Source organism: Sphingomonas faeni, from assembly GCF_040407495.1.
Taxonomy (GTDB): Bacteria; Pseudomonadota; Alphaproteobacteria; order Sphingomonadales; family Sphingomonadaceae; genus Sphingomonas; species Sphingomonas faeni_D.
Genome location: NZ_JAPZPP010000005.1, coordinates 110850 through 168520 on the forward strand (window position 1 = coordinate 110850; position 57671 = coordinate 168520).

Here is a 57671-nt window from a genome sequence, read left to right on the forward strand (position 1 = left end):
GCCAGCCTGCCACAGGCGCCAGTCGCCGTCCTTCGCACCCGGGAAATACTCGCGCAGGGCATCCATCTGGTCGCTGTCCGACATGATGAGCTGGCCTGCGAGATATTCGACGAGGTCGAAATCGTCCCAGCCGACCGCGAGCATCGGCCGGAAATTGTCGAGCGTGACCGACGCCGGAAGATCGAAATACGAGCCTTCCTTGAGGAACTTGGTCGAGAAGGTCGCGAACGGGCCGAACAACAGCGCCTGCTTGCCGTCGAGGAAGCGCGTGTCGAGATGCGGCACGGACATCGGCGGCGAGCCGACCGCCGCCTTGCCGTAGACCTTGGCGAGATGGCGGTGCGTGATTGCGGGCTTGTCCGCGACGAGGAACGAGCCGCCGACCGGGAAGCCGGCATAATCGTCGGCCTCGGGGATGCCCGACTTCTGCAGGATCGGCAGCGCGCCGCCGCCGGCGCCTGCGAACACGAAGCGCGCCTTGATGACCTGTTTCTCGTCGGTCTTCATGTCGCGCGCGGTGACGCGCCAGCGGGCCTTCTTGCCGCCGATCGTCTCGCGTTCGAGCGAGCGGACCTCGTGGCCCGTGGTCAGCGTGAAATTGTCCTGCTTGGCGAGCGACCCGATATACTGGCGCGTGACTTCGCCCCAGTCGCAATCGGTGCCGAGCGGCGATCGCGTCGCGGCGAGCTTCGTGCCGGGCGCGCGGCCTTCCATCATCACCGGCACCCACTGCGCAATCTGCTTCGGGTCGGTGGTGAATTCCATGCCCGAGAAGAGCGGGCTCGCCTGGAGCGCGGCGTGGCGCTTTTGCAGGAAGGCGACGTTGGCATCGCCCCACACAAGATTCATGTGCGGCGTCGAATTGATGAACGAGCGCGGGTTGGCGAGGATGCCGGTATCGACCTGATGGCTCAGGAACTGGCGCGTGACCTGGAACTGCTCGTTGATCTCGACCGCCTTGGCGATCTCGACCTTGCCGTCGGCCGTGTTGACCGGCGTGTAGTTGAGTTCGCACAGCGCGGAGTGGCCGGTCCCGGCGTTGTTCCAGCCGTTCGAGCTTTCATCGGCGACCTTGTCGAGGCGTTCGACCATTTCGATCGTCCAGGTTGGCTCGAGTTCGCGCAGAAGGACGGCGAGCGTCGCGCTCATGATGCCGCCGCCGATCAGCAGGACGTCGACGGTGCGCTCAGTGGTCGCGGCATCGGCGTGCGCGATCGGCAATGCGGCGGCACCGCCGGCGACGATCGCCGAGCCGAGCAGGTTGCGGCGGGTCACGCCGGTCTTGGGTGCTGGGGAAATCTTGTTAGCGTCTGGCCGCATGGTCATGCCTTTACGTTTCGGCATGGTCCGCTGTCCCGACACAGGCCGAAGACGACGAGAATCCATAACCGGATTATCGGGTCAGCCACGCGGAAATCACGGAATCGATACACGTACTACCGACTGAGCGCGGCCGCTGCTCAAAGTCCTCATCCCGGTATCGGGTGTCGTTGGGATCGCGCTGGGTTGCAAACTCGAGCATCTATCCAGCCTCTTACATGGCATCCGGCCCGGTTTTGCGCAAGGTCGCCGCTTTACGCTTGCCCTGCGTTCGGATCACGGAGGCGTGCTGCAAGGAAGTCTATCAGGGCCTCGACGCGGGCCGGGCGGAGGGGGCTTGGCGGGGTGAGGAGGTGGAGACCTATCTTGGCGGGTGCCCAGTCTTGGAGGATGATGACGAGCGCGCCGGACGCGATATGCCGGTCGACGATGAAGTCGGGCAGGCGCGCGATGCCGAGCCCGGCGATCAGCGCGGGGACGATCGCTTCGCCGCTGTTGGCGGTGAGCTGGCCTTGCAGGCGAACCGAGACGTCGGCGCCGCCGGGGCCGTGGAAGCGCCACGGGCCGACGACGTTCGAATAGCCGACCAATTGATGCTCGCCGAGCTGTGCCGGGTGCGTCGGGGTGCCGTGCCTGGCGAGATAGCTGGGCGCGGCGACGGTGTGCGCCTGGATGCTGCACAGGCGGCGGGCACGGAGCGAGCTGTCGGGCAGCTCGGCGATCCGCAGCGCGACGTCGAACCCTTCCGCGACTATGTCGACGCGTGCATCGGACAAGTGGAAATCGACCTCGATACCCGGATGCGCGACGAGGAATTCGGCGAGGATCGGGGCGACGTTGGTGACGCCGAAGCTCATCGGGGCGGCGAGGCGGACACGACCGGTATGCGCGCTGGCGGCGTCGTGCGCGGATTCCTCGGCTGCGCGGGCTTCGGCGAGAATGCGCGCGGCGTGTTCGGCGAGCGGCTTGCCGGCTTCGGTGAGCGCGAGGCGGCGCGAGGTGCGGTGGAAGAGCGACTGACCGAGATGCGCTTCGAGGCGGGTGATCGCCTTCGATACGGTCGCCTTGCTGAGCCCGACCGCGTCGGCGGCGGCGCTGAACGAGCGGTGCTCGACGACGCTGGCGAAGATCGCCCAGGCTTCGAGATCGGGCAGGCGCATGTGGGGGTCTCCAGATCTTCCCCCCTCCCTGGAAGGGAGGGGCTGGGGGTGGGTCGCTATCGAGGGAAAGTCGCGTTCGCCAAGCGGCCGACCCACCCCCAACCCCTCCCTTTCAGGGAGGGGGGTAAGAAGGGGATGTTAGCTATCGAAACGATCGGTTTCCAGCGTTTCTATTTACGGCGTAATCGCAGCGCCTATCTTGGGTTCAACCAGTGGAGACCTATCATGACGACCACGACCCTTTCCAAAGTTGACCGCCGCCCCTTCGACAGCCTTGGCCATGCCGATCACGGCTGGCTGAATGCGCGGCATCATTTCTCGTTCGCGAGCTATTATGATCCCGCCCGGATGGGCTGGGGCGCGATCCGCGTCTGGAACGACGACCAGATCGCCGCAAACTCAGGGTTCCCGCCGCATCCGCATCAGGACATGGAGATCATCACCTATGTCCGCTCGGGCGCGATCACGCACCAGGACTCGCTCGGCAACAAGGGCCGCACCGAGGCTGGCGACGTGCAGGTGATGAGCGCGGGGACCGGCGTGCGGCATGCCGAGTATAATCTCGAGCCCGAGACGACGACGATCTTCCAGATCTGGATCGAGCCTTCGCGTAAAGGCGGCGCACCGAGTTGGGGTGCCAAGCCGTTTCCGAAGGGCGAGCGGTCGGGGCAGTTCGTGACGCTCGCCAGCGGGTTCGAGGGCGACGGCGATGCGTTGCCGATCCGGGCGAATGCGCGGGTGCTGGCGGCGACGCTGAAGGCTGGCGATAGCGTCGACTATGCGGTCGGCGAGGGACGCCACGTGTATCTGGTGCCGGCGACCGGTGCGATCACGATCGGCGACGACGCCTTTGGTGCGCGCGACGGAGCGGCGCTGAAGGGCGGCCAGACGGTGACGATCACGGCTCAAGAGGACGCCGAGATCGTTCTGGTAGACTCGGAATAAAACTCCCCTCCCGCTTGCGGGAGGGGTCGGGGGAGGGGCTTCCTCCCGCGATCCCGCCCGGAACTGCCCTCCCCTAACCCCTCCCGCAAGCGGGAAGGGAATTCGAAGGAAATGCCCATGACCAAGGTTCTCGTGCTCTATTACTCGTCCTACGGCCATATCGAGCAGATGGCGGATGCCGTCGCCGAGGGCGCGCGCGCCGGTGGCGCCGAGGTGGACATCCGCCGCGTCGCCGAAACCGCTCCGCAGGCGGTGATCGAGGCCGCGCACTTCAAGACCGACACCGCGCACGCCGAGATCGAAGGCCCCGCCGCGCTCGAGCAGTATGACGCGATCATCGTCGGTGCACCGACCCGTTTCGGCCGGATGCCTGCACAGATGGCGCAGTTCTGGGACACGACCGGCGGCCAGTGGTTCTCGGGCGCGCTGATCGGCAAGGTCGGCGGTGCGTTCACCTCGACCGCGAGCCAGCATGGCGGCCAGGAAACGACGTTGTTCTCGATCATCACCAACCTGATCCATCACGGCATGACGATCGTCGGGCTCGACTATGGCTTCCAGGCGCAGATGGGCGTCGACACGGTCAAGGGCGGATCGCCCTACGGCGCGACGACGATCTCGGACGGCGACGGCAGCCGCATGCCGAGCAAGGAAGAGCTCGACGGCGCACGCTACCAGGGCAAGCGCATCGCCGAAACCGCGGCCAAGCTGAAGGGCTAAGGCCTGTAGGATTGCCGGGATCGACGCTCCTGCGTCGGTCCCGGTTTTGCGTTGTGATCGGCTGCGCTCAACGACACGCCGAACCAAACCGTCGATCGCGCGCGCGGTCGGCTTACGGGGCGGGGCGCAGGGTGATCCGGGTCAGTTCGGACGGGCGGCCGAGACGAAGGGCGAAGCCTGGCCACAAGGCGGTACCGTTGCTGACATACAGCGTCATGCCCGCAACCTCGTAGCGACCGGACACGAACCCGCCATTGGCCGGCGCAACCAGTCTATCGAGACCCGCGATCATCCCGCCATGCGTGTGACCGGATAGCTGAAGCGCGATTCCCCGGGCGGCAGCGCGGCGCGCATTCTTGGGTTGATGATCGAGCAATATGACGGGTACGGCGGCGGGGGATCCGGCAAGCGCGGCGGATAGGTCTGGTCCGGCCTGACCCACGCCGGGCGCCGACAGGTCGGTGACGCCGGCCAAGACCAGACGCGCGTCGCCTCGTGTCAGCACGGCATGGGCGTTCGGCAGCATGCGGATTCCCAACCCCGCGAGGTGGCGCATCCAGGCCGCGTAATCGAAGAAATACTCATGGTTGCCCGGGATTGCGTAGACTCCGTCGGGGGCATGAAGATCCCGTAGCGGTTCGACATCGTCACGGCGCATCGCGACGGAGCCGTCGATGAAGTCGCCGGTCACGACGATCAGGTCGACTCCCGATGCGTTCGCCCGATCGACCATCTGGCGGGCCCAGCGCTCCGGAAACAACCGGCTGATGTGCAGATCGGTCAGTTGGAGGATACGATACCCGTCGAACTCTGGCGACAGATCGCGGATCGCGACCTCGATGTCGTTGAGCGGCGGCACGCGGATGGCATTGCCGACGCCGATCGCCGCAAGCAGCGCGGCTAGTCCGGCAATGGCAAAGCGTGCGCCATCCGGGACGTCTACCGCCTGCCATCGCACGAGCATCGTCACCAGCGTCCCGAGATCGAGCAGAAGCTGGAAGACGGCCAGCAACACGATCGCGCCGAACGCCCAGTTGAACAGGATGACGACGGTCCGAGGAAACTCGGGCGCGAACACCGATCCGGACGATAGCCGACTCCAGAAATGATATTGCGAGACCGCGAGCAGGAGGACTGCGATACCCCCCTTGGCCCAGAACGGCAGGGCCAAGGGCCAGAGCCATCGCACGACGACGAGTAGGCACGGGGTCGCGAAGATAAGGTGAAAGATCGTCGTTCTCCGTCGAAATACGGTGACGCGAACGCGGGTACGTGCGCCACCCGCGCGGTCTGCAACGCTTGCCTTGCGGGCAAGATGACAGTCGCCAGGATCGCGTCATCCGCCGAAGCATCGGGTCAGAGCAAGCGCTTTTGCCAGCTCGCCACATCCCCTTCGTCGGCTGCGAGGGAGATCGCCTCATCGATATTGCAGTTTCGAGAGCAACGTCGAGCGCTGCACGTGATCGGTACCCCTGACCACCAGCTCAGGCACTTGCGTCGGATCGACCTCTAATCACGTCGAGGAACGCGACCACCGGGTTTCGCCAGAAGGTCGGCACGCTACACCGTGCGGAAAAGGGAAGTGTTGTTGACGCTTGAATCATTGTATCGGGGCATCGGCGTCGTTGCCGGTGTGTCCGCTCTAGCTGCTTGCGTGCCCGCTGGACGCCAGCCCCTGCCGCGTTCGTCGGTGCCGATCACCGTGCAGACGACCGCACCGGCAGCGCGATTGCCGACACGGCGGCCGTCACGGGCTCAGCCATCCGCTGATCTGCTCAACACCATCCAGGCATTGGGAACGGGGTTCAAGGGCGAGGTCGGTATCAGCGTGCGCGATATCGACGAAGGCTGGGTCGTCGCGTGGGACGGCGACCGCCCGCGACCGCAACAAAGCGTGAGCAAGCTATGGGTCGCGATCGCCGTTATGGATGCGGTCGATCGCGGCCGCCTGTCGCTGGCCGATCCGGTAACGGTCACGCGCACCGATCTCACCCTCTTCCACCAGCCGATCCGGGCATTGGTCGGCAAGGACGGCTACAAGGCGACCATCGGAGAACTGCTGCGCGGCGCGATGACGCGCAGCGACAATACGTGCAACGACGTGCTTCTGGGCCGGGTCGGGGGTCCGGTTGCGGTAAACCGGATACTTGCGGCCAAGGGCATTGCCGGCGTCAAGTTCGGCCCCGGCGAGCGGCAGTTGCAGGCACGTACCGTCGGGCTGGAATGGCGGCCCGAATGGGCGGGAGGCTGGGGCTTTCTGAAAGCTCGGGCGGCGATGAGCTACGAAGCACGCGATCGGGCGCTCCGCCGTTATCTCGCCGCGCCGATCGACGGGGCATCGGCCAACGGCATAACGCTGGGCCTGTCCTTGCTGGCGCAGGGCAAGCTGTTGAGCGCACGTTCGACGGCGTCGCTGCTCGCGTTGATGCGGTCGAGCAAGACCGGTCCGCTACGTCTCAAGTCGGGGCTCCGGCCCGGCTGGACGCTCGCGCACAAGACCGGAACCGGGCAGGATCTTGGCAGCCTGTCGACCGGCTACAACGATGTCGGACTGCTCATCGCACCGAACGGCCATCGCTATGCCGTCGCCGTCCTGATCGCCAGTACCCGCCAGCCGATCCCGGTACGGATGCGGCTGATGGGCGACGTGACGCGCGCGATCGTCGCGTCGGAGCGTCGATGACTGCGCGGTCAGCGCTGCTTCTTGGTCGTGGTTGCCGTGAAATCCGGATCCTTGTTCGCGACCCAATCGACAAACTTCCGCACGGCGGGGTCGGCGAGCAAGCCATCGACGTCCATCCCGTGGCGTTGCAGTTCGGAATTGGTGAAATTCGCGGTGAGCGTCTGCTGGCAGATCGGATGCATCGGCACGACATCGCGCCCGCCTCGACTCTTGGGAACCGGGTGATGCCAGACGATGGTCTTGCCTGTGGGGCGGCCGCAGAGCCAGCACGCGACGACCGCTACCGGAGCCTCTTCGGCCTCGTGCAGGTCGTCATACGGTCCATGTTTCGAATGCTTACGCGCCATGCGTCGACTTTCCTGATCAGCACTGCCGGACGGGCAGCGTCATCGGTCCGCTACACCAACACCGGTTCGAACCCGAGCGGGAACGCTCCCGTGCGCCTTACGCGTCTGGGGGGATGCGCCGCGCCCCTTGCGCGACAGGCGCGTGGCAGCGAGCCCCAGCTACGATCCTCTAACGATACCGTAACGCTTTGGCGTTAGCCGGGGTTCAGGGAGAAGCCTGTGCGACTATCGATATCGGCGCGCGTTTCCATAGCCTGCACATCTGTGATCGTCATGGCACTAGCGCTGCTGGCAGTCGGTTTCTCGGTCGGCGACAAGATTCATCGGGCGGATTTGCGCATCACGGTGTTGAGCGATGCGCTGGCTCGGCAGGATCGGCTGGATCAGGCGCAACGAAGGTTGCGTCAGGACGTAGGGCGCCTGACTCGCGACGCAGAGCGGGGCATCGCTGTACGCAACGCGCGCTGGGAGGCGCTCCACAACCGGATTGCGACCTTCAAGCGCCAATCGTCATACGTCGCGCAATTGCCCGACCGCGGACTGGAACCGGGCGCGGTTCCAAGGGAGGACGTGCAGCAAGCCGCCGCCGCTTTTGCTGAGGCGTCCGATCGTCTGATCGAAACGAGCCGTACGACACCGTCCGGCATAAAGGCGGCCATGCCCCGTTTCCTGGGCGCGTTGGCAGCGTTGGAGACGAGCCGCAGTCAAGCACGACAGGCACTGACGTCGGCGATCTGGACGGCGGCGGACAAGAACCGGCGTGAGAGCTTTCGGGACATCATCTCGGTGTTGCTTGGGGGGCTCGTCATCGTCGCGATCATATGCGGCATGAGCATCTGGCTGCGTCGAAGACTGGTATCGCCGATGACTATCATGGCGGCGCGCCTGCGCGAGTTCAAAGTCGGCGAAAGCGATGGCGGCGTACCCGGACTGGATCGGGCCGACGAGCTCGGCGATCTGGCGCGTGGACTGTACGAATACCGCAATGCCGTAGAGAGTCGACGGACCGCCGAGCGTCGTGCCGAGTTTCTGGCCAACCACGATATGTTGACCGGCTTGGCGAACCGCCTTCTGTTCGAGAACCGTCTCGCGCACGAACTGGCGCGCAGCAAGCGGACCGGAGACGTCGTAGCGGTGTTCGCGATCGATCTCGACGCGTTCAAGGCGATCAATGATCGGTTGGGGCATGCGGGCGGTGACCGCGTGCTCAAGCGTACGGCGCAGCTCCTGTCGTCGTGCGTCCGCGGCGATGATCTGGTTGCGCGGATCGGCGGCGACGAATTTGCCGTTATCCAGGTCGCGCGTGCGCAACCTGCGGCCACGGAAGCCCTGATATCGCGTATCTTCAAGATGGCCTCGGCATCGTCGGACGAAGGCGTCGGGATCAGGATGAGCGTCGGAGTAGCGCTTTCGGAACCTGGTCAGACCGGCGACGAGCTTCACGAACTCGCGGACCTCGCGCTGTATCGCGCCAAGGCCGATGGCAGGAATACAGCACGGATCTACAACAAGCATCTGAAGGACGAGGAGAGCCAGCGGGTGCGGCTCGCCAGGGACCTTGAAAGTGCTATTTCGGCGAACGAACTGCGTCTGGTGTTCCAGCCTATCGCCGACACGGCTTCGCTGCGGATCGTCGCGTATGAAGCACTGCTTCGCTGGCGGCATTCCAGCCTGGGCGACATACCACCGGACGTCTTCATACCCATCGCCGAGTCCAGCGGACTTATCGACACCATCGGTTCATGGATGATCGATCAGGCACTCCGCGCCGCATCGACCTGGGACCCCGAAGTGTCGCTGGCGATGAACCTGTCGCCGATACAGTTTCGCTCGGTCGGTCTCGTGACCGAGATGTGGAATGCCGCACTACGTTGGCGCGTCGCGTTCGCCCGGTTGGAACTCGAAGTCACCGAGAGTGCGACGCTTCTCGCTTTCCAACGAGACAGCGTTCTCGCCACGCTTTCGGAGCTGCGAAAGCGTGGTGCCAAGATCGTGCTCGACGACTTTGGAACCGGGCACTCCTCGCTTGGCAATCTCAAGGAATTCGCGTTCGATAAGATCAAGATCGATCGCAGCTTTGTGGCGACCATGCACAGTCACGCGTCCTCGTCCTCGATCGTCAAGGCTACGATCGGGCTCGGCAAAAGCCTGGGCCTCGTCATCGTTGCCGAGGGCGTTGAAACCGAAGAGCAGCTGTCTGTCCTGCGGCAATGGGGTTGCAATCAGGTTCAGGGGTTTCTGATCGGGACGTCGACAGAGCATCCCTATGCGGCCGTCGGCGAAACGGTAGACTAGGTTTTGAATGACGACAGGCGGATGTTCCAGACGATATCTGGTACGTCCGCGGTCGCTCTCGGGTTGCTCGACTTCGGTATGATGGCATAGACGAACGCCAAAAAATAAGCGGAAGAGCCCTTGGAATGTTGTCGAGCGGCGCGTCATGCCGAGGTGCCGAACCGAATACTCGGCAATCCTCGCGCAGGTCAGGAAGTTATCGGCCCAAAACCATCGGGACTGGCGAGTTGTGCCCATATTGCGGGGCGTGCGCGTCGTCGCCGTACCGTCTTATTCGCCCCGCTTACCAGTGCCGGGCAGTGTCGGCGCCTCGTTCCCGTCCGTCATGACGATCGGCAGGATGGTGCCGTCGGTGGCATAGCGAACACGGTCGATGGCAACCTGGCGCTCCCCACTCAACGGTCCCGGACCAGCCAGCGCATCCCAACGGTGATAGATGATGAGCCACGCGCCGTTGCGGGTGCGGACGAAGCTGTGATGGCCCGGCCCCTGATGCGACGCGTCGCTCTTCAGGATCGCCCCGCGGTAGCGCCACGGACCGATCGGGGAGCGGGCCGTTGCGTAATGGACCGAGTAATCGGGGTGGTTCCAGCGGCCGTGACTATACGAGAGGTAATAGACACCGTTGCGCTCATGCATGAACGCGCCCTCGGTGAAATTGGGCGGTTGGTCGATCGGGACTTCCCGCGCCAGACTGACCATGTCTCGACCGAGTTCCCAGACACGCAGCTTCGCTCCGGCGCTGCCGCCGGCGTAGAGATAAGCCTTGCCGGACCGTGGGTCGACGAATGCCATCGGGTCGATCGCCTCAAACTGGCCGTTCGCCTGGCGCCCGCCGGTGACAAGAGGGCCGCCGCTGTCCCGGTATGGGCCCTGCGGCGCATCCGCGACGGCAACGCCGATCCGGCTCGGCGTCGGGTTCTGTGGCCCGACCGAATAATAGAGATACCATTTGCCGCCCCGCGTCGCGACGCCGGGTGCCCACAGGAAATGCGCCTTTGCGCCGTCGTCGCCGATCCAGTTGATTTGATCGCGGCGGAGGATTTCGCCCCGGCTGGTCCAGGTATCGAGATCACGCGACGAAAAAGCACCGAACCGGTCCGCCGCCCAACTCCCGCCCGGACCGCCGGTCGGGAAGATCCACATCTCGCCGTCGATCATCACCGCGTGCGGGTCGGCGCCCTGAAAGACGGGGTTGCGCGCGGTACTTACCGCTGTAACCAGTGCGATACCGATCGCGCCTGCGATCCAGCGGCCCCAACGCCGCGTCATTGCCCTGGCTGCCCATAGTCGAGCACGAACACCGGTCCGAGGTCGAGCACCTGCTTGGCGACATCGAGGTGCAATGCAGCGTTGAGCTGGCGCGGGCCATAGTCGTGATCTGCGACGCCTTTCACCTGATACATCTTCCACTCCGGAGTCACCTCGAACGACTTGTCGAAGATCGCCCGAACGAGCGGTGTTGCCTCCAACTGCACCCGGCCGATCTTGCCGGGCGCGCCGTTTTCGGTTTCTTCCGCGCGCGCCCAGAACGCGACGACGATCTGATCGCCTTTCCGGATCGCTTTCAGGACCGGGGTGGTCACGCCGACCCGCCAGAAATCCGCATGGCCCTTCAACGGCACGCGCAAGGCCTTGCCGAACTGCACGCCCTTGTCGGCGCGCACGGTCGGCGGAAGACGCAACCCGTACGCATTGAGGGCCTCCACCCGAGGATCGTTGACCAGCCGATCAGCCATGCTCGGCGTGTCCGCCGCCAGAATTGGCGTGGCCGACAGCAGGGTCAACCCAAGCGTCGCGAAGAAAGCAATCCGCACGATAGTATCTCCCCCAAACAACTGTGGTGTTCAGAACCGAAACCGGACGCCGAGCGAATAGGTGCGCTCGAGATAGAAGATCTGGCGTGCGAACTGATCACCGGCGTCATCGAACTGGCGATAGCGTCGGATCGGATTGCCCAGCACGTTGACGACGTCGAACGCCAGCGTGACGCTCGGAACCGGCGTGACCGTTGCAGACAGATCGAGTTGCCCGCGCGCCTTCTCGATCACCCCGCCTGTGCGTTGAGCGCCGTTGACGTCGACATCGAGCGGCTCCTGGCTGTAATATTGCACGAAGTCCGAGCGGAAATTATACGCGACCCGCGCCGAGAAGAACGGCCGTTCGTACAGCCCGACCAGATTGTACGTCCATTTCGATACGCCGTTGAAGCGCTGCTGCTGGCCGGCGACGTTGGGGGACGTCGCGAGCGTCGATGCCAGATCGCCCTTTGAATCGACATAGGTGCCGTTGGCCTGCAGGCCGAAGCCCTTCGCCCAATCGGGCAGGCCGTCGATGTCGAGGAAGCTCGTAAAGCCGACTTCGACGCCCTGGAACCGCGTTGCGCCGGTGTTTTCGGGCTGAGTGAAGCGCACGCGGCCATAGGTAGGGTCGGTGGTGAAGACGGTCGTGTTCGAGATGAAGCCCTGTGCATCACGGCGGAAGATCGCGCCGGTCAGCGAACCGGTCCGCGAGAAATACCATTCGAGGCTCGCGTCGTAGTTGTTCGACGTCAGCGGCGACAGGTTCGGATTGCCCGCCGTGATATTGCGCGCGTTGCTGTTGGGATCGTTCGGGTTCGGCGGATTGTTCGGATCGATCGTCGGCGGTGATCCGACGGTCAGCGCCGGATTGAGATCGAAGAAGTTCGGTCTGGTCCGCGTCTGCGTGTAGGCGAGCCGCAATTGCAGTTCATCGGTGGCTGCGACCCGCGCGCTGACGTTCGGCAGGTAATCGGTATATTCGTTCTTCGCGGTAATCGGCGTGATGACGAAGTTCCCGGGCGTCTGTTCGTCGCGCAGGAAGCCGCTGATCTGGTTCTTCGTGCGGATCGCGCGCAAACCGACGACGCCGTCGACGACGACGCTGCCGATGTCGAAGCCGTACTTGACCTGCGCATACGCGGCCAAGGCCTTTTCGTTCGCGCGGAAATTCTCCGACGGATTGAACTCCGGTCGTCCTGCCGGCGCACCGTAGAAGCTCCGCAAGGCGACGAGATTATCGCGGATGCTGCTTGAGGGGATCGCGGTGAACGTGTGGATCGGCAGCGTGTTGTTATAGCCGAACCCAGCGAGCGTGCTCTCGGTGGTGACCGGCAGCGCGGTGATCGGAATCTGAGCGGGCAGATTGAAGATATAGGGTGCGCCGCGATCACGGTTGGCGTCGCGATCATTGTAGCGGACGCCGAACTGCAGGCGTTTCAGCAGGCCGTCGCCGATGTCGTACTGGACGTCGAAGCGCGACTGGATGTCCTTGCCGCCGACCTTGGTAAATTCCTGGAAGAAGCCGCGGCTGAGGTAATTGGCCGGATCGGTCAGGTTGAAGGAGCCCAGGTCGAAGCTTGGGCCACCGTCTGTTCCCGGCGACTCGAACACGACGTTGCGGACCGGCGAACTGCGGAACGTGTAGTCGATGTTGACCGCGTCGAACGTGTAGGTGCTGTTGGTGTAGGCGATGTCGCCCGAGATCTGGAGCTTGTCGTGTTTCCAGATCGCGCCACCGCCGGCCTGATACGTATTGGTCGTCCCGTTGGCCGACCCGTAATAGCCATCAGGTGCATTGGCACCCGAAATGGTCGCGCTTTGCGCGACGTTCGGGTTGCCGGCGCGCGTGGTCAGGTTGTTCAACTGGAAATCGGCGCCGCCGAAGTTTGGCACGAACATGAACCGGTTGGAGTCGCGCCCACGATAGCCCTGGTAGAGACCGTCGGCATAGATTTCGAGTTCCGGCGTCGGCTTCCACTGGAACGCGGCGTTGGCGGACGGGCGCCAGCGACGGCCATAGCTGAGGAAGAGCGATTGCGCGTCGGGATAGCGAACCCCGCCGGTCGTGCCGGGGGCATTCACGGCATTGGTGGTGGCGACGACCAGCGATTGCTCGCGCGTCGAATCCAGGAAATTGATGCCGACATAGGATGCGTTGACGAGCAGGCCCATCTCGCCGATCCCGGTGTTCCAGCGGTCGCTGACGAGCAGATTGCCGTTCCACGACATCTTGCCCGACTGTTGCCAGTTCACCCCGTTCAGCGATCCCGACAGTTCGAAGCCGTTGAAGTCGAAGGGGCGGCGGCCGCGGACGTTGACCTGGCCGCCGATGCCGCCCTCGATCAGGTTGGCGGTGCCAGATTTGTAAACTTCGAGCGCCGCGACCGTGCCGGCGGGGAAATCCTGGATCTGGACGAAGCGCCCCTCGGCAGTGAAAATTTCGCGGCCGTTATAGGTGGTGCTGAGATCGGGCAGGCCGCGCACCGTGACGCCTGCCGACTCGCCGCCACCGCGCGTCACCTGCACGCCTGATACGCGGGCGAGTGCGGACGACGCGAACGTATCGGGGAGCTTACCAATGTCCTCGGCGACGATCGCATCGACGATGCCGTCGGAATTGCGCTTGATCGCCTGCGCCGACTGGAGGCTACGACGAAGGCCGGTGACGACGATCTCGCCGTCGCCCTCGGTCGGGCTTTCCTGGAGCGACGGTTGTGGTGCGGCGGGGTTGGCGTTCTGGTCCGACGCCGTTGTCGGCTTGGGCAGATCCTGCCCTCCGGCCTGCGTTTTGTTCGGTGTGGCTCCAGAAATTTGTGCGGTTGCTGGCGTCACGGTAGCCAGCGCCACGGTAGCCAGCGCAATGCCGGCCGCGGATGCGCAAAGGCGTGCTTTCGCGTTCATGTGTCACTCCCCTAGGTGTCGATGGTTTTCCATGCGACTTGCCGTCACGCTAAGACGATCGACCGACGTAATCAATTGTTTTGTAGGACAAGAGTAGCAGATCCGTCACAGGGTCTTGTTGACTGGAGGCGTTGGCCGCTAGGATCGCGGCGGATGCGGAAACAGCATCGCGGTAGCTGCGTATCGTTGCCCTAGCGAGCGGCGAAACCGTTAAACAGGAGAGGAACGTCAATGAGCGATGGCAATTTGGCGCGGACGCGCGCGTGGACGAAACAAGGACCGGGGGTCGCAAGGACCGTGATCGCTCGAAAGCCGCTGTGCCTCGCCTTGCTTGCCGCGGCAGTGTTGGCCGCCAGCCCGGCCGAGGCCCGCGGGCGCTGGACGGAGACGCAGGCGAAGATCTGGTACGCCGCGCAACCTTGGTTAGTCGGAGCGAATTACGCACCTGCCACCGCGATCAACCAGCTTGAAATGTGGCAGGCGACGACCTGGGATCCCAAGCGGATCGATTACGAACTGGGTCTGGCGCAGGGCATCGGCATGAATACGATGCGCGTGTTTCTCCACGACCAGCTCTGGCAGCAGGATCCGGAAGGCTTCAAGCAGCGGATCGACGCATTCCTGACGATGGCCAAGGCGCACAAGATCAAGCCGTTGTTCGTGCTGTTCGACAGTTGCTGGGATCCCGATCCGAAACTCGGGCCACAGCATCCGCCGATTCCGGGCGTACATAATTCCGGCTGGGTGCAGGGACCGGGGTTGCCGGGTCTGCGCGATCGTACGCGGTATCTAGGCTACAAGGCGTATGTGCAGGGCGTGATCGGCGCGTTTGCGAAGGACGACCGGATCCTCGGCTGGGACGTCTGGAACGAGCCCGACAATGGTGCCGATCAATATAAGGGGCAGGAGGGCAAGGAGCCGCTGGTCCGCGCGCTGCTGGCGCAAGTATTCAACTGGGCACGCGATGCCGATCCGTCACAGCCGCTGACCTCTGGGGTGTGGACCGGCGACGACTGGACGCCGGGCGGCAAGACGTCGCCGATGGAAAAGCTCCAGCTCACGCAATCGGACGTCGTGACGTTCCACGACTATAGCTGGCCCGAGACGTTCGAACGGCGGATCAAGCAGCTGCTTGCCTATAATCGCCCCGTGATCTGCACGGAGTATATGGCGCGTGGCAACGGCTCGACGTTCGACGGATCGCTGCCGATCGGCAAGCGCTACAATGTCGGGATGATCAACTGGGGGTTCGTCGATGGGAAGACGCAGACGCGGCTACCCTGGGACAGCTGGCAGAAGCCGTACGTGCTGGCCGAGCCGACGATCTGGTTTCACGAAGTCTTCCGGAACGACGGTACGCCGTATCGGCAGGCTGAAACCGACCTCATCCGGCGGCTGAGCATGGCACCGAAGGGGATCGTGCCTGCAGAATCGTCCGCGACGTCCGCGGTAGGTCGCCGACGCTAAACCGATATGCGGCATCGCCTTCGCAAAGGGAGGCGATGCTGCCCGCATGCTCAGTTTCGGCGCTGCGCGTGATGCTCCAGTCATCGTTCGCCTGCCATCACCGCCACCTGAACTCGAACGTTTCGCGTCAACTGTGCACAAGCTCGATGTTCCGATGATCGCCGATAATTTCGAGGACGATCTCGAAATATGTCTGTCCGGTGCCGCGGTCGAGAGCGTCCAGCTGGCGGCCGATCACTTCGGCGTTGAACTGGGCCGGCTGCTGCAACTTTCTCGTCAGGAACGCCCGGGTCGCCTCGACCCCGAGCGTCGACCTGCTTGCTGCGATGTCATGCCACACGATACGGACCGACTCCCGCCCCTTGATCGCGCCATAACCGCCATAGAGCAGGTCGTTCAGCGCATCGAGGCTTTCGCCCAATCGCCAGTCCTCTTCTGCCATGAAGACGCGGTTGATCTCGGCATAGAAGCTCGGGATGTCACGGATATTCCGGCCGACGATGTTCAGCGTTTTCATTCGATCAGCCCCAGGACGGTTCGCTTTGCATTGTTATAGGGAATAAAGGACGAGTTCGGGATCGGACGGCCCAACCTGGTCGAGGGATGCGGTGACGGGCCCGTATAGATGAGCGGTTCCGGCGGGATACTGGATACCGTGCGTGTGTCTCAGCCAAGCGGTTTCAGCTCACCGGTTATAGCAAGCAGTGCGCGCAGACCTGTGGGCACCTGTCGTCGTCCGGAATAGTAGAGGTAGAAGCCTGGTCCTGTCGTCGCCCAGTCGGTTAGCACAAGACGAAGGCTGCCGTCGGCGACATGTTTGGCAAACAACGCCTCGAGACCGAACGTCAGACCCGCGCCGTTCAGTGCCATCGCCAAGGTCGATCGACTATCGTCCGCGGTCATTGCACTTTTGATCGGCACATCGAAGTCGCCGTCCGGCCCCTCGAACTCCCAGCGGTAGATACTGTCGTCACCAAGCCGAACCCCGAGGCAGCGGTGGTGTTTCAGTTCGTCCGGGTGCGTTGGCGTGCCATTTTCGTCCAGATAACCGGGGGATGCTGCGACCACCCATCGGAGGTCGGCGGAAAGACGCTGTGCGATCATGTCCTCGGGGACGGTGCCACCGTAGCGCACGCCCGCGTCGAACCCTTCGCCGACGACATCGACAATACGGTTGCTGGAGACGAGATCGACTTCGATATCGGGGTGGCGGCGAGATAATTCGGCAAGCGCCGGGCCGAGCACGAGTGTTACCGCATCGACGACGGCGTTGATGCGGATCTTGCCCCCGGGATTGGCGCGAAGCTGATCGAGGTTGTCGAGGGCGGAGCCTATGTTGGCAAACGACCCGGAGACCGATTTCTCAAGCGCCGTTCCAGCCGACGTCAACGTCACGGAGCGGTTGGTCCGATTGATCAGTCGGACGCCAGTACGCTCTTCGAAACTTTTGAGCGCATGGCTGACCGCGGAAGCGGATACGCCGAGCTCCAATCCGGCCAGGCGGAAATTACGGTGGCGGGCGATTGCCAGAAAATAGGCCAGGTCCGTCAGGTTGGTACGAGTAACGCGCATATCCGATGCTGAACCAGATTCATCATCGCATCAACCAGTTCCCCAGTAACCTGCTTGGCTACTGTGCGTTTAATGATCCTGACCGGCGCTACCAGCGCACATGCGGAGGATTGCCGATGGCCAGTGAGACTTTTCACCTGTCGCGGAGGGAGATGCTGATGAGTAGCGCGACAACTGCCGCAGTATCCTCCATCGTGAGCGAAACGGCGGAAGCCGCGGAGGTTGTTGACGTCGCGCCGACGTACAAGGTCGCCCTGAAGGTGAACGGCACGTCTCGGGCATTGACCCTCGACCCGCGCACGACCTTGCTCGATGCACTTCGCGAACATCTGCTTCTGACCGGTACCAAGAAAGGCTGTGATCACGGGCAGTGCGGGGCCTGCACGGTTATCGTCAACGGCGAGCGGATCAACGCCTGCCTCAGCCTCGCAGTCCAGCATGACGGTGATGCCGTGACCACGATCGAAGGCCTCGGCACGCCCGAGCGCCTGCATCCGATGCAGGCCGCCTTCGTGAAGCATGACGGGTACCAATGCGGTTACTGCACGCCGGGCCAGATCTGTTCTGCGATATCCGTGCTGGAGGAGATCAGGCGTGGCATACCCAGCCATGCGCAAGCCGATCTGATGGCAGCGCCGCAGGCGACCGGTGCCGAAATGCGCGAACGGATGAGCGGCAACATCTGCCGCTGCGGTGCCTATTCAAACATCGCCGAGGCGATGGCCGATGTCGCAGGAGCGCGCACATGAGAAGCTTCACATATGAGCGGGCCATGACGTCTGCCGAGGCGGCTGGAATGGTCGCGAGCAATCCAGGTGCGCGGTTTCTCGCAGGCGGTACCAACCTGCTCGATCTGATGAAGCTCGAGATCGAGACGCCGACGCATCTGGTCGACGTGCAGGACTTGAAGCTCGACCGGATCGAACCGACCGACGCCGATGGGTTGCGTATCGGGGCGTTTGTCAGCAACACCGCGTTGGCGAGCGACGCGCGGGTGCGGCGCGACTATGGCGTACTCAGCCGCGCCATCGTCGCAGGGGCATCAGGCCAGTTGCGGAACAAGGCGACGACCGCGGGCAACCTGCTCCAGCGGACGCGCTGCCCGTATTTCTACGACACCAACCAGCCCTGCAATAAGCGCAAGCCCGGGTCGGGGTGCGCGGCGATCGGTGGCTATTCGCGCCAACTCGCGGTCATCGGATCGAGTGACGCCTGTATCGCAACCTATCCCGGCGACATGGCCGTTGCGATGCGCGTGCTCGATGCCACCGTCGAGACGGTGAGGGCGGATGGCACGACGAGATCCATCCCGATCGGCAGCTTCCATACGCTGCCGGGCAATACGCCCGAGCGCGATAACGTGCTCGACCACGGCGAGCTCATCACCGCGGTCACGTTGCCGCGTCCGGTCGGGGGTACGCACGTCTACCGCAAGGTGCGTGACCGTGCATCCTACGCGTTCGCACTCGTATCGGTCGCCGCCATCGTACAACGCGACGGCAGCGGACGCGCAGCGTTCGGTGGTGTCGCGCATCGGCCGTGGCGCGTCGAAGCCGCGGAGGCGGCGATGCCACATGGCGCGAGCGCGATGTCTAAAGCGGTCTTCGCCGGCGCGCGGCCGACCGACGACAATGCATTCAAGATCCCACTCGCCACGCGCACCCTCGCGGCGGTGCTCGCAGAGGTGAAGCCATGATCTTCGATACACCAGCAGGCGCCAATCCGACCGACCAAATGAAGGTTCTCGGCAAGCCACTCGATCGCTACGAGGGGCATCTGAAGACGACCGGCACGGCGACCTATGCCTATGAATGGCACGACGTCGCGCCCGGTTTTGCGTACGGCTACATTCTCGGCGCCGCGATCGCCAAGGGCAGCATCACGACGATCGATACGCGCGACGCCGAGCGCGCGCCCGGCGTGGTCGGGGTCGTCACATATCTGAATGCCGGCAAGCCAGGGGTCGGCAAATTCTACGTCCAGAAGATGCTCGCCGCGCCGGAGGTCGACCATTATCATCAGCCGGTAGCCGTCGTCGTTGCAGAGACCTTCGAACAGGCTCGCGCAGCGGCGGCACTGGTGCGGGTCGCCTATCAGCGGGCGGCGGGGCGGTTCGATCTGGCCGCGCAGAACGCCACTGCCCCGGTTCCGCCTGAGGGCGAGTTTGGCGGCCCCAACGAGAAGCAGCTTGGCGACTTCGCCAAGGCGTTCGCCGCGGCGGCGTTCAAGGTCGACGAGACTTACACGGTGCCCGACCAAGCGCATGCGATGATGGAGCCGCATGCCTCGATCGCAAAGTGGGACGGCGACCGCGTGACGTGCTGGACGTCGATCCAGCAGATGAACTGGGGAACGCGCGACCTCGGGCTGATCCTGGGTATCCCCAAGCAGAACGTCCACCTGATCTCGCCCTACATCGGTGGCGGCTTCGGCGGTAAGGGGACCGTGCAGATCGATCTGGCGCTGGCGGCGATCGCGGCGCGCGTAGTCAAGCGTCCGGTGAAGATCGCGCTGCAGCGGCCGATCATGTTCAACACCACGATTCACCGGCCCAGGACGATCCAGCGTGTCCGGCTGGGGGCGGGCCATGACGGCCGGTTGACCGCGATCGGGCACGACAGCCTGTCGGGCAACCTTGTCGGTGGGCGGACCGAGCCGACCGTCACCTCGACGCGGACGCTATATGCGGGCGCGAACCGGCTGACGCGGATGCGGCTGGCCACGCTCGACCTGGCCGAGGGCAACGCGATGCGCGCGCCGGGCGAGGCGCCGGGGCTGATGGCGCTGGAGGTCGCGATGGACGAACTCGCGGAAAAGCTGAAGATGGATCCGATCGAGTTGCGCGTCGTGAACGATACACAGGTCGATCCTGAAAATCCCGACAAGCCCTTCTCGACTCGTGCCTTTGTCCGCTGCCTGCGGGAGGGCGCGGAACGCTTCGGCTGGGACAAGCGTCAGAGCAAGCCCGGTGCGGTTCGTGAAGGGCATTGGCTGATCGGTATCGGAATGGCCGGAGCGATCCGTGGCGGCAAGATTGCCAAGGCCGGCGCGCGTGCGCGGCTCGACCGGCACGGCGTCGTGACGATCGAGACCGACATGACGGACATCGGCACCGGCAGCTACACCGTCATCCAGCAGACCGCAGCCGAGATGATGGGCGTCGCGCCCGACCGCATCGTGGTCAAACTCGGCGACTCCACATTTCCCGAAACGCCGGGCTCGGGTGGTCAGCAGGGTGCGCCTTCCGTGACCGCCGGCGTCTATGCGGCGTGCATGAAGCTGCGCGAAACCGTCGCTCAGCGGCTCGGCTTCAACACCGCCGACGTCGACTTTGCCGATGGGCAGGTGCGCAGCGGCAACCGTTCGGTGAAGCTCGCCGACGCGGCCAGGGATGGCGAGATCGTGGTCGAGGACCGGATGGAGTTCGCCAAGCTCGCCGATCAGTTCCAGCAGCAGACCTTCGGGGCGCATTTCGTCGAGGTCGCGGTCGACGCCTATACCGGCGAGGTCCGGGTGCGGCGCATGCTCGCGGTCTGCGCCGCAGGACGCATCCTCAATGCCAAGACTGCGCGTAGCCAAGTGATCGGCGGGATGGTCATGGGAGTCGGTGCCGCGCTGATGGAGGACATGGTGATCGACAAGCGCTTCGGGTTCTTCGTGAACCACGATCTCGCCGGCTACGAGGTACCGGTGCACGCCGACATTCCGCATCTCGATGCCTTTTTCATCGACGAGGTCGATCCGACGATCTCGCCGGTAAAGGCCAAGGGCGTCGGCGAACTGGGCTTGACCGGGGTCGCGCCGGCAATCGCCAACGCTATCTACAACGCCACCGGCGTGCGCGTGCGCGAATATCCGATCACGCTGGAGAAGCATCTCGACGCGCTGCCGGCGCTGACGTGATCGGCCAATTAATGCCAATCCGTGCAGCATCCCTGCTGCAGTTCGGCACGCTTCTCGCGCTGATGTTGCTCGTCAGCGCTGCTCAAGCCCAAAAAGGAATTTCCGACATGACCATCGCACGCAAAACAGACATGAAAACCGTCGACGGACCGGACGAGTATTTCACCGGCAAGGTCACGATCACCGGTCAGTTCCAGCGCGACGAACCGTCTCGCATCTCCGGTGCTATCGTCCACTTCGAGCCCGGCGCCCGGACCGCCTGGCACACGCACCCCGCCGGCCAGACGCTTATCGTCACCGAGGGGGTAGGCTGGACGCAACTCGCCGATGGCCCGAAGCTGGAGTTCAACGCGGGCGACATTCTGTGGTGCCCCGCCGAGCACAAGCACTGGCACGGCGCGACGCCGCACCAAGGCATGACCCATGTCGCCATCCAGGAGTCGGTCGACGGCTCGCCGGTAACCTGGATGGAGAAGGTCACGGACGAGGAGTATCTGGCGCCGCTCGGTACAGAGTGATCGCGTACCGCACGTTGATCTGACCGCGCGGCATCGCCGTGGCGTGCCGTCGCCGCCGGACTGATCGACACCCGTCCACCCGCTTGAAACCAAGAGGCCCTCTCATGCCCAATATCCATCGTTTCTCCGACAAGGTCGCGTTCGTCACCGGCGCGGCCAGCGGCATCGGTCGTGCGACGGCTGTCGCCTTCGCCACCGAGGGGGCTCGCGTCGCAATCCTCGATCTTACCGAGGAGGCGCTTTTAGAGACCGCCGATGCCGTGAGGAACGCGGGCGCACAGGTCTTGGTCATGGCCTGCGACGTGTCGAAGCCGGAGCAGGTCGCGGCGGCGATCGGACGGGTGGTCGAGACGTTCGGCCGGCTCGACATCGCCTTCAACAATGCTGGAGTCGAGAACAAGGCGGCGCCTGTTGCCGAGATCGAACTCGCCGAGTGGGACCGCATCATCGACATCAATCTGCGTGGCACGTTCCTCTGCATGAAACACGAGCTGGCGCAGATGGTACGGCAAGGCAGCGGTGTGATCATCAACACGTCGTCGGGGGCCGGTGTCCGAGGCGTCGCGGGTGGTGCTTCCTACGCAGCCTCCAAGCACGCCATCATCGGCCTGACGAAATCTGCTGCTCTCGACTATGCCAAGCAGAATATCCGCGTGAACGCGATCCTGCCGGGCAATATCGAAACGCCGATGATGGATCGTTTCACTGGCGGCGACATCCAGAAGGCTATCGATCTTGAACCGGTTGGTCGTCTGGGTAAGCCAGAGGAGATCGCCGACGCAGTGCTCTGGATGAGTGCGGACCTTGGTGGATTTGTCACGGGCGCAGCAATCTCCGTAGATGGCGGCTGGTCGCTTTGACTATGCGAGGAGGGTCTGTGCGAACACCTCCAAAGCCGACAGCTACGTACCGGACGGTTCGCGTAACGACGACCGCACCATGCTGATCGGCAACGTCAGCTACACACTTGCAGCGATAGAGGGCGTTAAGCGCAGCGTCATCGTTTCCTGATGGCTAGTCCGGATGGCTATCGACAATCCATAACTTCGATACGCGTCTAGCTCGGGCGGCGCTAACGGCGCTCATGACGACATTTAAACGACGTCACTAAGCAGCCGACTATGATGACAAAGCGTCCGGGTTTGGTGAGGCCGCAACGTCGACCTGCCGCAGTGTCCGCGCCGCTGGACATCGCGTCAGCGACCTCGCACAACGCCGGCGTGCAACGTGCTACGTCAACGAACGACCGTTTACCGGCACCGCGCCTGTCGCTTTACGGACTTGCCGCTGCGGGCGGTGTCGTCGGCTATGCCCCGTTGCTGACGTTGTTGCTGCCGATGCGGCTGGAGAGGTTTTCGGAGGCGGCCCGCTATGACGTCCTTGCCGCCTGTGGCATCACCGGCGCGGTCGCCGCCGGACTAGCGAACATCGCGTTCGGATGGCTCGGAGACTGGTTGGTCGCACGAGGCCGTGGAAGGCGCGGCTTGCTGCTGGCGGGCGTGATCGCAACAATGGTTTCCTTCGCTATCTTCCATGCCGCGCGCGGTGCGTTGGAGATCGTCGCGGCGATCATAATATTTCAAATTGCGGTGAATATCGTGGTGGCCCAGGTGGGCGCGATCATTTCCGACGAGGTCCCGTCTGATCAGAAAGGAACCGCCGCAGCGTTACTGACGCTGGGCAATCCGCTGGCGGCGGGAGCGACAGCGCTCATCGTCGCTGCCGCAACGACCGAGGAATGGTGCTTGGCCATCGTCGCGATGGTGATGGCGGGCTGTATCCTCCCGCTGCTTGTCGTAGCGCCCCCCGACATCGTGCGCGTAGAAACAGCGACGAGAGGCCGAACGGCGATGCGCCGCCGCCTGGCAATAACCTGGACGGCGCGATTGCTCATGCAGGTCGCGAGCAGCGGTGTCGGCCTCTATCTCTTCTTCTACTTGAAAGACCTGCATGGCGGGCGGAGCGGGATGGCGGTGTCGGTAGCCCGCCTGCTGTTCGTCGGCACGCTTGTTCCAGTTCCGATCGCCATCGTGCTCGGCCGCTGGTCGGATGAGGTAGGGCAGCGCAAGCCGTTCCTGGCCGGTACGGCGTTACTCGCGACGTTAGGTCTGGTCAGCATGGCGCTGGTGCAATCGTGGACGATGGGCGCGATCGCCTATGTCGCCTTCGCGACCGGCGTGGCCGTCTTCATCGCGCTCAATACCGGGCACGCGATGCTGCTGCTGCCTGCTGGCGGAAAACGAGGACGGGACCTCGGCATTCTCAACCTTGCCAATACCATTCCCCAGATCGTTGCACCGATACTGGCCTGGGGCGTTCGACCCGCTCATGGCTTCGCCGCGGCGCTAGCGATCATGGCCGCCATCACCCTGTTGTCGGGCGTGCTGCCGCTGCTGGTCGGCGATGGTGATGGTGAGTGCGAACGACCGAGGTCCTGACTGGTTCAGGATTGTATCCGCGGCATGCAGGTGGATCGTACGATGAGTTCGAACGGCAATTCACGGCAGATCACGCCTTCGGTCGTGGCAGCCCCGGTCCTGCGATCTATCAGCATGTCGATCGCGGCTGCCCCCATTTCGAAATTCGGCTGATGGATGGTCGTCATCTGCGGCCACGCCATGCGCGCGATCTCCGCATCGTCGAACCCGACGATCGATACCGATCGCGGCACGGCAATCTGGTTGCGCATCGCCGCGACCAGCACCCCCAGCGCCATTTCATCGTTGCTCGCAAAGACCGCGGTCGGATGCGGATCGACGCCGAACAGGACGTCGGCAGCCTCCAGGCCCGAACGGAACTTGAAATCACCCTGGATCACACGCCGAGGATCGGGCGTCAGACCGACCGCCGTCATGGCATCCTGGAAGCCAAGCCAGCGCCGCTCGGTCGCGCTGTGCTGAGGATTGCCGAGCACGAACGCGATGTCGCGATGGCCCAGCGACAGCAGATGTTCGGTCATCTTACGTGCCGCGGCCCGATCGTCCATCCGCACCTGCGGCGTCCGATCGAGATCTGACCCGGGGGCAATCCGGACCACCGGCACGTCATGCCGTTCGAACGCCTCGATCAAGTCGGTGCGATCACAGATCGGCGACGTCAGGATCGCGCCGTCCAGTCGCAAACCCAGCAGCGTGTCGTCCAGCCGCTCCTGCCAGTCCGAGCGGTCGAAGGTGACGGGTTCGATAACCAGATGGCGGCCACGCGCCCGCGCCCGTTCCAGGGCGCCACGCTGAATGCTGGACGCATAGCTGGAGGCGGGATCGTCGAAAAACAGGCCGATCAGGAACGAACGCGAACTCGACAGCCCGCGGGCGAAGACGTTGGGTCGATAGTTCATCTCGGCAACGACGCGCGTCACGATCTCGCGGATCTCGGCGCGGACATGCGCCTCGCCGTTGATGACGCGCGACACCGTCTTCGGCGAAACACCTGCACGACGCGCGACGTCCGTAATCGTGATTGCCTTCAATCGCTGTGTCCCATCGCGAGTACGGTCAGTCGCTCGGCCGCCAACCGGGCGATATCTATCCCATCGTCTGGCCCTTGTATCGTCAGTACTGCGCCTGGCGGAAGTGGACGAGGACCTCGGTAAGCTACCATATCGAACCACGTTTATTTTTTAGCTCAGGGGCTTAGGCAGACGGATCCGTCACTGACATCGGTTGACATCGATGTCGGAAATTCTGATCACGCGGTCAAGAAGACTAACCGGAGAGGGGGAAGTTCAGGAAGACCGGGTCCGGTCGTCATGAACGATGGCGTCCGTCTCCGGCGTTGCATCGTCTCGTGGCGCCCCGCTGCGCAGGCCGTTCCGCAGGAGTACCGATCATGTCGTTAAAGCTCGTTCTCGCCATCTCTCTGCTCGGCGGGACCGCTCCGGCTGCGCTGTCCGCGCGCGAACCCGCTCGCCAGATCGCGCGCTCTGTCGCTGCGGCACCTTGGCGCAATACGCGCCTGCCGGCCGCCGAACGCGCGCGTGCGCTCGTCTCGGCCATGACCCGGGCGGAAAAGCTGCGATACGTCCACGGCCTTTTCCCGCCGATGACCAAGGAACGCCATGCCGACATGATCCCCTCGGCGGGCTATGTGCCGGGGGTCCCGCGGCTTGGCATCCCGACGCTACGGGAAAGCGATGCGAGCCTTGGCGTGGCCAATCAGGTCGAGCAACGCAAAGGGGACACCGCCACCGCTTTGCCCGCGAGCCTGGCGACGGCGGCAAGCTTCGATCCGGCGATCGCGTTTGCCGGAGGCGCGATGATCGGTGCTGAGGCACGGGCGAAGACGTTCAACGTGCTGCTTGCGGGCGGGGTCAATTTGACGCGTGACGCCTGGAATGGGCGTAACTTCGAGTATCTGGGGGAAGATCCGCTGCTGGCCGGCCTGATGGCAGCCGAGTCCATCCGTGGCGTGCAGACGAACAACATCGTGTCGACGGTAAAGCACTTCGCGCTCAATTCGCAGGAGACCGGTCGCACGATACTCGATGCGCGCATCGACGAGAAGGCGCTGCGGGAGAGCGACCTGCTCGCGTTCAAGATTGCGATCGACGGTGGCAAGCCGGGATCGGTGATGTGCGCCTACAACAAGATCGGCGGTGACTGGGCTTGCGAGAACCGCTTTCTTCTCACCGACGTGCTGCGAAGCGAATGGCGCTATCCCGGTTTCGTGATGAGCGATTGGGGCGCCGTCCATACCACGGAAAAGGCGGCCCTCGCCGGACTCGACCAGGAATCGGGGCAGGAACTCGACAAGGCGATCTATTTCGGCGGGCCGCTCGCCGATGCGGTCACTTCCGGCCGCGTGCCCGCGCGGCGTCTGGATGAGATGGTCGAGCGCATTCTGACCGGTGTCATCTCCAGCGGTCTCTATGACCACCCGACACCGACCGCGATGCAACCGATCGACTTCGCCGCACATGCCGAAGTCGCACAGCGCGCCGCGGAAGCCGGTATCGTGCTGCTCAAGAACGAACGCAATGTGCTGCCGTTCGCCAAGACCGCCAAGCGCATCGTTCTGATCGGCGGGCATGCCGATGTCGGCGTCCTGTCGGGCGGCGGGTCGAGCCAGGTGCGGTCCGTTGGCGGCGTCCCGATCGAAATTCCGCTAAAGGACGGCGCCGCAGCGTCGTTCGCGCGGATCACCTATCACAGTTCCGCACCGCTACGAGCGATCCGTGCTGCTGCGCCAAATGCCGACGTGCGCTTCGTCGACGGCAGCGACCCCATCGCGGCGGCCGCCGCCGCGCGCGATGCAGACGTCGCGATCATATTCGCGACGCATTGGCAGACCGAGGCGCAGGACTCGTCGGTGTCGCTGCCCGACGGTCAGGACGCGCTGATCTCCGCGGTCGCCAAGGCCAATCCGAAAAGCGTGGTGGTCTTGGAGACGGGCGGGCCGGTGCTGATGCCGTGGGCCGCGGACGTCGCCGGCATCGTACAGGCCTGGTACCCAGGCCAACGCGGCGGCGAGGCGATCGCGCGCGTGGTGTTCGGGGATGTCGATGCCTCCGGCCGCCTTCCGATCAGCTTCCCGCGCACGATCGAGCAACTGCCCCGACCCAAGCCGGTGCTGCCGGCGGGCACGACGTCCCTGTCGGACGCCGCCAGCAACGCAGGCAGTGGTGACGCTGTCGCGCCACCCTATCCGGTACCGTACGGTGAAGGTGCGAATGTCGGCTACCGCTGGTATGCGGCACGAGGCGACCGCCCCCTGTTTCCGTTCGGCTACGGCCTAAGCTACACGCGGTTCCGCTTCGGGGACATCCGTTTCATCGGGGGTGCACGACCGGGCGCGAGCGTCACGGTGACCAATACGGGGACGCGGCCGGGAGTCGCGGTACCGCAACTCTACGCGACCGGGCCAGACGGCACACCGCTGCGCCTAGCCGCCTTCCGCCGCGTGACGCTGGCGCCTGGCGAGACAACGCGGATCTCGCTGGCCGCCGATCCACGCGTTCTCGCCCGTTGGGCCGCGGGGCAGGGCTGGGCGGTGGCGGCAGGCCGTTACCACTTGGCAATAGCAACCGACGCAACGCGCGAAGTGGCAAGCGACGACGTAACGGTGGCAGGTGTGTCCTTGGCGACACACTGAGTGCGCAACCGTGGTAAGGTGCGTTGACATCGATGTCGGCTGCGATACGAAGCGCTTCGTCAGATAAATGTACTACGACCAGGGCAGCCGCCAAGAAGAGCGGCTACCGGGTTAAAAGGGGGAATGGATGACCAAAGGGATGAAGTTGTCGCTCGCGCTCGTGCGCTCGACATCGGTGCTCGGTATCGCAGCCGGGCTTGTGATGGCAACCGCCGTCAACGCTCAAACAGCGCCGGTCGACCCGCAGCAGGGTACGCCGCAGGCAGATACCGCGAGCCCGTCGACGGTGCCCGGAGAGGCAAGTCCGACCAACGCCGTGCCCGACAGCGATCCGAACGAAATCGTCGTTACCGGCGTCCGCGCTTCGCTTGAGCGGTCGATTGCGATCAAGCGCGATTCATTCGGTGTCGTCGACGCGATCAGCGCGGAGGACATCGGCAAGTTCGCCAACACCAATCTCGCGGAGTCGCTGCAGCGCATTACCGGCGTGTCGATCGATCGCCGGAACGGCGAAGGCTCCACCGTCACGGTTCGCGGCTTCGGCGCGCAGTACAACCTCGTCACGCTTAACGGGCGTCAGCTCGCGACATCGAACATCGTCGCGGTGGGCGGTGATCAGGGCGGCGACGGCGCTGGCGGCTTTGGTCGTTCGTTCGACTTCTCCAACCTCGCTTCCGAAGGCGTGAAGACGCTGGAGGTCTACAAGACCGGCCGCGCTGCAATCCCCTCGGGTGGCATTGGCGCGGCCGTCAACGTCGTCAGCCGTCGTCCGCTCGACTCCAAGGACACGGGCCTGCTCGGCTCGCTCGGCGTCAAGGGCAGCTACGATAACAGCTCGTCCGACTGCTTCGACTGTGGTGCGCGGGTAACCCCCGAAGTGTCGGGTACCGCCAGCTGGAGCGATCCCAATCAACGCTTCGGCGTGTCGCTGTTCGGCAGCTACCAGAAGCGTAACTTCAGCTTCTCCAGCGTCGCACCCGACAACTGGAACATCCGGTCGCTGACCGATTTCCTGAATCCCGGCAACGGCTTCGTCAACGCGCAGACGGTGATCAACAACCGTCCGACCAATAGCAATGTCCTGGTCTCCGTGCCGAACGACTCGCGCTATCACTTCTCCGAGGCGAGCCGCGAGCGCATCAACGGGTCGGGCGTCATTCAATTCCGCCCCACCGACACGCTGACCTTCACCGCGGACGGCCTCTACGCGCAGTTGCGTCAGTCCGAGCGTCGCTCGACCCAGTCCAACTGGTTCAACCGCCCGTTCGGCGTGGTTACGTTCGACGACGCGAGCAACGGCATTGCGACGACGAGCTTCCTGTCCGAATCGATCAACGGCGTGAAGGACGAGGCGTTCGAGCAGGCGTATCGCGCGCAGAAGAACAAGTTGTACGATTTCGGCGGCAACATCGAATGGAAGCCGACCGACCGCTTCTCGCTGGCGATCGACGGCCACATCGGTCGCGCGGACAGCTCGCCTGACAATCCCAATGGCCAGACGTCGACCACGGTCGCCTTCAACGCGCCGGTTGTCGCCGCGCATTCGCTGACGCTGGGCAAGAATGGCTTCCCGCAGCAGACGATCGCGATCAACGACGGTTCGGTCAGCACGACGCCTAACGGCCAGCCCTTCATCAAGGGCAACGGCAACGGCGTGATCGACCTCGGCGATCTGTCGAGCGCGGTGCAGCGGCAGTTCGCGTCCAACCAGACGCAGCGGGTCAAGGAACTGCGCGCCGACGCCGGATGGGCGTTGAACGATCAGCTCCGGCTCGACGCCGGTGCCGATTACCGGACCACGAATACGCGCCAGACGCAGTACAACACGCGCCAGGTGCTGGGTGACTGGGGCAATTCGCTGCCGCCAGACGTCGCGCGTCTTGCTCCCGGTCAGGTGTTCCAGTTCTGCAACGTGTGCAAATTCGAGCACAACGACGGAAATCCTGACGCCAACACGCTGGTGGCATTCCGCACGCAGGACGCGACGAAGCTCTACAATACGCTGCACGACTATTATCTCGGCGTGACGAACGACGGCGTGAACCACGCCGACAACATCGACGCGAACGACGACAATCGCGTCCGCGAGAATATCTGGTCGGGCTATGTCCAGGGATCCTGGAACGGCAAGCTGTTCGATCACAACGCACAGCTGGTTGGCGGCGTTCGGTACGAGAACACCAAGGTGCGGGCGGTATCGCTCCAGCCAGTGCCGACCGCGGTCGTCTGGACGGCCGACAACGACTTCTTCGTGTTGAACACCGCGGATCGGCAGACGCTGTCGTCGCGTGGCGGTTACAGCAACTGGCTGCCCTCGGTGGATGCCAAGTTCGAGGTGGTCAATAACCTCTTCGCCCGCGCTTCGTACAGCAAGACGATTTCGCGTGCTGGTTACGGCGACCTGTTCGCGTCGACCAACGTAAGCGGTCCGGGCCGCCCGACGGCGATCGGTGGCATTGCCACCGGCACGGCGCACAACACCGATCTCGATCCGCTGTCGTCGGACAACATCGACGTCTCGCTCGAATGGTATCCGCGCAAGGACGTCTTCCTGTCGGCGGGCTTCTTTAACAAGAAGGTCCATAACTTCATCGGTCAGACGGTGGTCAACCGCAACCTGTTCGGTCTGCGCGATCCTACTTCGGGCACCGCCGGAACGCGCTCGGGTACCGCACGTCAGCAACTCGCCGGCACGTTCAACGCCGATATCACCGACGTGAACCTGTTCACCTACACAGCGCTGCTGCAACAGAACGCGGGCAACGTCGCGACGACGAACGCCCAGTTCGCGGCCAACTACAACACGCAGAGCCGCGCGTTGAACCAGGGGTTCGTCGATCAGATCCTCGGCCAGTACGATATCACCGCCAATGCGCAGGATCCGCTGTTCAACTTCGCGGTGAACACGCCGATCAACAACCAGGACGCGCATATCTACGGCGTCGAGCTCGCGGGGCAGTATTTCCTCGGGGATACGGGCTTCGGCGTGGCAGCGAGCTATACGCTGGTCCGTGGCAACATCGGCATCGACATCGCGGCCGATCCGAGCGTGAACACGTTCGCGCTGGTCGGTCTGTCGGATACCGCCAACGCCACGCTGATCTACGACAAGAACGGTATCTCGGCGCGCATGTCGTACAACTGGCGCGACAAGTTCCTCAGCGGCATCAACCGCGGCGGGGATCGCAATCCGGTGTTCACCGCGCCCTACGGTCAGCTCGATCTTTCGGTGAACTTCGACCTCACCTCCCGGTTTGCGCTCGGGTTCGAGGCGATCAACATCACCGAGGAGGGCGTGCGCTCCTACGGCCGCGACAAGAGCAACATCTGGTACCTGTCGGAAGGGTCCGCAAGGTATCTGGTCGGTGCGCGATACCGCTTCTGACCCAGCGGCGAGAAGGCCGCTGACGACAGCGGCCTTCCTCGTCTAGGATGATCTGATGGCCTCTCCGGTATTGCTTAACAATGTCGACCACCGCGACCTGCGTGTCGCGGTCGGTCATCACGCGCGCTACGGCGATGCGATCAACCAGACGCGCGTCTTCCCGGCCGAGTTCGAGGAACTGCAGCGCGATTATGCGATCCTGCTGCGGCGCGACGAGCATGGCGTCCTCTTCGCGACGGTCCTGCTGGGGCTCGATCCGGACGAGAACCTGTTTCTCGACGGTGAACGGTGGGACGCGCGGTATGTGCCGGCGGCACGGGCACGCGGTCCCTTCTCGATCGGTGTGGATGCCAGTGGCGAGCCGATGATCCAAGTCGACCCCGGCCATCCGCGTATCGTCGACAATGGCGAGCCGGTGTTCCGCGACCTCGGCGGTAACGCGCCGTTGCTCGATCACGTCTCGGCGATGCTGCAACGGATCTATGTCGGTCTGGAGACCGAAAAGGCGATGTTCGACGCGTTTGCCGCCGCCGACCTGCTCGAACCCGCCACACTGCAACTCGACCTCGCCGATGGGCGGCGGTACGATATTCCCGATCGGTTCACCATCGATGCGGGGCGGCTCGCTGCGCTCGACGGCGAACCCCTGGCACGGCTCCACCGCGACGACTTTTTGCGACCCGCGTTGTGGATCGCGTCGTCGCTCGGCAACCTTCGATACCTGATCGATCGGAAGCTGCGGAAAGAACTCAATGGCTGAGAGCTTCCGCGTATCGCGAAAGGTGCGCGAGATTGATCATACCGGGGTGTTCGATCTGGAGGGGTTGATAGCGAGCGACGATCCAGTGATCCTCCGCGGGCTTGCCGCCGACTGGCCGCTGGTTCAGGCCGGACGCAGGTCGCCGCAAGAAGCTGCCGCGTATCTGCGCCGGTTCGACGTCGGCCGTCCCGTCACTGGCTATGTCGGCGATCCCGCGATCAAAGGGCGCTTCCACTATGACGAGACCGCCACCGCGATGAACTTTGCGGCCGAGCGGATCGCGCTGGGCGACTTTCTCGATTCCGTGCTTGGCCATCTCGGCGATGCGGAAGCGCCGGCATATTATCTCGGCTCGACCGATCTCGACACCTATCTTCCCGGCTTTCGCGCCGAGAACGATCTGACGCCGACCGGGGACGTCTTCGCTCGTCACGCGCCGCTTGCCAGCATCTGGATCGGCAACCGCACGATCGCATCCGCGCATCATGACATGTCGAACAACGCGGCGGTCTGCGCGGTTGGACGCCGACGCTTCACGCTGTTTCCACCGGACCAGGTCGCCAACCTCTATCCGGGGCCTCTCGCGCCGACGCCGGGCGGCCAAGTGGTGAGCATGGTCGATTTCGCCGCGCCGGACCTCGATGCGTACCCCCGCTTCGCCGCCGCGGTTGCCGCTGGATCGGTGGCCGATCTGGAGGCAGGCGATGTTCTCGTCTATCCGGCCATGTGGTGGCATCACGTCGAGGCGCTCGACGACTTCAACGTGCTGGTAAACTATTGGTGGAACGCGGCGCCTGCCTTCATGGACACGCCGATGGATACGATGCTGCACGCGCTGCTCAGCCTGCGCGACCGGCCCGCGCAGGAAAAGCGCGCGTGGCGTGCGATGTTCGATCATTATGTGTTCGGCGATGCGGAGGCGGTCGCGGCGCATCTGCCACCGCCGGCACGCGGACCGCTCGCACCGCTCGACGAGTCTGGCGCCCGTCAGTTGCGCGCCTATCTGCTGCACCGGCTGAACCGATGAACGATACGTCCGAACGTCCGCGCACCCGCGTAATAGTCGCTGGCGGTGGCACCGCCGGCTGGATCGCCGCCGCGGCGATCGTGCGCCAGCTCGGCCCGCTGGTCGATGTGACTCTCGTCGAATCGGACGAGATCGGCACCGTCGGCGTCGGCGAATCCACCATTCCGACCGTGCGGGGTTTTCATGCCTTTCTCGGCATCGACGAGGCCGCGTTCATGCAGGCCACGCAGGCGACCTTCAAGCTCGGCATCGCGTTCGAGAACTGGCGCACAGTCGGCGACCGCTATTTTCATCCGTTCGGCAGCGTCGGCCGGTCGGTGGCGATCGCCGATTTCCAGCATTTCTGGCTTGAGGCACGCGCCCGCGGGTTCGGTGGCGCGTACGGTGACTATTCGCTCGAACAGCAGGCAGCCGGCGCCGGCCTTTTCGGTCACGACGAGCAGCATTCGCTGGCCTACGCCTATCATCTCGACGCGACCGCCTATGCGCGGTTCCTCCGAACGTTGGCAGAGCCTTGGGGCGTGCGGCGCGTCGAGGGACGCATCGAGCGAGTCGAACGTAACGGCGAGGGGGGCGATATCGCAGCGCTCGTCCTGGCATCGGGCGAACGGATCGGGGGCGACCTTTTCATCGATTGCACCGGCTTTCGCGCGCTCCTGACCGAAGGCGCGCTGGGGACCGGCTTTGAGGATTGGTCGGAATGGCTCGCGACCGATCGGGCGCTCGCGGTGCAGACGGAGTCGGTCGCGCCGCCGGTGCCGTACACGCGCGCGATCGCGCACGGTGCCGGCTGGCGCTGGCAAATTCCGCTCCAGACGCGGACCGGTAACGGTCTGGTCTATTCCAGCCGGCACATGAGTGACGACGAAGCGCACGCGACGTTGATCGACGCTCTGGACGGCCGCCCGCTGTTCGAACCGCGACCGTTGCGCTTCCGCTCGGGGATGCGACGCCAAGCCTGGAACCGGAATTGCGTCGCGCTGGGTCTGGCCGCGGGTTTCATCGAACCGCTCGAATCGACCAGCATCCATCTGATCATGAATGCGGTGATCCGCCTGATCCAGCTATTCCCGTTTCAGGGTGATGATCATGTGGCGCTGGCCTCGCGGTTCAATGCGCAGTCGCGCCACGAGTGGGAGCATGTGCGCGACTTCATCATCCTGCATTACCACGCCACCCAACGTGACGATTCATCGTTCTGGCGGGACTGCGCGCGCATGACGATTCCTGATAGCCTCACCGAGCGGATCGAACTTTTCTTGAAGACCGCTGGCGCCTGGCAGGGACAGGACGACCTTTTCAGGATCGATTCCTGGGTTTCGGTCATGCTCGGGCAAGGCATCGTGCCGCGCGCACATCATCGTATCGCGAGCATCATCAACGGGCAGGAGTTGCAAGCCTCGTTCGACGATCTTTCCAGGGGAATAGCGCAAACGGTCCGGACGCTACCGCGACATCAGGATTTCCTCGCCCGCTATTGCCCTGCTCGCGGCTAATTCTTGGCGTAGCCGCTCGGTTTTAGACGATCAGGGTACAAGAGCAGTGCCCATGATGTGTAAGCGGCATTCTTACTGAAAGCGTGTCCAGATCTACAAAGGGCCATGCTGTGGTCGCAGCAGCCTGCGCCAGATCGTAACCGGCCCGCGACCCCCATCGCGAACGTGCTCCTTGGCCAGCTGGACTATTGTCTACACGAGAAGCAGCATGGATCTAGCACGCCTCCAAAAGCTGCTCGAATGGTCGGGTCATATGACAGCCGACGTCGCCGCCACCTTCTTTCAGCGGTAGAACGTCTGCTCCGAGATCCCCATCCGCCGGATGAATTCGACCACCGGCGTACCGGTTTCCGCCTGCTTCAGCGCGAAGGCAATCTGCTCGTCTGTGTACCTAGATTTTCATTTTCAGTTCCTCGCCCGAGGGCTTCGCGAGGCCGGAAAACTCTCTCTTAAAATAGACCAAAAAACAGGAAAACGTCACTTGGTCCCCGCTATAATAGGCGATGAACCACAAAAAAAGGTGGCAATTCACTACCACACATACGTACTAATCAATTATCGGTCGGCTTCTACTTCTTCGATTTCATTCTATAAGATCCTGAAAGCCGGAAGAAATAACAGGGATCGTTCCGAGACTGCCATGAGAGCGTGTGATGGGTAGTTTGCGCTAATCCGCCAGTCCGTCCTGTAATTTTAACTCGTCGCCGAAGGTATTCGGATTTGTGGTGATGATGTGGGTGCGCTTCCCGCTATCGCCCCGTTACGTCGAGGATCTGCTATTCGAACACAGGATCGAGAACCGCCACGAAACAATATGCGTATGGTGGAACCGGTTCTGCACGATGTTGGCCGGTGACATCCGCCGCCAGCGGCCCGGTGCGGAGAAACGGCGTGGTTCGGCGCAAATCGTCACCAGATGCCCGTCGCGCAGCACGCAGTCGATGCCCTCTTGCACTGCATCGACCCAGCGTTCCACTTGCTCATGACGATTTCCAGATCGGGACATCCCGCGAGGAAGTCGGGGAGTCCCGGCACTAGGAATGCCGGGCGATCGTCCCCTCAATCTCGTGCCGGCGAGTATCGCTGCCGTGGCTCTGTGGCATTGATTTCGATCCTGAAGCGCGACGATCAACAAAACGTCTTATGCACTATGTTTCATATCGATAGATTACTTTGCAGCATGAGCTCGACGGAGATCCATAAAGCCGACTGAATTTAATCAGTATCCACTATTATACAAAAAGCAGACGCGTCCTATAAAGTTAGAGCTACTGATTTAGGTAAATATGGAAACTGTCAGTTTACGAGCTGTTGACTCTTCCCGAGACTGAGACCAGAAAATCGGACCATAGATCGAGTATGCGTACCGAGTATAAAAGATATTGCAGATAATTTCTGCGGGACGTCTGGCGGGGGGCAGTATGTCGATTGGCGGGGTGTGCTTTAAGCGTTTGACTCTGTGCGCAAGTCTTCTTGCATCCGGTGCGATGGCGCAGGTGCCGACGCGCGAACAACTTCAACCCAAGCCGGCTACGATACAGCCGCCGCGCTCCGTGCAGGTTGATACGTCGGGCGCGTTCGAACGTGGCCCGTGTCCGTTGCCCGAGGATCTGCGGGTCCGCATTCGCTCGATCACGTTTGCGGCGCCTAGCGGCGCCGCGTTGCCCGAGACGATCGCATCGCTGCTCGGCGAAATCACGCCATCGGGCGACGATCAACCGATCGCGGCGGTGTGCGATCTTCGCGATCGGGCCAATGCCATCCTGCGCCACGATGCCCCCCAGAGCGCAACGCCAATGTATAGCGCCAACGCGATCATAGTCATTGTTTGATGCGAGTAGCAAGCATAGGCCTGCCTATCTTGTCATGGGAGAAGTCCGCTGAGTACGAGCTACGATGACGTCGCTTATCCCTCGGGCCTGTTCAAGATGACGCATCCCGATAGGATTGGGATGCTTGGCCGGTTACATGGATTGGCGGCCACACCGATGCATTCCGCACGCGTCCTCGAAATCGGATGTGGCGAGGCGTATAATCTCATGGCCTTGGCGGCGGCCTATCCCAGCGCGCAACTACATGGATTCGATCTGGCCGAGACTGCGATAGCCATCGGCAAGACTCGATCGGAGGCAGCGGGAATCGCCAATATATTATTGTGGACGGGGGATATTATTACCGAGCTGGAGCGTATCGCGCCGGGCAGCTACGACTATGTTATAGCGCACGGCGTCTATGCTTGGGTGCCAGAGGCGGTGCGCGATGCGGTCATGGCGCTGGCCGCGCACGCCCTCGCGCCACACGGCATCGCCTATGTTAGCTACAACGCCTTGCCCGGCGGGTACTTCCGGATGGTGATCCGCGACCTGCTGCTGCACGAGCTCGACGGCATCACCGATATCGCCGAGCGGATGGCGACGGCGCGCCACGTACTGGAGGAGCTGGCCAAAAGCGATCCCCGGCGCGGCGTGACGATCGATGCGCTGCGAAGCATGGCCGAATCGCTGCTGGAGAAAAACGAGGTCGTGCTGTTCCATGACGAGTTGGGAGAAATCTATGCGCCGCAGTCGCTGACCGACGTCGCCGCGACCGCCGCGCGCGCGGGACTGCGGTATCTGACCGACACGGATTATGCCAAGATCTACGAGGCGTTCCTTCAGGACGGCGACGAGGGGGGCGCCGATCCGGGCGAAACCGACCGTATCCTGTTACGCCGCGCACAAAGCCGGAATTACCGCAACACCGCCTTCTTCCATTGCTCGCTGTTCGTCCGTGACGACGCCCCGGTGAAGCGGGCGCTGGATCTCGCCGGTTTTGACGCGCTGCTGGTGTCCACCACGCTTCGCTACGACGCGGAAAAAGACGAGTTCACCGACGGTGATGAGCGGACCGTGAAATTCTCCGATGACGCTATGACCGCTGCATTCCACAGGATCGTCGCGGCGCAGCCCGGACGTATACCGCTGAGCGAGATCATCGAACTGGATGATTGGCGTGATGCTTTCCTGAAGATGCTGGCGGCATCGCTCATCGACCTGCATTCGGGGCCTGCGCCGTTCGTCGCGACGGTCGGCGACCGACCGGAGACGAGCCGCTTCGCGCGTTTTGCGATCGGCGAAGGCTCGGCGAAGCTGCCACGGCTGGACCATGCGGACGTGAAGGTCGAGCGGGATGATCTGCGCGCGCTGCTCGTGGCCGCCAATGGGGAGCGGACCATCACCGAGATCGCCCGCGCGGTCGACGGCGTCTTCCCCGCGGACGAGGTCGAGGCCGCGCTGAACGCGGCGGCGGCGATCGGATTGATGCGGCGGTGATGCTGGGTAGCCGGCCTGCGTGGTCGGGTGCGACGATCGTATTCGGCGTGCAGACGGTTCGCCGGCACCGATCCGTGAGGCAGCCGGCCGTCGCATCGGCCCGTAGCCCAAACCTAGGTAGAAGGCCCGCATGCGCTTAGCTACGGCCGATTCACCCCGCTCGCCCAGTCCGGATTGTCTGCCGCCTCTGCGGGACGAGTAAGACCGGTCGCAATCTCGTTCACATAGGTCTCGGGACAGAATGCTCGACTCATTGGAGCAGTTTCGAGACTCGCGCAGTTTCTTCGCCCTAGTCGACCCCAGACAGCATACTAGCTATCCGAAACTCATTCTCGGGGAGAAAATTAGAGATATGGGCGCAACCAACGCAGCAATTTCATCAGAAATCCGCAAAAACTGCGGTTGGTGACCCCTACGGGAATCGAACCCGTGCTTCAGCCGTGAAAGGGCCGCGTCCTAACCGCTAGACGAAGGGGCCTGCGTGGTTGGAGGCGCCTAAAAGGAAGCCGCCGATGCGTCAACCCCTCAATCGGCCCAGGCAGCGTCTTCGACGTGCAATTCGGCTGACGGGCGCGATGACCAGTCGTCGATCTTCGCGCGGCCGGCCAGCCACAGCTTGCGGTGGGGGGCGGCGCCCAGCAGCGCCTGACCTAGCGCGCTCTCGGCTGAGCGGAAGGCCATCACTTTGATACTACGGCCGTCGTCACCCGCGACGATCGTGCGGACGTGGCCGTTGCCGACGATATCCGCCTTGATGACGCGGACCGGGCCCATCGCCACGCGCGGCGCTGGCCAGCCCATGCCGTAGGGACCGCCGGCTTCCATTGATTCGACGAGGCCGGGGTTGACGCCGCCAGCCGCGAGGACCGCGTCGAGCAGGAGCGCGCGGTCGCCGTTCGAGCGTTCGACGGCGGCGGCGAGGCGTTCTTCGAGGAAGTCGGTGAAGGCGGGAATTGCTGCCTCGCTGATCGTCAGGCCGGCGGCCATCGCGTGGCCTCCGCCCGCGATCAGCAGGCCGTGTTCGCGGGCGGCCATCACCGCTGCGCCTAGGTCTACGCCGGGGATCGAGCGGCCGGAGCCCTTGCCGATACCGTTTTCGTCGATCGCGATGACGATCGCAGGTCGGCCGAGCTTTTCCTTGAGGCGGCCGGCGACGATGCCGATCACGCCGGGATGCCAGCCATGGCCAGCGACCACGGCGACCGCGCGATCGCGGCTGGAGAGGAGGTCAGCGGCTTCCTGTACGACGGTTTCGATCGCGCGGCGTTCTTCGTTGAGGCGGTCGAGTTCGGTAGCGATCTGGCGGGCTTCGTCCGCGTCCTGGGTGGTGAGCAGGCGGACGCCGAGGTCTGCACGACCGACGCGGCCGCCGGCGTTGATGCGCGGGCCGAGCGCGAAGCCGAGGTCGGTGCAGGTCGGGTTGCGCGTCAGGCGTGACGCCTCGATCAGCGCGGCGACGCCGATGTTCTTGCGCGCGCCCATGACCTTGAGACCCTGCGACACGAACGCGCGGTTAAGGCCGCGGAGTTGCGCGACGTCGGCGACGGTGCCTAGCGCGACGATGTCTAGCAGGTCGATGAGTTTCGGCTCGGCGCGGTCCTTGAAGAACCCGCGGGTGCGGAGCGTGCGGACGAGGGCAGCGGCGGCCAGAAAGCACATGCCGACCGCGGCGAGATGGCCATGCGCGGCGCCTTCGGTCTCGTCGAGGCGGTTGGGGTTTACCAGCGCGAGCGCGTGCGGGAGCGCGGTCGAGCATTTGTGGTGGTCGATGACGATCACGTCGACCTTCGCGTCGCGGGCGGCGTCGAGCGCGTCGAACGCCTGCGCGCCGCAATCGACCGTGACGATCAGCGTGGCGCCTTCGCCGGCGAGGCGGACGAGCGCTTCGCCCGAGGGGCCGTAGCCTTCGAGCAGACGGTCGGGGATGTAGGGGCGGGCTTCGATGCCGAGATCGCGCAGCACGAGCACCATCAGCGCGGCGGAGGTGGCGCCGTCGACGTCGTAGTCGCCGAAGATCGCGACCTGTTCGCCGGCTTGCACGGCATCGGCGAGGCGCTCGGCGGCGCGGTCCATGTCGCGGAAGATCGACGGGTCGGGCATGAACGCGCGGATCGACGGCGTGCGGTGCGCGTCGAGCGCGTCGCGGGGGCAGCCTCGGGCGAGCAGGAGTTGGGTGACGAGGTCGTCGCCCGAACCGCCCCCGAAGCCGTCACTCCCGAAACCGTCCCGGCCGTCTGCGGCGAGTGCGCGCCAGCGCCAGGGTTGGCCGAGGATGGACGAGGTTACGCCGAGAACTGTCATGCCTTGGACCTAGTGGCTCTGGGGGGATTGTCGAGCGGGGAGGGGCCGCGCGGTTAGAGCGATCTCCCAACCGCGTGCACCAATTGCGTCATGTTCTCCCGCGAAGGCGGGAGCCCAGTCTGGGTCCCCGCCTTCGCGGGGAAACAATGAGGAGGGGGCGCCCCCTCCGCCCTTGGTGCTGCGTAGCGACCGAGTAGCTTTGTAGAAGCGTATCGATGGCGCGTATCGAAGCAGGGTTCCGCGCGCCAACCTGTCCTTCGATACGCTGTCTCGATACGCTGCTGACGCAGCTACTCGGCGGCTACTCAAGGCGAACGGGGAGGGCGCGCGACTGTGGCTCGGCAACGGGGGCGGGCAGGCGAGGTAATGCTCTGCTCAAGCCCCTCACTTGATCCACGGACGCTCGCGAAACCACTTCGTCACGATATACTTCACGCCCTCCACCACCGGCATGCCCTCGTGCAAAGTCAGCCCGTTCGGCGTCCCGTCCGGGTTCATGTTGTTCCACGCGAGCAGCATGCCGCGCTTCGGCGCGATCTTCACGCCGGCCTGCGGGAACCAGGTCGCGCCGCCTTCGGGGACGTCGTTGAGAAACACCATTGCGGTCCAGGTGCGCTGGCCGCCCTGCTCCTGCATCTTCGCCCAATAGCTTTCGGATTCGTGGAAATAGTCGTGGTGCGCGCGGAATTGCTGGCCGGGGGCATAGCGCTGGCCCTGCATCGTCTCGCCGTGAAGCAGGTCGATACCCAGTAACGTCGCGATCGCCTCGTCGGTCGGTTGCACCTCGGGCGACCAGCGATCCATGTCGCAGCTTTCGCTGGTCCGGAAATTGCTGTTTGGGCGATCCGAGAGCAGGGTCGACGGCCGCCGCTTCGAATCGATGACGGCGATTAACCGCTTGCAAGTGGCGGGATCGAGGAACTTGTCCTGGTAATAGAACTGCACCGTATCCATCGCGATGCGCTGCACCGCCGGATTGGCGTCGAGGCGCGCGGCGACCTGCGATCCGAAGGCTTGGCGAAGTGCCGCGGCCGGATCGACCTTCTTGGCTTTTGAAAAGATACCCACGTCGCAGGATTTGGCGAACTCGCCCCGAAAGGCAAGAGGGGTAAACGCAAGAGCCCCGCGGCGATCTGGACCGCCGCGGGGCTCTCCCCTGTTACTGCGTGACAGTAGGCCGGAGCCTACCAGAAGATGTCGTACACCGTGTCGACCACGCGGCCGCTGTCGAGATCGACCAGCAACGCGTCGTTGTAATAGCGCACCCAGCGGTACGGCCCGTAGGCTTCGGGCAGGCGGTAGGTGTACGGGTCCTGGATCCAGTAATTCTGGTTGTAGAGGATGCTGTTCAGCGAAAAACCGACACCGAAGCGACGATAGCCCGACCCCCAGCCGCTCGGCGCATAGTAGCGTGGCAGGCGGTATGCGCCGCGATTGGATGCGCGGTAATTGCTCCAGGCATAGCGGTTGTCGTTGCGCCAGCCACGGTTCCACGCGCCGCCCTGGTTGTAATGGCCCTGGTTGTAGCCGCTGCGACCATAGCCCTGGACGTTGCCATAGGCGCGGTTGGGCTGGCGGTTCTGGTAGCCGACGCGGTTTCCGTTGCGCCAATCGCCGCGGTTGTCGCCCCGGTTGTCATTGCGCCCGTCGTTACGCCAATCGCCGCGTCCACCATTGCGGTCGAACTGGCCGCGATCCGCTTGCTGGTTACCGCGATCGAAACCGGGCCGTCCCTGGTCGCGGTTCCAGTCGGGGCGGTTCTGGCCGGCCTGCGGGTCGGGACGGTTCTGGCCGTTCCAGCCTTGGCCAGCGCCGCGCTGGCCGTTCCAAGCCTGACGGTCGCCACGTTGCCCGTCGCGCTGCCCGTTCCAGTCGGGACGGCCTTGACCATCGGGTCGGTCGCCGCGGACTTGCGGTTGCGTGCCAAGATCGGCGCGTTGCGGGCGCTGGCCCTGATCGGGCGCGGCGGGGCGGTCGGGGCGCTGCTGCTGGAAAGATTGCCCGTCTGGACGTGGGCCCCGATCGCCACGATCCTGACGCTGGCCGCGATCGGGGCGCTGGCCACGGTCACCGGGGTCCTGGTCGACCTGTTGCGCGGTCGCGGTTGTTGCCATCATGGTTGCCGGCACCAACGCGGAAGCCGCCATCAAGAGTTTGAGAAACTTGCCCGTCATCGCCGTCGTCCTCGACTGCCGGCGCACGAGCCGGCTCCTATGATGTGTCGGGCCTAGTCGATCTCGTGTGTGGAGAGGCTGAATGGGTTCGTCAGCGATCAGACAGGTTTAGGTCGGATACGTCGCTACGTCTCTGAAGCATCCACCCCGGCGAAGGCCGGGGCCCAATTGGGGGCGGAGAATAACGCGGCGCGCGACCAATCACCTTGGACGTTCCAAATGGGCCCCGGCCTCCGCCGGGGTGGTGGAAACCGCCGACGTGTTCATCGCGAACCTTGTCCTCCCGCGAAGGCGGGAGTCCAGACTGGACTCCCGCCTTCGCGGGAGGACATGCTTGGCACTGAAGCGCGCGCTACCGCGCCGGCGGCGGCACTAGCGCGGGCACCAATCGCGCGGAGTCCGCGGGATCTATCCCCGGGCGCGGTCCGGCCGGAATAACTTCTTCCCCCCGCGTCGCTCGCCCGGCGCGTTGGATCGCCTCCACCACCCGCGGATACACCCCGCACCGGCACAAGTTGGTGATCTGCTCGCGGATCAGCGCTTCGCTCGGATCTGCATTGCGCTTCAGCAACGCCGCGGCGGCGATGATCATCCCCGAAATGCAAAATCCGCACTGCGGCACCGCCTCGGCAATGAAGGCCAGTTGCACCGGGTGATTGCGTTCACGCGACAGCCCCTCGATCGTCGTGACGTAAGCACCCTCGATCGAGCCGATCGGCACGCGACAGCTCCGCATCGCACGCCCGTCGATATCGACCGTGCACGCGCCGCAGTGCCCGGTGCCGCAGCCGTATTTCGTCCCGGTCAGGTTCGACGCATCGCGCAAAGCCCATAGCAACGGCGTATCGTTGTCGAGTTTGTATTCGATCGGCTCGTTGTTGACGGTGAAGCGGCTCATGCCGCCATCCTAGCCCGCTGGGACGGATCGCACCACGCGGCATTGCCACGCGCCACCGCCAGCGCTTATGTCCTAGGTTAATAATACCGCGAGAGGGCGCAATACAGATGCACGTCGATACCAAATCCACCGCCGCGGCCGGAGGCGATGCCAGCCACGGCTACGACGCGCCCGATCTGCGCGTGTTCGTGTTCGCGCTGTTCTTCATCTTCGGCGGCATCACCTCGCTGAACGACATCATCATCCCCAAGATGAAGGAGCTCTTCACGCTCGACCACGCGACCGCGATGCTGGTCCAGTCGGCATTCTTCCTCGCCTATGCGCTGTTCTCGATCCCCGCCGCCGCGATCGTCCGGAAAGCCGGCTACATGCGGACCGCGTCGATCGGCCTCGTGACGATGACCGCGGGCTGCCTGTTGTTCATCCCCGCCGCAGGGCAGGCGAGCTTCGGCATGTTCCTATTCGCGCTGTTCGTGCTCGGCGCCGGCATCACCGTCGTGCAGGTGGTCGCCAACCCGCTGATCTCGGCGCTCGGCCACCCCAAGTCCGCCTCGAGCCGGCTGACCTTCGCGCAGGCGTTCAACTCGCTCGGCACCACCATCTTCCCGTATGTCGGCTCCGCGCTGATCCTCGGCGGGCTGGCGACGGTCGACTCCTCGAAGCTCACCGGCGCCGCGCTCGACGCGTACCGGACCGAGTCGTCGCGGGCCGTCGTGCACACCTATATCGGCCTCGCGATCGCGCTGCTGATCGTCGCTGCGGTCGTGTGGACCCGTCGCAACCGGCTCAACGAGGAGCAGGACCAGACCGGCAGCATCTTCCATGCATTCACGCTGCTCAAGCGCCCGCGCTTCGCGATGGGGACGGCGTGCATCTTCCTATACGTCGGCGCCGAAGTCGCGGTCGGCTCGCTGATCGTCAATTACCTGATGCAGCCGAGCGTGATGGGCCTGAGCGATGTCGCGGCGGGCAAGCACGTGCCGTTCTACTGGGGCGGCGCGCTGGTCGGCCGGTTCATCGGCGCCTACGTGCTGAACAAGGTGTCGCCGGGCAAGGTGCTCGCGGGCGTCGCGACGGGCACGCTGGCGCTGATCCTGATCTCGGCGAACACGGAGGGCGCTTTGTCGGGTTGGGCGTTGCTCGCGATCGGCCTGATGAACGCGGTGATGTTCCCGACGATCTTCTCGCTCGCCTCCGAGGGTCTCGGCAAGCGTGCGGCGGAAGGGTCGGGCGTAATCGCCACGGCGATCGTCGGCGGCGCGATCGTCCCGTATCTGACGGGGATGCTGGCGGACAAGTCGGGCAGCTTGCACTTCGCGCTGCTGCTCCCGGCGATCTGCTATGCGCTGATCCTGGCTTATGGGTTGTATGCTCGGAAGCCGGTGGCCGAGGTGGTGGCCTAACCCACTCCGTCATCCTGGGCTTGACCCAGGATCCAGAGCCACGGCGGATGACGCTGGTGGCTCTGGATCCTGACTTTCGTCAGGATGACGACAGGGGCAGCATCGGCGCCGCCCGTCCGGTTGCCAGATCCGCATCCGAAAACCGGATCGGCGTACGCAGCCCCGGGACCAGAGACCCATCCGGCCGCGCGACGTCGATCGCCATCCCCCGCGCGACGACTTGCGGATCGTCGAACGCCTGCGCGACGGTGTTGATCGGCCCGGCCGGCACCCCGACCGCCTCCAGCCGCGCCAGCAACGCCAGCTTAGGCACCAGAGACGTCGTCGCCTCGATCCCCTCAAACAACACGTCCTTGAACGCCAGCCGCCCGGCATTGGTCGCGAACCGCGGATCGTCGCGCATCTCGGGCAAGCCCATCGCGTCGCAGAACCGCCGGAACTGCCCGTCATTCCCGACCGCCAGGATGAACCACCCATCGGCGCACGGAAACACCGCATAGGGACACACGTTCATATGCGCATTCCCGACCCGCGTCGGCGACACGCCGCTCGCAAACCAGTTCATCGCCTGGTTGGCGAGCACCCCCGTCATCGTATCGAGCAGCGCCATGTCGATCTGCTGACCCAGGCCGGTCCGCTCGCGCATCGCCAGCGCCGCCTGGATCGCGATCACGGAATACAGCCCAGTCATGATGTCGGCGAATGCAACGCCGATCTTCTGCGGCGCGCCATCGGGCTCGCCGGTCAGGTCCATGATTCCGCTCATGCCCTGGACGATGAAGTCGTAGCCCGCGCGCGGCGCATAGGGGCCGTCCTGCCCGAACCCGGTGATCGAGCAATACACCAAGCGTGGGTTAATCGAGGCCAGCGTGGCGTAGTCGAGCCCGTATTTGACGAGCCCACCGACCTTGAAGTTCTCGATCACGACATCGGTATCGACAATCAGGTCGCGGACGATCGCTTGGCCCTCGGGGGTGGTGAAGTCGGCGACGACCGACCGCTTCCCGCGGTTGGCGGCATGGAAATACGCAGCGTCGCGCGTGCCGTCGGGGTTGTCGATGAACGGCGGCCCCCAGGTTCGCGTGTCGTCACCGGCCGGGCTCTCGATCTTGACCACGTCCGCGCCAAGATCGGCGAGGACCTGTCCCGCCCAAGGCCCTGCAAGAATCCGAGCGAGTTCGACAACCTTCAGGCCGGTGAGGGGCGAAGGTTTGCCCTCTACGCTCACAGCACTACCCCGGCGGAGGCCGGGGCCCAATTGGAAAGGTTGGAGTAACAACGCACAGCATCTGCCAAGGCTTGTCCCCCAATTGGGCCCCGGCCTTCGCCGGGGTGGTGTGACGATCTTCGCGCAGCCTTCAAAACGCAGCAATACCCGTGATCGCGCGCCCGAGGATCAGCGCATGCACGTCATGCGCGCCCTCGTACGTGTTGACCGTCTCCAGGTTCATCAGGTGACGCATCACCTGATATTCCCCCGAAATCCCGTTGCCGCCGTGCATGTCGCGAGACATCCGCGCGATATCGAGCGCCTTGCCGACGTTGTTGCGCTTGACGATCGACACCATTTCCGGCGCGAACCTGCCCTCGTCCATCAGCCGCCCGACGCGCAACGACGCCTGCAACCCGAGCGCGATCTCGGTCTCCATGTCCGCCAGCTTCTTCTGGAAAAGCTGCCGCCCGGCCAGCGGCGTGCCGAACTGGTTGCGATCCAGCCCGTATTGCCGCGCCGCATGGAAACAGAACTCGGCCGCGCCCAAAGCCCCCCAGGAAATCCCGTACCGCGCACGATTGAGGCAGCCGAACGGCCCCTTCAATCCCTGCACGTCGGGCAGTAGCGCGTCGTCGCCGACCTCGACCTCGTCCATCATCACCATGCCGGTGATCGACGCGCGCAGCGACAGCTTGCCCTCGATCTTGGGCGTCTCCAGCCCCTTCATCCCGCGCTCCAGGATAAAGCCGCGGATGCCACCACCATGGTCGTCGGACTTCGCCCAGATCACGAACACGTCCGCGATCGGCGAGTTCGAGATCCACGTCTTCGCGCCCGAGATCACATAGCCGTTCGCGGTCTTCTTCGCGCGCGTCGTCATCCCGCCAGGATCCGACCCCGCATCGGGCTCGGTCAGCCCGAAACAGCCGATCCACTCGCCGGTCGCGAGTTTCGGGAGGTATTTGCGCTTCTGCTCTTCGGACCCGAATGCATTGATCGGATACATCACGAGGCTCGACTGCACCGACATCATCGAGCGATAGCCCGAGTCGATTCGCTCCACCTCGCGCGCAACCAGCCCGTAGGCGACGTACGACGCACCCACGCCGCCATATTCCTCGGGGATGGTCGGCCCGAGCAGCCCCAGCGCGCCCATCTCGCGAAAAATCGCGGGATCGGTATGCTCGTGCTGGAACGCATCGATGATCCGCGGCGCGAGCTTGTCGTCGGCATAGGCCTTCGCGCTGTCGCGGATCATCCGCTCGTCCTCGCTCAACTGATCGTCGAGCAGGAACGGATCCGCCCAGTCGAACTTGCCCATCCCGGCCATATGAATCTCCTTCGTTGACCGCCGACTTCGTGGTTCGGCCAGCGAAAGTCCACCCCTGTCGAGACGTTTACGCGTCGATCAGCGTCAGTACCGCGATCGTCACATGCTCGCGGTCGTCGATCGTCTCGATGCGGTCGACCACCAGATCGGCGACGATATGCCCACGCATCGCGAACTCCGCTCCGGGCAACGCGTCGATCCAGTCTCGAAGACCGGGTACGGGCATCGCCGCGATCGTCAGCCGGTGCAGCGTGCCGACGAAGGTCGCGCTTGCCCACGGCGTGCACGCGATCGACTCTACATGCATTGTAAGGTCCGCCGCCCCCGCATGGCTGCGAAGCGCGCGGATCAGCAGCGTGCCCGCGTCGGGGCCACGGATCGCGTCCATCCTCACGACCCGTGCCGTTCTATGAAGGTTTCGATCCGCGCCACCATCGGCGCGCGCGGCTGGCGACCGAGTCGGAGATCGTGGACCAGCCGCGGATCGCCGACCGCCAACCGGCCAAACTTGGAAGTCGGCATGCCGGTCTGCCGCAGATATCGGTCGATCTTGATGAGAACGGACATGGTCGCTCCTTCCTGTTCCTGGCCCCGAATCCCTGGCCCGGGTCCCTGCCTATGTTCTTGATCTGTTCCGGCAAATCCTACTTGTCTAGGAAAATTCCTACGCTACGGTTCGGGCGTGGCTAGAACCGTGTCCGATCCCGATCCAAGAACCGCGCTGGCAACGCTGGCAGCGGCGCGTGGCGACAGTCTGGCGGCATTGTCGGCGATGCTGGGGCGCAACGCGGCGTATCTTCAGCAATATGTCCGACGTGGATCGCCGCGGGTGCTCGGCGAACGCGACCGCCGATTGCTGTCGGAATATCTGGGAGTGAGCGAGGCAAGGCTGGGCGCACCCGCCGACCGGCCGGCAGGGTTCCGCATCCGCAAGCTCGACGTCGCGGCGTCGGCGGGGCCGGGCTCGCTGGTCGATGGCGAGATCGTGCTCGGCACCGACACGCTAGACCTCGGCCTCGCGCGGAAACTCGGGCTAAGGGACGGGCAGGCGGCGATCATCCGTGTGCGCGGCAGTTCGATGGAGCCGGGACTGTTCGACGGCGATCACATCGTGGTCGATACCGCCGACCGTACACCGCGTGCAAAGGGGGGTGTGTACGTCATCCGGATCGACGACGCGGTGATGGTGAAGCGGGTTGCCCTTATACGGGGAGCGCTGGTTGCGACGAGCGATAATCCGGACGCGGCGGTTGTGCCGGACGGAGGGATAGCCGTTATCGGCCGCGTAGTCTGGCAAATGCGCGAGCCGCGATAGCAGGCTAGCGTTCAATGCTTGAATCCTCCCCCGCAAGGGGGAGGTGTCGCCGAAGGTGACGGAGGGGGAGGACACGATACGATGGTCATCGCCGCCGCCCCCTCCGTCAGGCTGACGCCTGCCACCTCCCCCTGGCGGGGGAGGATCGACGTGCTATCGATCCGCCGTTTACCGCCCCTGAAGCTTGCTCAGGATAGTCATCGACTGTTCCGAGCCCGACTGCGGGACGATCTCGCCCGCACGGTCGATGATTGCGTCCCAATGTGCGGCGACACCCTCGACCGACAGGTCGTCGCCGGTCAGCAGCTTGCCCTGCGTGAGCGTGACGTACGCCGCCTGGAACACGCCCGCGCCTGCGCCGACGATCATGTTGGTCGGCGCGTCCTCCGATACGAGAAACACAGCGGCGGGCGCAACCTTGTCGGGGGAGAAGGCCTTGAACGCTTCCTCGGGGAAGATGTCCTGCGTCATGCGCGTGCCCGCAGTCGGGGCGATCGTGTTGACCTTGATGTTGTTCTTCGCGCCTTCGATCGCGAGCGTCTTGGTCAGGCCGGCGAGACCGAGCTTCGCTGCGCCGTAATTCGCCTGGCCGAAATTGCCGTAGAGGCCGGTCGATGACGCGGTCATCAGGATTCGGCCATAGTTCTGGCTGCGCATCGTGTCCCACACCGCCTTGGTGGCGTTGGCCGAGCCGTTCAAATGGACGTCGACGACGAACTTGAAGTCGGCGGGCTCCATCTTGGCGAAGCTCTTGTCGCGCAGCACGCCGGCGTTGTTGATGAGGATATGGACGCCGCCCCATTTCTCGGAAGCGCGGGCGACCATCTCGACCATCTGGTCGTAATCTGTGACGCTGCCGCCGTTCGACATCGCCTCGCCGCCGGCCGCTTCGATTTCCTCGACGACTTTCAGCGCGGCGTCGGAATGGCCGGTGCCGTCGCGCGAGGCGCCGAGATCGTTGACGACCACTTTCGCACCACGGCGGGCGAGTTCGAGCGCATATTCACGGCCGAGGCCGCCGCCTGCGCCGGTGACGATCGCAACGCGGCCTTCAAAGCTGATAGACATGGAAAAGGCGCTCCTCTCTTATCGTTGGAGCGCCTTTCCTAGAACGTAAAGCTGGCCGTGCAAGCGGCAGATCGGTCCGCCGCCTGCAGTGATGTCAGTTACTTACCGCCGCGGTTACGGCAGCCGTCCTTGACCGTCTTCGAGCACACGGGATAATCGGCCGGTGCTGGCGTCGGAGGCGTCACGGTTGGCTGACCGAAGGTCACGCGACCCGAGGGTGCGCCTGCCATTGGTGCGCCGGCCATCGGCGCGGGGTTTGCTGCGGGGTCAGCGGGCGCCATGGCCGGATCGGCCGGTGCTGGCATCGCCTGGTCTGCCGGTGCGGCCTGGTCAGCGGGCGGCGCCTGCATGGCGGGATCGGCCGGCGCAGTCTGCGCGGCAGGGTCTGCCGGGGGCGTCGTCTGGGCGATCACGGGCGTCGCAAGAAGAGCGGCAGCGGCGAGAAGAATGGACTTCATACGAATCTCCTAAATGGGTGCACCATTTTGGTAGCGCGACGTCTGAACGCACTAAGTCGCGCTTGGGTCCTTCGTTTCGCATCCGATTCCATTCGCCCCATCGCGGGACAGAGTCCTTATCCGCCCGTATCGAGCGAATAGCCCGCCGAACGGACGGTGCGGATGATGTCCGGACGCTCGCCGACGTTGATCGCTTTCCGCAGCCGCCGGATGTGCACGTCGACCGTCCGGCTCTCGATATCGCTGTCATGCCCCCACACCGCATCGAGCAGCCGCTCGCGCGAGAACACCCAGCCGGGATGCTCTAGGAAATGCTTCAACAGGCGGAATTCGGTCGGTCCGAGCGAGACGACTTCGCCCGAGCGGCGGACCTTGTGACCGACCGTGTCCATCTCGATGTCGGCATAGCTGAGCGCCTCACCGGCGAGGGCAGGGCGCACGCGGCGCAATACCGCACCGACGCGCGCGACGAGTTCGCGCGGCGAGAAGGGTTTCGTCACATAATCGTCCGCACCGGTTTCGAGACCCCGCACGCGATCCTCTTCCTCACCGCGCGCGGTGAGCATGATGATCGGCACGTTCTGCGTCTCGGGTGCGCGGCGCAGGCGACGACAGACCTCGATCCCCGACAGCCCCTCGACCATCCAGTCGAGCAGGACAATATCGGGCACCTTCTCCTTGGCGAGCAGCAGCGCTTCCTCGCCGTCGGGGGTATGCGCGATCTCGAAATCCTCGCGCTTGAAATGCCAGACCAGCAATTCGGCCAGCGCAGCATCGTCTTCGACCAACAGCATTTTCGCGCGTGCCATTATGCCTGCTCCTTCTTTATGCCGCGTTCGCGATCGACCATCTGCGTGCCGGTCGCGGCGAAATAGACCATCTCGGCGACGTTGGTGGCGTGATCGCCGATCCGCTCGAGGTTCTTGGCGACGAACAGCAGATGCGCGACCTGGCTGATCGTCTTCGGATTCTCGACCATGTAGGTGACGAGCGTACGGAAGATGCTGTCGTAGAAATCGTCCAGCGCATTGTCGCTTTCGACCACGCGCACCGCCTCTTCCGCGTCGCGCGCGGCAAACGCGTCGAGTACGTCGTGGACCATCTCGCTCGCCATCCGGCCCATCGCGGGCAGGATCGAGATCGGCTCGATCCGATGCTCGCTCTCGATCATCGGCACGCGCTTGGCGATGTTCTTGGCGTAATCGCCGATCCGCTCGACGACGCCGGCGATCTTCAGCGCGGCGACCACCTCGCGCAGGTCGACCGCCATCGGCGCGCGCAACGCGATGATCCGCACCGCCAGTCGCTCGACCTCCGCCTCGATGACGTCGATCTGCTTGTCGGCGACGCGTACCTGTTCCGCGAGCGCGAGGTCATTGCGTTGCAGCGCCTGCATCGCCTTGTCGATCGCGTCCTCGGCGAGCCCGCCCATCTGCGAGATTAACCCGCGGAGCTCGCCGATGTCGTTGTCGAAGGCCTTGACCGTATGCGTGTTCATGGTCGTTTCCCGACTCAGCCGTAACGGCCGGTGATGTAATCCTTGGTCCGCTCTTCGCGGGGATTGGTGAAGATGTCCGAGGTGTTACCGTATTCGACCAGCGTGCCGAGGTGGAAGAACGCGGTTTTCTGGCTGACGCGCGCCGCCTGCTGCATGTTGTGCGTGACGATCACCATGGCGTAGCGGCCGCGCAGTTCGTGGATCAGCTCCTCGATCTTTGCGGTCGCGATCGGATCGAGTGCCGAGCAAGGCTCGTCCATCAGGATGACCTCGGGGTCGACCGCGATCGCACGCGCGATGCAGAGCCGCTGCTGCTGGCCGCCCGACAAGGCCGTGCCGCTGTCGCTCAGCCGATCCTTCACCTCGTCCCACAGACCGGCACGCCGCAGCGACTTCTCGACGATCCTGTCGAGGTCCCCCTTTGCGCCCGCGAGACCGTGGATGCGCGGGCCGTAGGCGACGTTCTCGTAGATCGATTTCGGGAACGGGTTGGGCTTCTGGAACACCATGCCGACGCGGGCGCGGAGCTGCACCACGTCCATGTCGGGCGAATAGATGTCCTGGCCGTCGAGCTTGATCTCGCCGGTGACGCGCGCGCTGGCGACGGTGTCGTTCATGCGGTTGAGCGTGCGCAGGAAGGTCGACTTGCCGCAGCCCGACGGGCCGATGAACGCGACCACCTCGTCCTGGTCGACGTCGATCGAGACGTCGTTGATCGCGATCTTGCTGCCATAGGCGACAGAGACGTTGCGCGCCGTCATCTTGAGGATGGGAGGCTTAGAATGTTTTGGCATCACCAGCGGGTCTCGAATCGGTTGCGGAGGTAGATCGCGACGCCGTTCATCGCGAGCAGGAACACGAGCAGGACGATGATCGCGGCGGAGGTCTTCTCGACGAAGCCACGGCTGACCTGATCGGACCACAGGAAGATCTGGACGGGCAGAACGGTCGCGGGATCGGAGAGGCCCGAGGGCGGGGCTGCAATGAACGCGCGCATGCCGATCATCAGCAGCGGCGCGGTCTCGCCCAGCGCGCGCGCCATGCCGATGATCGTGCCGGTGAGGATGCCGGGCAAAGCGAGCGGCAGGACGTGGTGGAAGACGACCTGCACCGGCGACGCGCCGATGCCGAGCGCGGCATCGCGGATCGATGGGGGGACGGCCTTGATCGCGTTGCGCCCGGCGATGACGATGACGGGCATCGTCATCAGCGCGAGCGTCAGGCCACCCACGATAGGTGCCGAGCGGGGCATGCCGAACGTGCCGAGGAACACGGCCAACCCGAGCAGACCGAAGATGATCGACGGCACCGCCGCGAGGTTGTTGATCGACACCTCGATCAGGTCCGTCCAGCGGTTTTTCGGCGCATATTCCTCGAGGTACAGCGCCGACAGCACGCCGATCGGGAACGCTAGCAGCAACGTGACGATCATCGTCAGCAACGACCCCTTGAACGCTCCCCAGATCCCAACTCGGGTCGCATCGGTCGAGTCCGCGGAGGTTAGGAAGCCGGCGTTGAACCCACGGGTCAGCGCGCCGCTCGCCTTCAGCCGCGCGACGATCGCTTCGGCGTCGCGCGTGCCGTTGCCCTTGGCGGCGACGTCGATCGGGCTGGAGACGGGGACCTCGAACACGGTCTTGCGCTGGAGCAGCGACGGGTCGGCCTTGATCGCATCGCGGACCACCGCCCAGGCGCCGTCGGAAAGCAGGTCGGTGCCGTCCTTGCCGAACGCCTTGGTCGCGGCGAGGTCGACCGTGCCTTCTAGCCCTGCGCCGGCGAGCGCGAGATCGGCGCCGCGACCGACCAAGCGCGCGGGCTCGATCGGCAGCTTGGCGGCGGCGAGATCGACCGGGAGCGACACGCGCGTCTCAACGAACCCGCTCGCGCCCTGCATCACCATCGTCATCAGCAGATAGGCGAGGAACGCAGCGGACAGCCACACCGCGGCGAGCCCGGCGAAGCGGAAGCGGCGCTCGGACGCATAGCGTCGGCGGATGCGCGACTGCATCGCCTGCGTCGTCCAATCGGTCGGCACGCGGCGCACGGGTTCCGCATTCGTCACAGGAATCTGGGGCACGAGCGTGTCACTCATAGGCTTCGCGGTACCGTTTGACGACGCGCAGCGCGACGATGTTGAGGAGTAGCGTGACGACGAACAGGGTCAGGCCCAGCGCGAACGCGGCGAGCGTCTTGGGGCTGTCGAATTCGGCCTCGCCGGTCAGCAGGTCGACAATCTGCTTGGTGACCGTGGTGGTGCTGGCGAACGGGTTGAGCGTCAGCGTCGCGACACCGGAGGCGGCCATGACGACGATCATCGTCTCGCCGATTGCGCGGCTGACTGCGAGGAGCACGCCGCCGACGACACCGGGCAGGGCGGCTGGGAGCAGCACGCGGCGGATCGTCTCGGACGAGGTGGCGCCCATCGCGAGGCTGCCATCGCGCATCGACGAGGGGACCGCGGCGATCGAATCGTCGGCCATCGACGACACGAACGGGATGATCATGATGCCCATCACGAGGCCCGCGGCGAGCGCGCTCTCCGACGACGCCCAGCTGATCCCGACCGACACCGCGAGATCGCGTACTGCCGGCGCAACGGTCAGCGCGGCGAAATAGCCGTAGACGACGGTCGGTACGCCCGCGAGCATCTCTAGGATCGGCTTCATCCACTTGCGCGTCGTGGGCTTGGCATATTGCGTGAGGTAGATCGCGCTCATCAGCCCGAACGGGATGGCGACGATCATCGCGATCACCGCGCCGATGAAGAACGTCCCCCAGAACAACGGCACCGCGCCGAGCGACGCACCCGGATCGCGCGCGTCGATGACCTGCGGGCTCCAGTGCGTGCCGAACAGGAAGTCGGTGATCGGCACGACCGAGAAGAACCGCACCGATTCGTACAGCAGCGACGCGACGATCCCGACCGTGGTGAGGATCGCGATCAGCGATGCGCCGAGCAGCGCGAGCATGACGACGCGCTCGATCTGCGTACGCGCGCCGAAGCCGGGCTTGACGCGCGTGAACGCGAACGCGCCGCCGGCGAAGGCGAGCAACAGCGCGGCGGCGGTGGCGATCCAGTCGTAGCGCGACTGCGCGGCGGCGTAGGACGGCGCGAGCGTGCGCGCGAGACCGTGGAATGCGCCGAAGCTGCGGCCTTCGGCGAGGCTGCGCGCTTCGGACAGGATCGAGGCGCGGTCGAAGCCGGGCTGGGGGAGCTGGATCGCGGCCGGGGTGGCGAGCACGGCGTCGGTGACGAGCGCGGGCGCGGTCATCGACCAGACCACGAGGAAGACGAGCGGCGGGATCGCGGTCCACAGCGCGACGTACCAGCCGTGATGCGACGGGAGCGAGCTGAACCTGGCGGTGCTGCCGGCGCGGAACCGCGTGGCGCGGACGCGCGCGGTCAGCCAGCCGATCAGGCCTAGACCGAGGACGAGGAAGAGGAGGGCGATGGGGGACATCAGGCGTGTCCTCCCGATGCTACTATTCCGGCATGCACTCGATGGAGCGCCCGGGGGGGAGCCCCCCCCCCGGCGAAGGCCGGGGTCCAATTGGAAAGGTCGGGGTAACGGGGCGCTGCACTCACCAATGCAACGGTGCCCCATTGGGCCCCGGCCTTCGCCGGGGGGGTGGCTTTGTGTGAGCCAGACGTAGCCAAACCCCGGTTCCCCCGCGGACGCGGGGCCCCAGCTAAGTTCCGATCGCGGGCTTGGCTCCTGGGCCCCCGCTTTCGCGGGGGAACTAGGGAGGGGGTGCGGCTTTGCGAGAAACGCATCACGACAACACCGCCGGATCCAGCACCGTCTCGTTCGCGATAATCGCCGCAGACCGCGCCTGGATCGCCGCCGGAGACGCAATCAACCCCCGCTTCACCAACGGCCCCGTCGCCCCCCAGTTCGCCGCATACAGCTTCAACAAGTTCCGCAACCCCGGGATCGCGGTAAGATGCGCCTTCTTCACATAGATATAGAGCGGCCGAGACCCCGGATACGCATTGTCCGCGATCGTCGCATAGGTCGGCGCGACACCCGAGATCGATACCCCGTTCACGTCGTCCTTATTCTCTTCGAGATAGCTGTACCCGAACACGCCGATCGCATTGGGGTTCGACTGCAATTTCTGGACGATCAGATTGTCGTTCTCGCCCGCATCGACATACACGCCGTCCTCGCGCACCCGCGTACACAGTGCCTTGTGCGCCTCGGCATCGGACTTCGCGAGCGCCTTGGCCGTCGGATCGCTAGCCTCACACCCCTTGGTCAGGATCAGCTCGGCAAGCGCATCGCGCGTGCCACTGGTCGCCGGTGGCCCATAAACCTGGATCGGCACCGCGGGCAGCGCAGGATTAACGTCGCGCCACACCCGCGCGGTATTCACCTTGCCCCCCGGATTGGCGGCGAGCGCCTTGTAGAGATCTGTCGGCGTCAGCTGCATCTTGGGGCCGTTCTTCGCTTCGGCAAAGGCGATGCCGTCGATTCCGACCTGGATCTCGATCACGTCGCGCACGCCGTTCTTCGCACACGTCGCGTACTCGCTCGCCTTCATCCGCCGCGATGCGTCCTCGATATCCGGATGCGCCGCGCCGACGCCCGCACAGAACAGCTTCATGCCCGCGCCGGTCCCGGTCGATTCGATCACCGGCGCCTTTGCGTCAGGATCGTTGGCGACGAGTTGCTCGGCGATCATCGTCGTGAACGGATAGACCGTCGACGACCCGACCGCCGTGATCTGGTCTCGTGATCCCGCACCGCCGCCGTTCGCCTGATCGACGCACGCGGCCAGAGCCCCAACCACCCCTAGAAGAACGAACCGCTGCACCAGAATTCCCGTCATGCACCGGCCTTAGCGGTACTTAAGACGATCCTGTGTGACAGTTGGGTTACCCTTTTATGACAGCGCCTTTGGTCGCCCCGCCACTCGGGGGCAGGATGACCGAAACGATCGTCCCGACGCCGACCTGACTTGCGATATCGAGCCGCCCCCGGTGCCGCTCGACGATGTGCTTGACGATCGCCAGCCCAAGACCCGTCCCGCCCAGCGACCGGCTTCGGCCTGCATCCGCGCGGTAAAAACGCTCGGTCAGCCGTGGAATGTGCACCGCCGCGATCCCGTCGCCCTCGTCGCGAATCGACAGGCGGATCATCCCGGCGTCGTCGCGCTTCAACTCGATCGTCACCGGCGTCCCCGCACGCCCGTATTTCATGGCGTTGCCTATTAGGTTGTGGAGCATCTGCGACAGCTGCACCCGATCCCCCGACACCGAGGAGAGGTTCGGATCGATCGTCGCGACCAGATCATGCCCACGATCGCCCGCCGCATCGGCCAGTTCCTCGCGCGTGTCCTCAACGAGTTGCGCGAAATCGACCGCTTGGTCGGGCAGGCGAAACTTCTCCGCCTCGATGCGCGACAACGAGATCAGGTCCTCGACCAGCCGCTGCATCCGCCGCGCCTCGTCGTCCATCACTTTCAGGAACCGCGCACGGACCTCCGCATCCTCACCCGCCTCGTCGCGCAACGTCTCGATAAAGCCCAGGATCGACGCGAGCGGCGTGCGCAACTCGTGGCTCGCATTGGCGACGAAATCGATCCGCATCCGCTCGGCGGCATAGTTGCCGGTCTGGTCGACAAGGTGGACGATCCGCTGGCCTTCCGACGTCTCGCTGAGCAGCATCTCCCAGCGCTGGTCGCGCGTGCCGAGCCCGACCAGCTCGATCGGCCGCTCGCCGTCGATCGGCCCCGGCGTCCCCAGCCGCTCGGCAGCGGCAGGATGGCGGATCGCAACGCGCGCATCCTCGCCGAGGATATGCGCGCCGAGCAACGTCCGGGCGGCACGATTGGCCACCACCACGCGGCCGTCCTCGACCAGCATCACCGGCGCGACGATCGCGTCGAGGACGTCGTCGAGCACCGACGGCGACACGCTGGTCGCGTCGGCGGGGGCAGGCGTCTCGTCCCCGGTGCCAGCGGCGACCAGCGCGGCGGCGATTCCGCCCACCAGCGCAACGATCGCGCCCTGCACGTCGCGCGTAATGGCGAACACCGCCACTGTCGCAACAACGACGACAACGATCGCCCAGAACGTGCGCAGGCCAAATCCCGACAACATGGCATTTCCTCAGGATGGGGGCAGCGTTCGCCCCGTAGACGGCATTCTTAAGGCGGATCGATGCGCGGGGTAATCACCAATCCCGCCCGACGGCAATGCCGAATGCTTCCTCCTGGAGCGACGGACAGATCTTTCGCCGTACGCCTTTCCTCAGGTGCGTGGCCGCCTACATGATGTCTCGCGCACAATGGAGCAAACGATCATG

General features: G+C 64.4%; 49 protein-coding genes, 1 tRNA gene and 1 pseudogene (2 of these 51 cut by a window edge). 21 read left to right on the forward strand and 30 right to left on the reverse strand.

Annotation, left to right across the window (positions count from 1 at the left end):
* Both mqo and O6W96_RS15490 read right to left on the reverse strand, forming a co-directional pair.
* A protein-coding gene (gene mqo / locus O6W96_RS15485) for a malate dehydrogenase (quinone) (protein ID WP_353470396.1) crosses the window boundary here: on the reverse strand, positions 1–1326 show its 5' portion. It extends 390 nt beyond the left edge of the window; the window shows 1326 of its 1716 coding nt (coding positions 1–1326); it begins with the start codon at positions 1324–1326; its stop codon lies beyond the left edge, outside the window.
* Positions 1327–1574: 248 nt separating this feature from the next.
* Complete coding sequence (locus tag O6W96_RS15490; protein ID WP_353470397.1) at positions 1575–2480, reverse strand: LysR family transcriptional regulator; 906 nt, start codon at positions 2478–2480, stop codon at positions 1575–1577.
* 225 nt (positions 2481–2705) lie between these two features.
* On the opposite strand from O6W96_RS15490, the gene O6W96_RS15495 reads away from it, so the two are divergent.
* Both O6W96_RS15495 and wrbA read left to right on the forward strand, forming a co-directional pair.
* The gene (locus tag O6W96_RS15495; RefSeq protein ID WP_353470398.1) at positions 2706–3425 is read left to right on the forward strand and encodes a pirin family protein; all 720 of its coding nucleotides are present in this window, start codon (positions 2706–2708) and stop codon (positions 3423–3425) included.
* Between the two features lie 117 nt (positions 3426–3542).
* On the forward strand, positions 3543–4145 hold the full coding sequence (gene wrbA / locus O6W96_RS15500) for an NAD(P)H:quinone oxidoreductase (RefSeq protein WP_120301025.1): 603 nt from the start codon (positions 3543–3545) through the stop codon (positions 4143–4145).
* 112 nt (positions 4146–4257) lie between these two features.
* Here the strand turns inward: wrbA and O6W96_RS15505 are convergent, their stop codons facing one another.
* A complete protein-coding gene (locus O6W96_RS15505) occupies positions 4258–5316 on the reverse strand; it encodes a metallophosphoesterase (RefSeq protein ID WP_353470399.1) in 1059 nt (352 codons plus the stop codon).
* Between the two features lie 483 nt (positions 5317–5799).
* Here O6W96_RS15505 and O6W96_RS15510 point away from each other — a divergent pair, with 483 nt between their 5' ends.
* On the forward strand, positions 5800–6828 hold the full coding sequence (locus tag O6W96_RS15510) for a serine hydrolase (RefSeq protein WP_353470400.1): 1029 nt from the start codon (positions 5800–5802) through the stop codon (positions 6826–6828).
* Between the two features lie 8 nt (positions 6829–6836).
* Here O6W96_RS15510 and O6W96_RS15515 read toward each other — a convergent pair whose 3' ends face one another.
* Positions 6837–7175: a hypothetical protein gene (locus tag O6W96_RS15515; RefSeq protein WP_353470401.1), complete on the reverse strand. Its 339-nt coding sequence runs from the start codon at positions 7173–7175 to the stop codon at positions 6837–6839.
* 273 nt (positions 7176–7448) lie between these two features.
* On the opposite strand from O6W96_RS15515, the gene O6W96_RS15520 reads away from it, so the two are divergent.
* Positions 7449–9470, forward strand: a complete 2022-nt coding sequence (locus tag O6W96_RS15520; RefSeq protein WP_353470402.1) for a putative bifunctional diguanylate cyclase/phosphodiesterase — start codon at positions 7449–7451, stop codon at positions 9468–9470.
* Positions 9471–9740: 270 nt separating this feature from the next.
* Here the strand turns inward: O6W96_RS15520 and O6W96_RS15525 are convergent, their stop codons facing one another.
* From O6W96_RS15525 to O6W96_RS15535, 3 genes are read right to left on the reverse strand one after another with little or no spacing between them, the layout of a single operon-like run.
* Positions 9741–10742, reverse strand: coding sequence for a family 43 glycosylhydrolase (locus O6W96_RS15525; RefSeq protein ID WP_353470403.1), 1002 nt, complete (start codon positions 10740–10742; stop codon positions 9741–9743).
* Positions 10739–11287, reverse strand: coding sequence for a hypothetical protein (locus O6W96_RS15530; protein ID WP_353470404.1), 549 nt, complete (start codon positions 11285–11287; stop codon positions 10739–10741). The genes O6W96_RS15525 and O6W96_RS15530 overlap by 4 nt, the downstream gene beginning before the upstream one ends.
* Positions 11288–11317: 30 nt before the next feature.
* The gene (locus tag O6W96_RS15535; RefSeq protein WP_353470405.1) at positions 11318–14173 is read right to left on the reverse strand and encodes a TonB-dependent receptor; all 2856 of its coding nucleotides are present in this window, start codon (positions 14171–14173) and stop codon (positions 11318–11320) included.
* A gap of 231 nt (positions 14174–14404) precedes the next feature.
* Here O6W96_RS15535 and O6W96_RS15540 point away from each other — a divergent pair, with 231 nt between their 5' ends.
* On the forward strand, positions 14405–15640 hold the full coding sequence (locus tag O6W96_RS15540) for a cellulase family glycosylhydrolase (protein WP_353470406.1): 1236 nt from the start codon (positions 14405–14407) through the stop codon (positions 15638–15640).
* A gap of 127 nt (positions 15641–15767) precedes the next feature.
* On the opposite strand, the gene O6W96_RS15545 is transcribed toward O6W96_RS15540, so the two are convergent.
* Together O6W96_RS15545 and O6W96_RS15550 are read right to left on the reverse strand one after the other, a co-directional pair.
* A complete protein-coding gene (locus O6W96_RS15545) occupies positions 15768–16157 on the reverse strand; it encodes a barstar family protein (RefSeq protein ID WP_353470407.1) in 390 nt (129 codons plus the stop codon).
* A gap of 149 nt (positions 16158–16306) precedes the next feature.
* Positions 16307–17212, reverse strand: a complete 906-nt coding sequence (locus O6W96_RS15550; protein WP_353470408.1) for a LysR family transcriptional regulator — start codon at positions 17210–17212, stop codon at positions 16307–16309.
* Between the two features lie 116 nt (positions 17213–17328).
* On the opposite strand from O6W96_RS15550, the gene paoA reads away from it, so the two are divergent.
* The 6 genes from paoA (at position 17329) to O6W96_RS15580 (ending at position 24071) form a co-directional block, all read left to right on the forward strand.
* Entirely contained in the window at positions 17329–17961 is a 633-nt protein-coding gene (paoA, locus tag O6W96_RS15555; RefSeq protein ID WP_353470579.1) for an aldehyde dehydrogenase iron-sulfur subunit PaoA, read from the forward strand.
* Complete coding sequence (locus O6W96_RS15560) at positions 17958–18908, forward strand: FAD binding domain-containing protein (protein ID WP_353470409.1); 951 nt, start codon at positions 17958–17960, stop codon at positions 18906–18908. The genes paoA and O6W96_RS15560 overlap by 4 nt, the downstream gene beginning before the upstream one ends.
* Positions 18905–21115: an aldehyde oxidoreductase molybdenum-binding subunit PaoC gene (paoC, locus tag O6W96_RS15565; protein WP_353470410.1), complete on the forward strand. Its 2211-nt coding sequence runs from the start codon at positions 18905–18907 to the stop codon at positions 21113–21115. Before O6W96_RS15560 ends, paoC begins: the two co-directional genes overlap by 4 nt.
* 11 nt (positions 21116–21126) lie before the next feature.
* Entirely contained in the window at positions 21127–21633 is a 507-nt protein-coding gene (locus O6W96_RS15570) for a (R)-mandelonitrile lyase (protein ID WP_353470411.1), read from the forward strand.
* Positions 21634–21737: 104 nt separating this feature from the next.
* Positions 21738–22493: an SDR family NAD(P)-dependent oxidoreductase gene (locus tag O6W96_RS15575; protein ID WP_353470412.1), complete on the forward strand. Its 756-nt coding sequence runs from the start codon at positions 21738–21740 to the stop codon at positions 22491–22493.
* A 261-nt stretch (positions 22494–22754) separates the two neighbouring features.
* Positions 22755–24071, forward strand: a complete 1317-nt coding sequence (locus O6W96_RS15580; protein WP_353470413.1) for an MFS transporter — start codon at positions 22755–22757, stop codon at positions 24069–24071.
* A gap of 5 nt (positions 24072–24076) precedes the next feature.
* Here O6W96_RS15580 and O6W96_RS15585 read toward each other — a convergent pair whose 3' ends face one another.
* Positions 24077–25102 carry a LacI family DNA-binding transcriptional regulator gene (locus tag O6W96_RS15585; protein ID WP_353470414.1) on the reverse strand — a complete coding sequence of 342 codons (1026 nt, stop codon included), beginning with the start codon at positions 25100–25102 and terminating at the stop codon, positions 24077–24079.
* Positions 25103–25461: 359 nt separating this feature from the next.
* On the opposite strand from O6W96_RS15585, the gene O6W96_RS15590 reads away from it, so the two are divergent.
* The 5 genes from O6W96_RS15590 to O6W96_RS15610 all read left to right on the forward strand — a co-directional run bounded on the left by O6W96_RS15590 (position 25462) and on the right by O6W96_RS15610 (position 34391).
* The gene (locus O6W96_RS15590) at positions 25462–27723 is read left to right on the forward strand and encodes a beta-glucosidase family protein (RefSeq protein ID WP_353470415.1); all 2262 of its coding nucleotides are present in this window, start codon (positions 25462–25464) and stop codon (positions 27721–27723) included.
* Positions 27724–27850: 127 nt separating this feature from the next.
* On the forward strand, positions 27851–31108 hold the full coding sequence (locus O6W96_RS15595; RefSeq protein WP_353470416.1) for a TonB-dependent receptor: 3258 nt from the start codon (positions 27851–27853) through the stop codon (positions 31106–31108).
* 55 nt (positions 31109–31163) lie between these two features.
* Complete coding sequence (locus O6W96_RS15600; protein WP_353470417.1) at positions 31164–31868, forward strand: SapC family protein; 705 nt, start codon at positions 31164–31166, stop codon at positions 31866–31868.
* Positions 31861–32895, forward strand: a complete 1035-nt coding sequence (locus O6W96_RS15605; protein WP_353470418.1) for a cupin-like domain-containing protein — start codon at positions 31861–31863, stop codon at positions 32893–32895. The genes O6W96_RS15600 and O6W96_RS15605 overlap by 8 nt, the downstream gene beginning before the upstream one ends.
* Positions 32892–34391: a tryptophan halogenase family protein gene (locus O6W96_RS15610; protein WP_353470419.1), complete on the forward strand. Its 1500-nt coding sequence runs from the start codon at positions 32892–32894 to the stop codon at positions 34389–34391. The genes O6W96_RS15605 and O6W96_RS15610 overlap by 4 nt, the downstream gene beginning before the upstream one ends.
* A 288-nt stretch (positions 34392–34679) precedes the next feature.
* Here O6W96_RS15610 and O6W96_RS15615 read toward each other — a convergent pair.
* Positions 34680–34790 (reverse strand): annotated as a pseudogene (locus O6W96_RS15615) (transposase); the annotation flags it as partial.
* A gap of 361 nt (positions 34791–35151) precedes the next feature.
* Complete coding sequence (locus tag O6W96_RS15620) at positions 35152–35367, reverse strand: hypothetical protein (protein ID WP_353470420.1); 216 nt, start codon at positions 35365–35367, stop codon at positions 35152–35154.
* 445 nt (positions 35368–35812) lie between these two features.
* Between O6W96_RS15620 and O6W96_RS15625 the strand changes: the two genes are divergently transcribed.
* Together O6W96_RS15625 and O6W96_RS15630 are read left to right on the forward strand one after the other, a co-directional pair.
* Positions 35813–36223 (forward strand): hypothetical protein, encoded by a 411-nt coding sequence (locus O6W96_RS15625; RefSeq protein WP_353470421.1) that lies wholly within the window; start codon positions 35813–35815, stop codon positions 36221–36223.
* 156 nt (positions 36224–36379) lie between these two features.
* A complete protein-coding gene (locus O6W96_RS15630; protein ID WP_353470422.1) occupies positions 36380–37702 on the forward strand; it encodes a class I SAM-dependent methyltransferase in 1323 nt (440 codons plus the stop codon).
* Positions 37703–38105: 403 nt separating this feature from the next.
* Here O6W96_RS15630 and O6W96_RS15635 read toward each other — a convergent pair.
* The 5 genes from O6W96_RS15635 to O6W96_RS15655 all read right to left on the reverse strand — a co-directional run bounded on the left by O6W96_RS15635 (position 38106) and on the right by O6W96_RS15655 (position 43075).
* Positions 38106–38180 (reverse strand) — tRNA-Glu (locus O6W96_RS15635).
* A gap of 47 nt (positions 38181–38227) precedes the next feature.
* Positions 38228–40003, reverse strand: coding sequence for a single-stranded-DNA-specific exonuclease RecJ (gene recJ / locus O6W96_RS15640; RefSeq protein WP_353470423.1), 1776 nt, complete (start codon positions 40001–40003; stop codon positions 38228–38230).
* Positions 40004–40387: 384 nt separating this feature from the next.
* Positions 40388–41071 carry a prolyl hydroxylase family protein gene (locus O6W96_RS15645; protein WP_353470424.1) on the reverse strand — a complete coding sequence of 228 codons (684 nt, stop codon included), beginning with the start codon at positions 41069–41071 and terminating at the stop codon, positions 40388–40390.
* Positions 41072–41187: 116 nt separating this feature from the next.
* On the reverse strand, positions 41188–42177 hold the full coding sequence (locus O6W96_RS15650) for an RcnB family protein (RefSeq protein ID WP_353470425.1): 990 nt from the start codon (positions 42175–42177) through the stop codon (positions 41188–41190).
* A gap of 352 nt (positions 42178–42529) precedes the next feature.
* On the reverse strand, positions 42530–43075 hold the full coding sequence (locus O6W96_RS15655; protein ID WP_353470426.1) for a (2Fe-2S)-binding protein: 546 nt from the start codon (positions 43073–43075) through the stop codon (positions 42530–42532).
* A gap of 107 nt (positions 43076–43182) precedes the next feature.
* Between O6W96_RS15655 and O6W96_RS15660 the strand changes: the two genes are divergently transcribed.
* Positions 43183–44478, forward strand: coding sequence for a sugar MFS transporter (locus O6W96_RS15660; protein ID WP_353470427.1), 1296 nt, complete (start codon positions 43183–43185; stop codon positions 44476–44478).
* 79 nt (positions 44479–44557) lie between these two features.
* Here O6W96_RS15660 and O6W96_RS15665 read toward each other — a convergent pair whose 3' ends face one another.
* The 4 genes from O6W96_RS15665 to O6W96_RS15680 all read right to left on the reverse strand — a co-directional run bounded on the left by O6W96_RS15665 (position 44558) and on the right by O6W96_RS15680 (position 47588).
* Positions 44558–45706: a CaiB/BaiF CoA transferase family protein gene (locus O6W96_RS15665; RefSeq protein ID WP_353470428.1), complete on the reverse strand. Its 1149-nt coding sequence runs from the start codon at positions 45704–45706 to the stop codon at positions 44558–44560.
* A gap of 130 nt (positions 45707–45836) precedes the next feature.
* Positions 45837–47021 carry an acyl-CoA dehydrogenase gene (locus O6W96_RS15670; protein WP_353470429.1) on the reverse strand — a complete coding sequence of 395 codons (1185 nt, stop codon included), beginning with the start codon at positions 47019–47021 and terminating at the stop codon, positions 45837–45839.
* A 67-nt stretch (positions 47022–47088) separates the two neighbouring features.
* Positions 47089–47409 (reverse strand): hypothetical protein, encoded by a 321-nt coding sequence (locus O6W96_RS15675; RefSeq protein WP_353470430.1) that lies wholly within the window; start codon positions 47407–47409, stop codon positions 47089–47091.
* A 2-nt stretch (positions 47410–47411) separates the two neighbouring features.
* On the reverse strand, positions 47412–47588 hold the full coding sequence (locus tag O6W96_RS15680; protein WP_165895153.1) for a hypothetical protein: 177 nt from the start codon (positions 47586–47588) through the stop codon (positions 47412–47414).
* A 115-nt stretch (positions 47589–47703) separates the two neighbouring features.
* On the opposite strand from O6W96_RS15680, the gene O6W96_RS15685 reads away from it, so the two are divergent.
* A complete protein-coding gene (locus O6W96_RS15685; protein ID WP_353470431.1) occupies positions 47704–48336 on the forward strand; it encodes a S24 family peptidase in 633 nt (210 codons plus the stop codon).
* A gap of 168 nt (positions 48337–48504) precedes the next feature.
* On the opposite strand, the gene O6W96_RS15690 is transcribed toward O6W96_RS15685, so the two are convergent.
* From O6W96_RS15690 to O6W96_RS15730, 9 genes are all read right to left on the reverse strand, one after another.
* Positions 48505–49404, reverse strand: a complete 900-nt coding sequence (locus O6W96_RS15690; RefSeq protein WP_353470432.1) for an SDR family NAD(P)-dependent oxidoreductase — start codon at positions 49402–49404, stop codon at positions 48505–48507.
* Positions 49405–49502: 98 nt separating this feature from the next.
* Positions 49503–49862 (reverse strand): hypothetical protein, encoded by a 360-nt coding sequence (locus tag O6W96_RS15695; RefSeq protein WP_353470433.1) that lies wholly within the window; start codon positions 49860–49862, stop codon positions 49503–49505.
* Between the two features lie 116 nt (positions 49863–49978).
* A complete protein-coding gene (gene phoB / locus O6W96_RS15700; RefSeq protein ID WP_055873047.1) occupies positions 49979–50671 on the reverse strand; it encodes a phosphate regulon transcriptional regulator PhoB in 693 nt (230 codons plus the stop codon).
* Entirely contained in the window at positions 50671–51360 is a 690-nt protein-coding gene (phoU, locus tag O6W96_RS15705; protein ID WP_056489018.1) for a phosphate signaling complex protein PhoU, read from the reverse strand. Before phoU ends, phoB begins: the two co-directional genes overlap by 1 nt.
* A gap of 14 nt (positions 51361–51374) precedes the next feature.
* Positions 51375–52154, reverse strand: coding sequence for a phosphate ABC transporter ATP-binding protein PstB (pstB, locus tag O6W96_RS15710; protein WP_353470434.1), 780 nt, complete (start codon positions 52152–52154; stop codon positions 51375–51377).
* Positions 52154–53452: a phosphate ABC transporter permease PstA gene (gene pstA, locus O6W96_RS15715; RefSeq protein ID WP_353470435.1), complete on the reverse strand. Its 1299-nt coding sequence runs from the start codon at positions 53450–53452 to the stop codon at positions 52154–52156. The genes pstB and pstA overlap by 1 nt, the downstream gene beginning before the upstream one ends.
* On the reverse strand, positions 53445–54821 hold the full coding sequence (gene pstC, locus O6W96_RS15720; protein WP_353470436.1) for a phosphate ABC transporter permease subunit PstC: 1377 nt from the start codon (positions 54819–54821) through the stop codon (positions 53445–53447). Before pstC ends, pstA begins: the two co-directional genes overlap by 8 nt.
* Positions 54822–55134: 313 nt before the next feature.
* The gene (locus O6W96_RS15725; RefSeq protein ID WP_353470437.1) at positions 55135–56193 is read right to left on the reverse strand and encodes a substrate-binding domain-containing protein; all 1059 of its coding nucleotides are present in this window, start codon (positions 56191–56193) and stop codon (positions 55135–55137) included.
* Positions 56194–56239: 46 nt separating this feature from the next.
* Complete coding sequence (locus O6W96_RS15730) at positions 56240–57466, reverse strand: ATP-binding protein (protein ID WP_353470438.1); 1227 nt, start codon at positions 57464–57466, stop codon at positions 56240–56242.
* A gap of 202 nt (positions 57467–57668) precedes the next feature.
* Between O6W96_RS15730 and O6W96_RS15735 the strand changes: the two genes are divergently transcribed.
* Positions 57669–57671, forward strand: partial view of an SDR family oxidoreductase gene (locus tag O6W96_RS15735; protein WP_353470439.1) — the start only. 753 nt of this gene lie beyond the right edge of the window; the window shows 3 of its 756 coding nt (coding positions 1–3); its start codon is at positions 57669–57671; its stop codon lies beyond the right edge, outside the window.

Bases quoted from the DNA above. Each gene is read 5' to 3' on its own strand.
- O6W96_RS15560 (WP_353470409.1), top strand. From the start codon at position 17,958: ATGAGAAGCTTCACATATGAGCGGGCCATGACGTCTGCCGAGGCGGCT.
- O6W96_RS15595 (WP_353470416.1), top strand. From the start codon at position 27,851: ATGACCAAAGGGATGAAGTTGTCGCTCGCGCTCGTGCGCTCGACATCG.
- O6W96_RS15535 (WP_353470405.1), bottom strand. From the start codon at position 14,173: ATGAACGCGAAAGCACGCCTTTGCGCATCCGCGGCCGGCATTGCGCTG.
- O6W96_RS15515 (WP_353470401.1), bottom strand. From the start codon at position 7,175: ATGGCGCGTAAGCATTCGAAACATGGACCGTATGACGACCTGCACGAG.
- recJ (WP_353470423.1), bottom strand. From the start codon at position 40,003: ATGACAGTTCTCGGCGTAACCTCGTCCATCCTCGGCCAACCCTGGCGC.
- O6W96_RS15605 (WP_353470418.1), top strand. From the start codon at position 31,861: ATGGCTGAGAGCTTCCGCGTATCGCGAAAGGTGCGCGAGATTGATCAT.
- O6W96_RS15570 (WP_353470411.1), top strand. From the start codon at position 21,127: ATGCCAATCCGTGCAGCATCCCTGCTGCAGTTCGGCACGCTTCTCGCG.
- O6W96_RS15610 (WP_353470419.1), top strand. From the start codon at position 32,892: ATGAACGATACGTCCGAACGTCCGCGCACCCGCGTAATAGTCGCTGGC.
- O6W96_RS15545 (WP_353470407.1), bottom strand. From the start codon at position 16,157: ATGAAAACGCTGAACATCGTCGGCCGGAATATCCGTGACATCCCGAGC.
- phoU (WP_056489018.1), bottom strand. From the start codon at position 51,360: ATGAACACGCATACGGTCAAGGCCTTCGACAACGACATCGGCGAGCTC.
- O6W96_RS15630 (WP_353470422.1), top strand. From the start codon at position 36,380: ATGCATTCCGCACGCGTCCTCGAAATCGGATGTGGCGAGGCGTATAAT.
- O6W96_RS15675 (WP_353470430.1), bottom strand. From the start codon at position 47,409: ATGGACGCGATCCGTGGCCCCGACGCGGGCACGCTGCTGATCCGCGCG.
- O6W96_RS15660 (WP_353470427.1), top strand. From the start codon at position 43,183: ATGCACGTCGATACCAAATCCACCGCCGCGGCCGGAGGCGATGCCAGC.
- O6W96_RS15650 (WP_353470425.1), bottom strand. From the start codon at position 42,177: ATGACGGGCAAGTTTCTCAAACTCTTGATGGCGGCTTCCGCGTTGGTG.
- paoC (WP_353470410.1), top strand. From the start codon at position 18,905: ATGATCTTCGATACACCAGCAGGCGCCAATCCGACCGACCAAATGAAG.
- O6W96_RS15680 (WP_165895153.1), bottom strand. From the start codon at position 47,588: ATGTCCGTTCTCATCAAGATCGACCGATATCTGCGGCAGACCGGCATG.
- O6W96_RS15580 (WP_353470413.1), top strand. From the start codon at position 22,755: ATGATGACAAAGCGTCCGGGTTTGGTGAGGCCGCAACGTCGACCTGCC.
- O6W96_RS15655 (WP_353470426.1), bottom strand. From the start codon at position 43,075: ATGAGCCGCTTCACCGTCAACAACGAGCCGATCGAATACAAACTCGAC.
- O6W96_RS15695 (WP_353470433.1), bottom strand. From the start codon at position 49,862: ATGAAGTCCATTCTTCTCGCCGCTGCCGCTCTTCTTGCGACGCCCGTG.
- O6W96_RS15540 (WP_353470406.1), top strand. From the start codon at position 14,405: ATGAGCGATGGCAATTTGGCGCGGACGCGCGCGTGGACGAAACAAGGA.
- O6W96_RS15490 (WP_353470397.1), bottom strand. From the start codon at position 2,480: ATGCGCCTGCCCGATCTCGAAGCCTGGGCGATCTTCGCCAGCGTCGTC.
- O6W96_RS15690 (WP_353470432.1), bottom strand. From the start codon at position 49,404: ATGTCTATCAGCTTTGAAGGCCGCGTTGCGATCGTCACCGGCGCAGGC.
- O6W96_RS15670 (WP_353470429.1), bottom strand. From the start codon at position 47,021: ATGGCCGGGATGGGCAAGTTCGACTGGGCGGATCCGTTCCTGCTCGAC.
- pstC (WP_353470436.1), bottom strand. From the start codon at position 54,821: ATGTCCCCCATCGCCCTCCTCTTCCTCGTCCTCGGTCTAGGCCTGATC.
- wrbA (WP_120301025.1), top strand. From the start codon at position 3,543: ATGACCAAGGTTCTCGTGCTCTATTACTCGTCCTACGGCCATATCGAG.
- O6W96_RS15550 (WP_353470408.1), bottom strand. From the start codon at position 17,212: ATGCGCGTTACTCGTACCAACCTGACGGACCTGGCCTATTTTCTGGCA.
- O6W96_RS15730 (WP_353470438.1), bottom strand. From the start codon at position 57,466: ATGTTGTCGGGATTTGGCCTGCGCACGTTCTGGGCGATCGTTGTCGTC.
- phoB (WP_055873047.1), bottom strand. From the start codon at position 50,671: ATGGCACGCGCGAAAATGCTGTTGGTCGAAGACGATGCTGCGCTGGCC.
- O6W96_RS15520 (WP_353470402.1), top strand. From the start codon at position 7,449: ATGGCACTAGCGCTGCTGGCAGTCGGTTTCTCGGTCGGCGACAAGATT.
- O6W96_RS15575 (WP_353470412.1), top strand. From the start codon at position 21,738: ATGCCCAATATCCATCGTTTCTCCGACAAGGTCGCGTTCGTCACCGGC.
- O6W96_RS15590 (WP_353470415.1), top strand. From the start codon at position 25,462: ATGTCGTTAAAGCTCGTTCTCGCCATCTCTCTGCTCGGCGGGACCGCT.
- pstB (WP_353470434.1), bottom strand. From the start codon at position 52,154: ATGCCAAAACATTCTAAGCCTCCCATCCTCAAGATGACGGCGCGCAAC.
- O6W96_RS15625 (WP_353470421.1), top strand. From the start codon at position 35,813: ATGTCGATTGGCGGGGTGTGCTTTAAGCGTTTGACTCTGTGCGCAAGT.
- O6W96_RS15600 (WP_353470417.1), top strand. From the start codon at position 31,164: ATGGCCTCTCCGGTATTGCTTAACAATGTCGACCACCGCGACCTGCGT.
- O6W96_RS15725 (WP_353470437.1), bottom strand. From the start codon at position 56,193: ATGACGGGAATTCTGGTGCAGCGGTTCGTTCTTCTAGGGGTGGTTGGG.
- O6W96_RS15525 (WP_353470403.1), bottom strand. From the start codon at position 10,742: ATGACGCGGCGTTGGGGCCGCTGGATCGCAGGCGCGATCGGTATCGCA.
- pstA (WP_353470435.1), bottom strand. From the start codon at position 53,452: ATGAGTGACACGCTCGTGCCCCAGATTCCTGTGACGAATGCGGAACCC.
- O6W96_RS15495 (WP_353470398.1), top strand. From the start codon at position 2,706: ATGACGACCACGACCCTTTCCAAAGTTGACCGCCGCCCCTTCGACAGC.
- paoA (WP_353470579.1), top strand. From the start codon at position 17,329: ATGGCCAGTGAGACTTTTCACCTGTCGCGGAGGGAGATGCTGATGAGT.